The 42,931-nt window shown below is 71.7% G+C and carries 45 protein-coding genes; 20 read left to right on the top strand and 25 right to left on the bottom strand.

Annotation, left to right across the window (positions count from 1 at the left end):
• Positions 1-1,379: formate-dependent phosphoribosylglycinamide formyltransferase (gene purT, locus ACNAYW_RS21500; protein ID WP_415851673.1), on the bottom strand; the 1,379-nt coding region annotated here is incomplete at its 3' end.
• Positions 1,380-1,518: 139 nt separating this feature from the next.
• Between purT and ACNAYW_RS21495 the strand changes: the two genes are divergently transcribed.
• The 3 genes from ACNAYW_RS21495 (at position 1,519) to ACNAYW_RS21485 (ending at position 4,805) form a co-directional block, all read left to right on the top strand.
• A complete protein-coding gene (locus ACNAYW_RS21495) occupies positions 1,519-2,925 on the top strand; it encodes a sugar porter family MFS transporter (protein WP_415851672.1) in 1,407 nt (468 codons plus the stop codon).
• Between the two features lies 1 nt (position 2,926).
• Positions 2,927-3,877, top strand: a complete 951-nt coding sequence (locus ACNAYW_RS21490; RefSeq protein WP_415851671.1) for a carbohydrate kinase family protein — start codon at positions 2,927-2,929, stop codon at positions 3,875-3,877.
• 565 nt (positions 3,878-4,442) lie between these two features.
• Positions 4,443-4,805 (top strand): hypothetical protein, encoded by a 363-nt coding sequence (locus tag ACNAYW_RS21485; RefSeq protein WP_415851670.1) that lies wholly within the window; start codon positions 4,443-4,445, stop codon positions 4,803-4,805.
• A gap of 4 nt (positions 4,806-4,809) precedes the next feature.
• On the opposite strand, the gene ACNAYW_RS21480 is transcribed toward ACNAYW_RS21485, so the two are convergent.
• Positions 4,810-6,096, bottom strand: coding sequence for an adenylosuccinate synthase (locus tag ACNAYW_RS21480; protein WP_415851669.1), 1,287 nt, complete (start codon positions 6,094-6,096; stop codon positions 4,810-4,812).
• An 85-nt stretch (positions 6,097-6,181) separates the two neighbouring features.
• Here ACNAYW_RS21480 and ACNAYW_RS21475 point away from each other — a divergent pair, with 85 nt between their 5' ends.
• Entirely contained in the window at positions 6,182-6,823 is a 642-nt protein-coding gene (locus ACNAYW_RS21475; protein ID WP_415851668.1) for a hypothetical protein, read from the top strand.
• 12 nt (positions 6,824-6,835) lie between these two features.
• Here ACNAYW_RS21475 and ACNAYW_RS21470 read toward each other — a convergent pair whose 3' ends face one another.
• Both ACNAYW_RS21470 and ACNAYW_RS21465 read right to left on the bottom strand, forming a co-directional pair.
• The gene (locus ACNAYW_RS21470; RefSeq protein ID WP_415851667.1) at positions 6,836-8,014 is read right to left on the bottom strand and encodes an FUSC family protein; all 1,179 of its coding nucleotides are present in this window, start codon (positions 8,012-8,014) and stop codon (positions 6,836-6,838) included.
• Positions 7,974-8,393: a DUF3151 domain-containing protein gene (locus ACNAYW_RS21465; RefSeq protein WP_415851666.1), complete on the bottom strand. Its 420-nt coding sequence runs from the start codon at positions 8,391-8,393 to the stop codon at positions 7,974-7,976. Before ACNAYW_RS21465 ends, ACNAYW_RS21470 begins: the two co-directional genes overlap by 41 nt.
• 1,490 nt (positions 8,394-9,883) lie before the next feature.
• Between ACNAYW_RS21465 and ACNAYW_RS24720 the strand changes: the two genes are divergently transcribed.
• A complete protein-coding gene (locus tag ACNAYW_RS24720) occupies positions 9,884-10,315 on the top strand; it encodes an Rv0361 family membrane protein (protein ID WP_462972180.1) in 432 nt (143 codons plus the stop codon).
• Positions 10,312-10,818 (top strand): hypothetical protein, encoded by a 507-nt coding sequence (locus ACNAYW_RS21460; protein ID WP_415851665.1) that lies wholly within the window; start codon positions 10,312-10,314, stop codon positions 10,816-10,818. Before ACNAYW_RS24720 ends, ACNAYW_RS21460 begins: the two co-directional genes overlap by 4 nt.
• 1 nt (position 10,819) lies before the next feature.
• Here ACNAYW_RS21460 and fbaA read toward each other — a convergent pair whose 3' ends face one another.
• Entirely contained in the window at positions 10,820-11,848 is a 1,029-nt protein-coding gene (gene fbaA, locus ACNAYW_RS21455; protein ID WP_415851664.1) for a class II fructose-bisphosphate aldolase, read from the bottom strand.
• Between the two features lie 48 nt (positions 11,849-11,896).
• On the opposite strand from fbaA, the gene ACNAYW_RS21450 reads away from it, so the two are divergent.
• From ACNAYW_RS21450 to ACNAYW_RS21435, 4 genes are read left to right on the top strand one after another with little or no spacing between them, the layout of a single operon-like run.
• Positions 11,897-13,768: a Na+/H+ antiporter gene (locus ACNAYW_RS21450; RefSeq protein ID WP_415851663.1), complete on the top strand. Its 1,872-nt coding sequence runs from the start codon at positions 11,897-11,899 to the stop codon at positions 13,766-13,768.
• Positions 13,769-13,799: 31 nt separating this feature from the next.
• The gene (locus tag ACNAYW_RS21445; RefSeq protein ID WP_415851662.1) at positions 13,800-14,522 is read left to right on the top strand and encodes a DedA family protein; all 723 of its coding nucleotides are present in this window, start codon (positions 13,800-13,802) and stop codon (positions 14,520-14,522) included.
• Positions 14,523-14,531: 9 nt separating this feature from the next.
• A complete protein-coding gene (locus ACNAYW_RS21440) occupies positions 14,532-15,167 on the top strand; it encodes a DedA family protein (protein WP_415851661.1) in 636 nt (211 codons plus the stop codon).
• A 24-nt stretch (positions 15,168-15,191) separates the two neighbouring features.
• Entirely contained in the window at positions 15,192-16,838 is a 1,647-nt protein-coding gene (locus ACNAYW_RS21435; RefSeq protein ID WP_415851660.1) for an ABC-F family ATP-binding cassette domain-containing protein, read from the top strand.
• 40 nt (positions 16,839-16,878) lie between these two features.
• Here ACNAYW_RS21435 and ACNAYW_RS21430 read toward each other — a convergent pair whose 3' ends face one another.
• Positions 16,879-17,250, bottom strand: coding sequence for a VOC family protein (locus ACNAYW_RS21430; RefSeq protein ID WP_415851659.1), 372 nt, complete (start codon positions 17,248-17,250; stop codon positions 16,879-16,881).
• Between the two features lie 61 nt (positions 17,251-17,311).
• On the opposite strand from ACNAYW_RS21430, the gene ACNAYW_RS21425 reads away from it, so the two are divergent.
• Positions 17,312-17,758 (top strand): MarR family winged helix-turn-helix transcriptional regulator, encoded by a 447-nt coding sequence (locus ACNAYW_RS21425; protein ID WP_415851658.1) that lies wholly within the window; start codon positions 17,312-17,314, stop codon positions 17,756-17,758.
• Between the two features lie 54 nt (positions 17,759-17,812).
• Here ACNAYW_RS21425 and ACNAYW_RS21420 read toward each other — a convergent pair whose 3' ends face one another.
• Together ACNAYW_RS21420 and ACNAYW_RS21415 are read right to left on the bottom strand one after the other, a co-directional pair.
• Positions 17,813-18,103 (bottom strand): type II toxin-antitoxin system RelE/ParE family toxin, encoded by a 291-nt coding sequence (locus ACNAYW_RS21420; RefSeq protein WP_415851657.1) that lies wholly within the window; start codon positions 18,101-18,103, stop codon positions 17,813-17,815.
• Positions 18,100-18,333, bottom strand: coding sequence for a type II toxin-antitoxin system ParD family antitoxin (locus ACNAYW_RS21415; protein ID WP_415851656.1), 234 nt, complete (start codon positions 18,331-18,333; stop codon positions 18,100-18,102). Before ACNAYW_RS21415 ends, ACNAYW_RS21420 begins: the two co-directional genes overlap by 4 nt.
• Positions 18,334-18,466: 133 nt before the next feature.
• On the opposite strand from ACNAYW_RS21415, the gene ACNAYW_RS21410 reads away from it, so the two are divergent.
• Positions 18,467-19,369, top strand: a complete 903-nt coding sequence (locus tag ACNAYW_RS21410) for an oxygenase MpaB family protein (RefSeq protein ID WP_415851655.1) — start codon at positions 18,467-18,469, stop codon at positions 19,367-19,369.
• On the opposite strand, the gene ACNAYW_RS21405 is transcribed toward ACNAYW_RS21410, so the two are convergent.
• Entirely contained in the window at positions 19,366-19,842 is a 477-nt protein-coding gene (locus tag ACNAYW_RS21405) for an RNA polymerase subunit sigma (RefSeq protein WP_415851654.1), read from the bottom strand. The two genes, ACNAYW_RS21410 and ACNAYW_RS21405, sit on opposite strands and share 4 nt — an antisense overlap.
• A 96-nt stretch (positions 19,843-19,938) precedes the next feature.
• Here ACNAYW_RS21405 and ACNAYW_RS21400 point away from each other — a divergent pair, with 96 nt between their 5' ends.
• Entirely contained in the window at positions 19,939-20,481 is a 543-nt protein-coding gene (locus ACNAYW_RS21400) for a PadR family transcriptional regulator (protein ID WP_415851653.1), read from the top strand.
• Positions 20,482-20,500: 19 nt separating this feature from the next.
• Here the strand turns inward: ACNAYW_RS21400 and ACNAYW_RS21395 are convergent, their stop codons facing one another.
• The 6 genes from ACNAYW_RS21395 to ACNAYW_RS21370 all read right to left on the bottom strand — a co-directional run bounded on the left by ACNAYW_RS21395 (position 20,501) and on the right by ACNAYW_RS21370 (position 25,048).
• On the bottom strand, positions 20,501-21,349 hold the full coding sequence (locus tag ACNAYW_RS21395) for an alpha/beta fold hydrolase (protein ID WP_415851652.1): 849 nt from the start codon (positions 21,347-21,349) through the stop codon (positions 20,501-20,503).
• A 69-nt stretch (positions 21,350-21,418) separates the two neighbouring features.
• Entirely contained in the window at positions 21,419-22,534 is a 1,116-nt protein-coding gene (locus tag ACNAYW_RS21390; protein ID WP_415851651.1) for a glycoside hydrolase family 76 protein, read from the bottom strand.
• A 57-nt stretch (positions 22,535-22,591) separates the two neighbouring features.
• The gene (locus ACNAYW_RS21385) at positions 22,592-23,299 is read right to left on the bottom strand and encodes a TrmH family RNA methyltransferase (RefSeq protein WP_415851650.1); all 708 of its coding nucleotides are present in this window, start codon (positions 23,297-23,299) and stop codon (positions 22,592-22,594) included.
• Positions 23,296-23,859: an orotate phosphoribosyltransferase gene (gene pyrE / locus ACNAYW_RS21380; RefSeq protein WP_415851675.1), complete on the bottom strand. Its 564-nt coding sequence runs from the start codon at positions 23,857-23,859 to the stop codon at positions 23,296-23,298. Before pyrE ends, ACNAYW_RS21385 begins: the two co-directional genes overlap by 4 nt.
• A 17-nt stretch (positions 23,860-23,876) precedes the next feature.
• Entirely contained in the window at positions 23,877-24,572 is a 696-nt protein-coding gene (locus ACNAYW_RS21375; RefSeq protein WP_415851649.1) for a type III secretion system chaperone family protein, read from the bottom strand.
• Between the two features lie 32 nt (positions 24,573-24,604).
• On the bottom strand, positions 24,605-25,048 hold the full coding sequence (locus ACNAYW_RS21370; protein ID WP_415851648.1) for a hypothetical protein: 444 nt from the start codon (positions 25,046-25,048) through the stop codon (positions 24,605-24,607).
• Positions 25,049-25,165: 117 nt separating this feature from the next.
• On the opposite strand from ACNAYW_RS21370, the gene ACNAYW_RS21365 reads away from it, so the two are divergent.
• From ACNAYW_RS21365 to ACNAYW_RS21350, 4 genes are all read left to right on the top strand, one after another.
• Positions 25,166-25,552, top strand: a complete 387-nt coding sequence (locus ACNAYW_RS21365) for a YidH family protein (RefSeq protein ID WP_415851647.1) — start codon at positions 25,166-25,168, stop codon at positions 25,550-25,552.
• A gap of 19 nt (positions 25,553-25,571) precedes the next feature.
• Positions 25,572-25,829 carry a hypothetical protein gene (locus tag ACNAYW_RS21360; protein WP_415851646.1) on the top strand — a complete coding sequence of 86 codons (258 nt, stop codon included), beginning with the start codon at positions 25,572-25,574 and terminating at the stop codon, positions 25,827-25,829.
• A 469-nt stretch (positions 25,830-26,298) separates the two neighbouring features.
• A partial coding sequence (locus ACNAYW_RS21355) for an endonuclease domain-containing protein (protein WP_415851645.1) occupies positions 26,299-26,769 on the top strand: 471 nt, incomplete at its 5' end.
• Positions 26,770-26,873: 104 nt separating this feature from the next.
• Complete coding sequence (locus ACNAYW_RS21350; protein WP_415851674.1) at positions 26,874-27,794, top strand: phosphotransferase; 921 nt, start codon at positions 26,874-26,876, stop codon at positions 27,792-27,794.
• Positions 27,795-27,866: 72 nt separating this feature from the next.
• Here the strand turns inward: ACNAYW_RS21350 and ACNAYW_RS21345 are convergent, their stop codons facing one another.
• Positions 27,867-28,241 carry a PPOX class F420-dependent oxidoreductase gene (locus tag ACNAYW_RS21345; RefSeq protein ID WP_415851644.1) on the bottom strand — a complete coding sequence of 125 codons (375 nt, stop codon included), beginning with the start codon at positions 28,239-28,241 and terminating at the stop codon, positions 27,867-27,869.
• On the bottom strand, positions 28,238-29,266 hold the full coding sequence (locus ACNAYW_RS21340) for an alpha/beta fold hydrolase (RefSeq protein ID WP_415851643.1): 1,029 nt from the start codon (positions 29,264-29,266) through the stop codon (positions 28,238-28,240). Before ACNAYW_RS21340 ends, ACNAYW_RS21345 begins: the two co-directional genes overlap by 4 nt.
• 66 nt (positions 29,267-29,332) lie before the next feature.
• On the opposite strand from ACNAYW_RS21340, the gene ACNAYW_RS21335 reads away from it, so the two are divergent.
• The gene (locus ACNAYW_RS21335) at positions 29,333-30,796 is read left to right on the top strand and encodes an FAD-dependent oxidoreductase (RefSeq protein ID WP_415851642.1); all 1,464 of its coding nucleotides are present in this window, start codon (positions 29,333-29,335) and stop codon (positions 30,794-30,796) included.
• Between the two features lie 56 nt (positions 30,797-30,852).
• On the opposite strand, the gene clpB is transcribed toward ACNAYW_RS21335, so the two are convergent.
• The 4 genes from clpB to ACNAYW_RS21315 form a co-directional block, all read right to left on the bottom strand.
• The gene (gene clpB, locus ACNAYW_RS21330; RefSeq protein ID WP_415851641.1) at positions 30,853-33,405 is read right to left on the bottom strand and encodes an ATP-dependent chaperone ClpB; all 2,553 of its coding nucleotides are present in this window, start codon (positions 33,403-33,405) and stop codon (positions 30,853-30,855) included.
• A 256-nt stretch (positions 33,406-33,661) separates the two neighbouring features.
• Positions 33,662-34,279, bottom strand: coding sequence for an SGNH/GDSL hydrolase family protein (locus ACNAYW_RS21325; protein WP_415851640.1), 618 nt, complete (start codon positions 34,277-34,279; stop codon positions 33,662-33,664).
• A 75-nt stretch (positions 34,280-34,354) separates the two neighbouring features.
• A complete protein-coding gene (locus tag ACNAYW_RS21320) occupies positions 34,355-35,635 on the bottom strand; it encodes a lipase family protein (RefSeq protein WP_415851639.1) in 1,281 nt (426 codons plus the stop codon).
• Between the two features lie 21 nt (positions 35,636-35,656).
• On the bottom strand, positions 35,657-36,502 hold the full coding sequence (locus tag ACNAYW_RS21315) for an SGNH/GDSL hydrolase family protein (protein WP_415851638.1): 846 nt from the start codon (positions 36,500-36,502) through the stop codon (positions 35,657-35,659).
• Between the two features lie 189 nt (positions 36,503-36,691).
• Here ACNAYW_RS21315 and ACNAYW_RS21310 point away from each other — a divergent pair, with 189 nt between their 5' ends.
• A complete protein-coding gene (locus ACNAYW_RS21310) occupies positions 36,692-37,840 on the top strand; it encodes an FAD-binding oxidoreductase (protein WP_415851637.1) in 1,149 nt (382 codons plus the stop codon).
• Positions 37,841-37,951: 111 nt separating this feature from the next.
• Here the strand turns inward: ACNAYW_RS21310 and ACNAYW_RS21305 are convergent, their stop codons facing one another.
• From ACNAYW_RS21305 to dnaK, 4 genes are read right to left on the bottom strand one after another with little or no spacing between them, the layout of a single operon-like run.
• On the bottom strand, positions 37,952-38,350 hold the full coding sequence (locus ACNAYW_RS21305) for a heat shock protein transcriptional repressor HspR (RefSeq protein WP_415851636.1): 399 nt from the start codon (positions 38,348-38,350) through the stop codon (positions 37,952-37,954).
• The gene (dnaJ, locus tag ACNAYW_RS21300) at positions 38,350-39,591 is read right to left on the bottom strand and encodes a molecular chaperone DnaJ (protein WP_415851635.1); all 1,242 of its coding nucleotides are present in this window, start codon (positions 39,589-39,591) and stop codon (positions 38,350-38,352) included. Before dnaJ ends, ACNAYW_RS21305 begins: the two co-directional genes overlap by 1 nt.
• 15 nt (positions 39,592-39,606) lie before the next feature.
• Positions 39,607-40,176: a nucleotide exchange factor GrpE gene (gene grpE, locus ACNAYW_RS21295; protein ID WP_415851634.1), complete on the bottom strand. Its 570-nt coding sequence runs from the start codon at positions 40,174-40,176 to the stop codon at positions 39,607-39,609.
• The gene (gene dnaK, locus ACNAYW_RS21290; RefSeq protein ID WP_415851633.1) at positions 40,177-42,021 is read right to left on the bottom strand and encodes a molecular chaperone DnaK; all 1,845 of its coding nucleotides are present in this window, start codon (positions 42,019-42,021) and stop codon (positions 40,177-40,179) included.
• A 447-nt stretch (positions 42,022-42,468) separates the two neighbouring features.
• Between dnaK and ACNAYW_RS21285 the strand changes: the two genes are divergently transcribed.
• A complete protein-coding gene (locus tag ACNAYW_RS21285) occupies positions 42,469-42,789 on the top strand; it encodes a hypothetical protein (protein WP_415851632.1) in 321 nt (106 codons plus the stop codon).
• The last annotated feature ends 142 nt before the right edge of the window (positions 42,790-42,931 follow it).

The following is a 42,931-nucleotide window of genomic DNA, read 5'->3' as shown; positions in this document are numbered from 1 at the left end:
GGGCCCGGCTGCGCCGGGCCGGGCTGGGCGGGACGCTGCGTCGGCATCGCGCGGGTGGAGGGATCGTCGAGCGGCTGCTGCGGCCGCTGGATCGGCACCGCGGTGGTCTCGGGGGCGCCCTGCTGGACGGGGTCCGCGCTGTCGACGACGACCACCCGGCCCGCGGCCTCCGCGGCGTTGGCGCGCGCCACCTCGACGGTGTCGGCCGTCGCCACCGCGACGCCGAGCCGCCGCTTGGCGTAGCCCTCCGGCTTGCCGAACAGGCGCAGGTCGCTCTCGGGCACGTCGAGCGCGCGGGCGACGCTGTCGAAGGCGACCGAGCTGCTGTCCTTGGTCCCGTAGATGACCGCCGACGCGGCCGGCGACATCAGCGACGTGTCCACGGGCAGGCCGAGGATGGCGCGGGCGTGCAGCTCGAACTCGGAGAGCCGCTGCGAGCCCAGCGTCACCAGGCCGGTGTCGTGCGGGCGGGGCGAGACCTCGGAGAAGTAGACGTCGTCGCCCTTGACGAAGAGCTCCACCCCGAAGACGCCGCGGCCGCCGGTGCCGCCGTCGCCGAGGGCGGTGGTGATGCGGCCCGCGACGGAGGTCGCCGCGTCGTAGGCGGCCTGGCTCATCGCCTGCGGCTGCCAGGACTCGACGTAGTCACCGTCGGACTGCCGGTGACCGATGGGCTCGCAGAACCGGGTGACCACCTTGCCGCGCTCCGCGTCGTAGACGCGCACCGTGAGCAGGGTGATCTCGTAGTCGAAGTCGACGAAGCCCTCGACGATCACCCGCTCGTTGCGGACGCGCGCGCCCTCGACGGCGTACTCCCAGGCACCGTCGAGCTCCTCGACCGACCGGACCACCGACTGGCCCTTGCCCGAACTCGACATCACCGGCTTGATCACGCACGGGAAGCCGACCTCGCGGGAGGCCGCGCGCACCTCGTCGAGCGACGAGGCGAAGGCGTACGGCGAACAGGGCAGGCCGAGCTCCTCCGCGGCGAGCTTGCGGATGCCCTCGCGGTTCATCGTCAGCGCGACGGCCCGCGCCGTCGGGATCACCTCGGCGAGCCCCTCCTCGTCGACGGCGACCAGCGCGTCGGTGGCGAGGGCCTCGATCTCGGGGACCACGAAGTCGGGCTTCTCCGCCTCGATGACGCGGCGGACCTCGGCGGCGTCGGTCATGTCGATGACGTGACTGCGGTGCGCGACCTGCATCGCGGGCGCGTTCGCGTAGCGGTCGACGGCGATCGTCTCGACGCCGAGGCGCTGGAAGGCGATCACCACCTCCTTGCCCAGCTCGCCCGAACCCAGCATCAGCGCCTTCGTGGCACCGGGGGTGAGCGCCGTGCCGATCCGGGGGTTGCCGCCGGTCTCGCTGAGGTTCGTCATGGGTCCATTCTGGCAAACGCGCGGCCCCGCGGTGCGCGTGCCGACCAGTCGATTCGTGTTTGCTTCCGATCGTTCTGCGGTGGTGAGCGTTTCATTCGTTATCACTCGGGCCCCGGCGGGAGGCGCCTAGGTTCGGGGAATGAAGGCACTCGTGATCCGGAGCGCCGTCGTCGCGGCGACCGGCGGACTCATCTTCGGCTTCGACACGGCGGTCATCTCCGGCGCCGAGGAACAGATCCAGGACCAGTTCCACCTGTCCGACGCGGCGCTCGGCTTCACGGTGACGACCGCCCTCATCGGCACCATCGTCGGCGCGATCGTCTCCGGTCGGCTCGCGGACCGGTTCGGCCGGAAGAATGTGCTGTACGCGATCGGCGTGCTGTACGTCGTGAGCGCGATCGGCTGCGCACTCGCGCCCACGTCGTCGGTCGAAGTGCTGCAGGCGTTCCGGTTCCTCGGCGGCCTCGGCATCGGCGCGTCGAGCGTGTGCGCCCCGATCTACACCGCCGAGATCGCGCCGCCGAAGTTCCGCGGCCGGCTCGTGGGCCTGGTGCAGTTCAACATCGTCCTGGGCATCCTGGTGGCGTACGCGTCGAACGCGATCATCCGCACCATCCTGGGCGACGACCCGAACGCCTGGCGCTGGATGCTCGGGGTCATGGTCGTTCCGGCCGTCCTCTTCCTCGTCATGCTCCCGACGGTGCCGGAGACGCCCCGTTGGCTCGCCGGACACGGCGACCTCGCGGTCGCGCGCGCCACCTCCGAGCGGCTCTGCTCCACGACGGCGGAGGCCGACGCGCAGATGGCCGAGATCCAGGAGACGCTCGCCGCCGAACGGGGCACCGAGAAGACGAAGTTCTACACCCGCGGCCATCGCAAGGTGATCCTGCTGGCCGTCGCGATCGCCTTCTTCAACCAGATGTCCGGCATCAACGCGATCCTCTACTACGCGCCGCGCGTCATGCAGGACGCCGGCGCCAGCACCAACGCGGCGTACCTGATGTCCGTCGCGGTCGGGGTGATGAACCTGGTCGCGACGATGGCCGCGCTCACCGTGATCGACCGGCTCGGCCGCCGCCGGCTCATGCTGGTCGGCTCGGTGGGCTACCTGGTCTCCCTCGGTTTCATGGCCTCGGTGATGTTCTACTACGAGAGCGACGGCCGCTCGTTCGACAGCACCTCGTCGATCCTGGTCCTGCTGGGCCTCATGGTCTTCATCGCCTCGCACGCCTTCGGCCAGGGCGCGGTGATCTGGGTGTTCCTCTCCGAGATCTTCCCCAACAGCATCCGCGGCCGCGGGCAGGCGCTCGGCAGCCTGACGCACTGGGTGTGGGCCGCGATCACGAGTTTCGCGTTCCCGCCGATCATCGGCGCCTTCGGCGGCGGCGTCGCGTTCTCCATCTTCTTCGGGTTCATGGTGCTGCAGCTGCTCTGGGTGATAAAGGTGATGCCGGAGACCAAGGGCATTCCGCTCGAGGAGATGGCCGAGCGGTTGGGCCTCGACGAGGAGGTCTCCGCCGAGCCACCTGCCACGAAGGGGATCTGAGATGACCGATCGGACGCTGTGCCTGGGCGAGGCACTCGTCGACGTCGTACTGCGCGACGGCGCCGAGCCGTCCGAGCACGTCGGCGGGAGCCTGTTCAACGTCGCGTGCGGGCTGGCGTCGCTCGGCGATCCGACGTCGATCCTGTCGTGGTGGGGGCGGGACGTGCGCGGGCACCGCATCGCCGAGACCGCGGCCCGGGCGGGCGTGGAGGTGGTCCCCGGGTCCGACGGCGCCGCCAACACGCCGCTCGCGTACGCGAACGTCGACGCCGAGGGGCGCGCGACCTACGAGTTCGACCTCACCTGGGAGGTGCCGGCCGTCGAGTCGCTGGAGCGGTACGGGCACCTGCACACGGGGAGCTTCGCCGTGACGCTCGCGCCGGGCGCGAACGGCGTCGCCGACGTGGTGCGCCGGATCCGGGACCACGCCACCGTCTCCTACGATCCGAACATCCGGCCCGCGCTGATGGGCACGCCCGCCGAGGTGCTGCCCCGAGTGATGGAGCTGATCGCGCAGGCCGACGTGGTCAAGGCCAGCGACGAGGACATCGCCTGGCTGCACCCCGACGAGCCCGTCGAGGACGTGATGCGGCGCTGGATCGCGGCCGGCCCGGCCATGGTGGTGCTCACCCGCGGCCCCTGGGGCGCGTACGCGCTGCTCGCCGGCAACCGGGACATGCTGCACGTCGACCAGCTGACCGTGGAGGTGGGCGACACCGTCGGCGCCGGCGACTCGTTCATGGCCGGGCTGGTCTCCGGGCTGCTCGACGCCGGCTACCTGGGGTCGCGGTACGCCGCCCGCCGGCTCCGGGCCGCGCAGTGGAGCGACGTGCAGCCCGCACTGCACCGCGCCGTCATCACCTCCGCGCTCACCGTGAGCCGGGCCGGCGCGTACGCACCGTCGATGGACGAGGTACGGGCCGTGCGGGCACAGGATCCGACGCTGCGCTGACGGGTGCCTCGGCGGGTCACGGCACCGGCAACGCAGGGGTGGTGTGTTCGCACCGGAGCCATGCGCGGCACGCATGACCGACGTATTCGCAGGTCAAGTGCGTATTGCTCGACGTCAGCCATGCACTGGACGCATACCCCCGATGATCCGCGCGCGCTGCCGACCGCGAAGTCGGGGAGCGAACCCCGCGCGGGGGCCGACCGCTCCCCTGCTGCACGAACGGCTTCCCGTGGGGGTAGGACCGCCGGAGCCGCGGATCGGTGTCGAGCGGGGGACGACGCGGCGACCTTCACGGGGCACGGCGCCGGAGCGGCGGCGGCGCTCGCCGCCGTCGCACCCGAGGTCATGCGCGACACGCATGACTCGATGCGCCAAGAATGCTGTTTGAACTGCGGCTTTGTGTGCCATGCGTGGCGCGCATGGCTTCTCCGCGCGACATCGAACCCCACTCAGCCCGACGAAAGCAGGCCTGATTCGGAGGGACCTGACAGCGGATTCCAAGCCGGGCGTCGCATCATTGGATCCAGCGCGGTCGCGGTGACCGCACCGACCGAAGCGAGAACCCATGACCGAACCCACCGATCCGCAGCCGACTCCCACCGCGCCGATCCCGCCCGCGCCGGCGGCCACCGCAGCGCCCGCCCCAGCGCCGCAGGAGGCGGCACCGCCGAAGACCGGCCCCTCGAGGAAGCTGCTCATCGCGGCGATCGTCTTCGGGCTCATCGGGATCAGCGGCGTCAGCTTCACCGCCGGCTACTGGACCAACGAGGTCACCGGCGGGCACAAAGGCCATTCGATGCAGCAGCGCGGGCCGGGCGGGCACGAGGCGCAGCGACACGGGCCCGGCCGCGGCGAGGGGCCGCGGATGAACCGCGTGACCCCGAGCGCTGCGCCCTCGGCGACGCCGACCCGGGCCCCGACGCCCTAGGGCCTCAGACGATGGCGCGGCGGACGATGGTCTCGTCGCGGCCCGGGCCCACACCGATGCAGGAGATGTGCGCGCCCGAGAGCTCCTCGAGCCGCAGCACGTAGTCCTGCGCGTTCTTCGGCAGCTCTTCGAAGGTGCGGCACTGGGAGATGTCCTCCCACCAGCCCGGCATCGTCTCGAAGATCGGCTTCGCGTGGTGGAAATCGGTCTGGTTGGGCGGCATCTCGTCGTACCGCACGCCGTCGATCTCGTAGGCCACGCAGATCGGGACGTTCTCGATGGAGCTGAGCACGTCGAGCTTGGTGAGGAAGTAGTCGGTGATGCCGTTCACGCGGGTGGCGTAGCGGGCGATCACGGCGTCGAACCAGCCGCAGCGGCGCGCGCGGCCGGTGGTGACGCCCACCTCGCCGCCGTGCTTGGCGAGGTACTCGCCCCACTCGTCGAAGAGCTCCGTCGGGAACGGGCCCGAGCCGACGCGGGTGGTGTACGCCTTGAGGATGCCCAGCACCGTCGTAATGCGGGTGGGGCCGATGCCCGAGCCCACCGACGCGCCGCCCGACGTGGGGTTCGACGAGGTGACGTACGGGTAGGTGCCGTGGTCGACGTCGAGCAGTGTGCCCTGCGAGCCCTCCAGCAGCACCGTCTCGCCGCGCTCGAGCGCGAGGTTCAGCTCGAGGCGGGTGTCGGCGATGCGGTGCTTGAAGCTCTCGGCGAGCTCCAGCGTCTCGTCGACCACCTGGCGCGGGTCGAGGGCGCGCCGGTTGTAGATCTTGGTGAGCACCTGGTTCTTGAACTCGAGCGCCGCCTCGACCTTCTGGGTCAGGATCGACTCGTCCAGCACGTCCTGCGCGCGGACGCCGACGCGGGCGATCTTGTCCTGGTAGCAGGGGCCGATGCCGCGGCCGGTGGTGCCGATCTTCTTGTTGCCGAGGAAGCGCTCGGTGACCTTGTCGATCGCGACGTGGTACGGCATGAGCAGGTGCGCGTCGGCCGAGAGCAGCAGGTTCGACGTGTCGACGTCGCGCGCCTCGAGGCCGTCGAGCTCCGCGAGCAGGACCGACGGGTCCACCACGACGCCGTTGCCGATCACGTTCTTCACGCCGGGTGTCAGGATGCCCGACGGGATGAGGTGCAGCGCGAACTTGTCGCCGTTGGGCAGGACCACCGTGTGGCCGGCGTTGTTGCCGCCCTGGTAGCGCACCACCCACTGGAGCTTCTCCCCCAGCAGATCGGTGGCCTTTCCCTTACCTTCATCGCCCCACTGGGCGCCGATCAGCACGATCGCAGGCATGGACGATCTCCTTCCGGCTCGAAACTCACCTCGATGGATTCCCCTGGATAACGTCGAGCCGTGCCGCAACCTTACAGTAGGTGCGGTGAGCTCCGTGACCCAGAGCACCGTCGTGGTGCGCGCCCCCGATGTCCGTATCCCGGGCAGCCTCCGCGACCTCGAAACGATCACCGTCGACCTCGACTCCGCGAAGGCGGAACTGAAGCAGAAGCTGACGTTCCCGAAGCGGATCGTGGTCGCGGGCCCCGACGACCTGCTGGCGGCGGTGATCGCCCGGCTGATGGCATCGGAACGACTCGACGTCGAGGTGGCGTACGCGCCCACCCAGAACTCGCACGCCTCGGCGATCTACCCGCCGGGCGATCCGCTGACCGGCACGCCGCGCGCCGTGCCGCTGATCCGCGACGACCGCGGCTTCGTCCTCGTCGGCAAGGCGAAGGTCACCGGGCCCGACGGCGGCCCGCTCACCGGCGAGACCTTCGTGGACTCGGAGAAGCTGTTCACCGGGCAGGCGAAGGCCGTGATCATCGAGCCGACCGGCACGAACGAGGGGGGCGGCGTCCGCGCCCGGCTCGCGAAGGGCGTGCGCCGACGGTGGCTGTCCGGTCGCGCCGCGCAGACCGGCGGGCTCGAGCTCGTCGTGACGCGCGACGGCCGCACCGATCCGAGCGTCGTGACCCGCGCGACCTTCTACCGCAACACCGACGACTGGCTGCTCATCAGCTGACGACGCCGCCGCTCACTCGGGCGGTTTCGGCGCGTCCTTCTTCTTCGGCACGTCGCGCATCTGCGCGACGGCCGAGGTGCGGGAGAGGCCTGCGACCTGCAGCAGGTCGACGATCGTCGAGCGCAGCTGGCCGTAGATCATCACTTCGTTGAGCGTCTCGCTCTCCTCGAGGTGCAGGGCGTTCGCGCGCCGGGCGGACGACCGCAGCACTCGCGCCGCTTCGGCCTGATCGGGCTGCGTCCCCGGCTCGGCGAGCACCACGTCGCGCAGGGTCTTGAACGCATCGGCGAGCCTCCCGATCTCGGTGACCAGCGCAGGGTCGATCTTCTCCCCCGCCTGATTGGACCCGAGCGCCCGCCGCGCCATGACCCGGATGTTGCGCACCGCGTTGTCGAGCGGATCGGCGATGGCCTGCAGCTTGTCCATCCGCTGCCGCGAGCTCCAGAACATCGGCGAGACCTTGGTGATCTCGATGCCGCCCGCGAGGTCGCTGGACAGCTGGTCCAGGTCGGGCTGCGTGGCGCGGGCCGTCTCCAGCGCCCATTCGAGCGAGGAGATGTCGCGGTCCGTCAGGCCGGCGGCCACCGAGGCGACGACGCGGCGCATGGTGTCGAGGACCTTGGCGGCGTCCTTGCGGGGCCGTCGCGCGGGGTTGTTCGGGATCAGCGCGACGATCACCACCCCGACGAGGCCGCCGATGAGCGCGTCGAGCATCCGGGTCCAGCCGCCCGTCGAACCGGGCGGCAGCAGCGTCGCGACCAGGACGGCGGAGGACGCCGCCTGCATCGGCACGAGCGGCCCGCGGTCGGCGAGGACGGCGACGGCCATGGCGATCGCCACCACGAGGGCCAGCTGCCAGGGGCCCGTGCCGATCACGGAGATCAGCAGGTCGCCCACGCCGATCCCGACGGTGACGCCGCCGACGAGTTCCAGGGACCGGCGCAGCCGCTGGTTGAGCGAGAGCCCGAGCGAGATGATCGCGGCGATCGGCGCGAAGAACGGCGAGACGTGCCCGATCACGTCGTTCGCGATGAACCACGCGATGCCCGCGGCGACCGCGCACTGCAGGATGGGCAGTTTGGCGTTCCAGAGCCGCTTGGTGCGGCTCTGGATCACCTGCGGCAGCGCGTTGTGCCGCCGGAGGATTCGGCTACGCGCCGAGTCCGAGGGCGCCGGCGGCTTCGGGGTCACAGTCGTTCAACAGGTCCAGGCAACGGAGGTACTCGTCTTCCTCGCCGATCGACTGCGCGGCACGGGCCAGCGCGGCCACCGCCCGCAGGAATCCGCGGTTGTTCTCGTGGCTGTACGGCACGGGGCCGAAACCGCGCCAGCCCTGGCGGCGCAGCTGGTCGAGGCCGCGGTGGTAGCCGGTGCGCGCGTAGGCGTAGGCGGCGACGGCCTCACCGGCGTCGAGCGCCCCCTCGGCGAGCACGGCCCACGCCAGCGAGGACGTGGGGGCGTCGGCCGCCACCTCGGCGGCCGGGCGCCCCTGGTTCAGTTGCAGTTCCGGCTCTTCGTCGATGTCGAGCAGGACCGGGGGCGGGCCGAGGAGATCTCCGAAGGACGTCATTGCTCCAGTGTTCCATGCGGCGCCCGCGGACGGGCGGACGACGTGCGTGCCCGCACAACGCACCGATCACCGCGGGTGCGTGCCCGCTAGGGTGTCAGGTGTTCCGCGTGCGGTGCGCCGCGGCGGTGGAGGAACGGCTCACGAACGAGGGGATGGCACAGGCGATGGCGCGGGATGACAACCGAGGACCCCTGTCGCGGCTTCGTGACCTGCGCGGACGCCTCGCCGCCTGGCCCGCCGCCCCGCTCCACGAGCACCAGGAGACCGCCGGCGAGCTCGGCAGCGCGCCCGCCGACGCCGTGACGCCCTCGCACTCCGACCCCCTCGCGCGACTCGTCGAGGAGGCTGCGCCCGCCCCGTCGCCGGGCGAGGCCCCGACCACCGCCATCCCCGTCGACGGTGCCGCCCGCTCGGCCGCGTCCGAGGCCGGGGGCGGCGACGAGGATGCCGACGACGCCGGGAGCGCACCGTCCGAGGCCGAGACCCGGGTGCTGCCCGCCGCCGGTCGCGCACTGGTCGGCGAAGACGCCCCCAGCGAGAGCGAGGACGAGCCCGAGACTGACGCCGCGGGCGAGACTGAGGTCAAGGGCGGCGACGCAGCGGAGGAGGCCGACGAGGACTCCGCCGCCGAGGAGGCTGCGGCGTCGCCGCTGCGGACCGTCGGGCCGGTGGTGACCACGTCGCCCGGCGCCGACGACACGGAGACCACCGTCCTGCCCGTCGTCCAGCGCCCGAGCACCGCCGAGACCACCGCCTTCCCCGTGCAGAGCCGCCCGGCCGAGGAGGCTCCCGACGAGCCCGGCGAGGGCGCGCAGCAGGAGGCGGACGAGCCGGCGGTGACGCCCGGCACCGACGCGACGGCCGAGACCGAGACCGACGAGCAGGCCGCGGCCGACGAGCAGGCGGACGACGCGGACAGTGCCGAAGGCGCCGACGGNGCCGACGGTGCCGAGGGCGCCGNCGGGGCCGAGGGGGCGGACGGGACCGACGGATCCGACGGTGCCGAGGGGGCGGACGGGACCGACGGATCCGACGGTGCCGAGGGGGCCGAGGACGACGGCCCGTCGGTCGCCACCGCGGCTGCCGGGGTCGCGAGTGCCGCCGCCGTGGTCGCCGGAGCAGCCGCAGTCGCGGGCGACGCTCAGGACGAGGACCAGGACGGCTCCGCCGAGGCCGACGAGCCGGCGGACGACACCGCCGAGGAGCAGGACGCGGCGGAGGAGGAGGCGGAGGAGGCGTCGACCGAGATCACGGACGAGGCCGCCACGAGCGAGGGCGACGACGGCGACGCGCCGGAAGCCGACGCGCAGGACACGCCCGACGCCGCGGACGACGCAGCCGCCGACGAGGCNGCGACGACGGCGATCCCGACGGCCCCGCGGCCGGACCAGGCGATCATCGACACCGAGCAGAACGAGCTGCCGGACGCGACCCCCGAGACCGAGGCGATCCCGCTCGNGCNGNATTCCGCGCCGAAGAGCAGGCGCACCCTGTGGATCGTCGCGGCCGTTGCGGTGGCGATCGTCGTGATCGTCGCGGCGATCGCGCTGCTGGTGCCGAAGGCGGGCTCCGGCTCGTCGAGCGACCCGCGGCAGCAGGCGGCCAATGCGACGACGTCGTTCATCGACGCGGTGAGCCGCGGCGACCTCGCCGCCCTGCGCTCGCAGACCTGCGGCAACGCCAAGACCTACTACGACGGCCTGGGCGACGGCGAGTGGCAGCGCGTCTACGGCAACGCCAAGGCCGACGGCCTGCTCCCTGAACTCGACGGCCTCCAGGCCGTGGACGTGCGCGGCGACAAGGCGGAGGTGCAGGTCGAGGTGCACTACGCCAACAAGCCGAGCGCGAAGGTGCGCAACACCCTCACGCTGGAGAAGGACGCGGACACCTGGAAGGTGTGCACCCGCGTCGGGGCGCGATGAGCACCCCGTCGGAGGATCCGACCCTCCGCAATCCGAAGCCCGCGCAGCAGCCGGCGCCGAAGCCGGAGACCCCGGCGCCCGCGCCGCGTCCGGCACCGTCGGAGCCCAAGCTCGCGTACTCCGAGGTGCCGGACCGGCCCACGCCCCGGACCGACCGGATCACGCGCGGCGCGGGCCGCGTGACCCCGCCCCGGCGCACCGCGACGCCGCCGGTGGCCGCCCCGCACCGGATGGCGCCGCGCCCGCACCCAACGCACGGCCCGCAGCAGCACCGTCCGCCGGCCCAGCAGGCCCGCGCGCAGCAGCGGCCGCCGCAGGCCCCGCCCCGGCCCGCGCACCCCGCCCGGCCGGCGCAGGGCGCACCGTCGAACCCGCCGGCGCCGCAGGCCCAGAACCCGACCCCGGAACGCGCACGGCCGCGGCTCACCGGCCCGGAATGGGCGGCGGCCGCGGCCATGATCGTGCTCGTGCTGGCCGTCCTCCTGGGACTGGCGCTGGCCTGAGTTACTTCGCGCTGATGGACTTTCCGGCGGAGTGCAGGTCGTTGCACGCCTCCACGACCCGCTCTGCCATCGAGCTCTCGGCCTTCTTCAGGTAGGAGCGCGGGTCGTAGGTCTTCTTGTTACCGACCTCACCGTCGACCTTGAGGACACCGTCGTAGTTGGCGAACATGTGCCCGGCCACCGGACGGGTGAACGCGTACTGCGTATCGGTATCGACGTTCATCTTCACCACACCGTGGCCCAGCGACTCCTCGATCTCGCTCTTGAGCGAGCCCGAACCACCGTGGAACACGAACGAGAACGGCTTGCTGCCCGCGGGCAGGCCCAGCTTCTCCGACGCGACGGCCTGCCCGTCACCGAGCACGGACGGACGCAGCTTCACATTCCCCGGCTTGTACACGCCGTGGACGTTGCCGAACGTGGCGGCGAGCAGGTAGCCGTCGGTGCCGAGCGCGTCGACCGTCTTCGCGAAGTCCTCGTCGGAGGTGAACAGCTTGTCGTTGATCTCGTTCTCGACACCGTCCTCCTCACCACCGACCACACCGATCTCGATCTCCAGGATGATGTTCGCCGCCTTGCACTTGGCGAGCAGCTCCTGGGCGATCTCCAGGTTCTCGTCCAGCGGGATCGCCGAGCCGTCCCACATGTGCGACTGGAACAGCGGGTTCTGCCCGTTGTTCACGCGCTCCTGCGAGATCGCCAGCAACGGCCGCACCAGGCCGTCCAGCTTGTCCTTCGGGCAGTGATCCGTGTGCAGCGCCACCGTCACGTCGTACTGCGCCGCCACCACGTGCGCGAACTCCGCCAACGCCACCGCGCCGACCACCATGTCCTTCACACCCAACCCCGAACCGAACTCGGTACCGCCGGTGGAGAACTGGATGATCCCGTCACTGCCCGCATCGGCGAAACCCTTGATCGCCGCATTGATCGTCTCACTGGACGTGCAATTGATCGCCGGGTAGGCGTAACCGCCCTCACGGGCGCGGTCCAGCATCTCCCGGTAGGCCTCGGGGGTGGCGATGGGCATGTCTGTCCTCCTGAGCGGTTCGGCGTTTCCAGGTGCAAGACTATCGCCATGGAGCTCGCAGTTGGGCTGGTCGCCCTCGTGGCCACGGTTCTGGTGGTCAGCGCTTTCTGTGACCGTCTGGGTCTGGCCGCACCGTTGGTGTTGACGGTGGTGGGCATCGGTGTGTCGTTCATCCCCGCGGTGCCCGACGTGCCGCTCAACCCCGACGTGGTGCTGCTGGGGCTGCTGCCACCGCTGTTGTACGCGGCGGCGTCGAAGGCCTCGCTCGTCGACTTCAAGGAGAACATCCGTCCGATCGGGATGCTCTCGGTCGGGCTGGTGCTGTTCACCGCCGCGGCCGTCGGCGTCGTGACCTCGTACCTGCTCGACATCCCGTTCGCCGCGGGGCTCGCGCTGGGCGCCATCGTCGGGCCGCCCGACGCGGTGGCGGCGACCGCGGTGGGCCGGCGCATCGGCCTGCCCCGCCGGGTGACGACGCTGCTCGAGGGCGAGTCCCTGTTCAACGACGCCACCTCGATCGTGCTGCTCCGGACGGCGATCGCGGCCGTCGCCGGCACCGTCGGGTTCTGGCAGGTGCTGGGCTCCTTCGCGCTCAGCGCGCTGGGCGGCGCGGCCGTCGGCGTGGTCGCGGCGCTGCTCATCCGGTACGCGCTGCGCCGGCTCACCGATCCCGTGCTCACCACCGGCATCAGCCTGATCAGCCCGTGGATCGCCTATCTGCCCGCCGAGCACATCCACGGTTCCGGCGTGGTCGCGACGGTGGTCGCGGGCCTCATCGTCGCGTACCGGGCGCCCACCGATCAGACGGCGATCGGCCGCATGTCGGCGCGGATCAACTGGAACACCATCCAGTTCCTGCTGGAGAACGCCGTCTTCCTGCTCATCGGCCTGCAGATGCGCACGATCTTCGTGGGGGCCGCCGACTCGCCCATCGGCTGGCCCCTCATCATCACGACCTGCGTCGCCGTGATGGTCACGGTGATCCTCGCGCGCATGGTGTGGTGCGCCCCGTCGGCGCTCATCGCCATCAAGGTGGACGACGCCGACGAGCGGCTCAGCGCCGGCGAGACGACGGTCCTGTCCTGGGCGGGTATGCGCGGCGTGGTCACCCTGGCCGCCGCGTTCATCCTTCCCCTGGACTTCCCCGACCGCGAGGTCCTCGTCTTCGCGGCCATGGTCGTGGTGGCCGGCAGCCTCCTGATCCAGGGGTCGACGCTGCCCGCGCTCGCCAGGCTGCTCAAGGTGCAGGGGCCGAACGCGCGCAGCGACGCGCTGCAGCAGGCCGTGGTCATGCGGGCCGCGCTCAACGCCGGCCTCGCCCGGCTGGACCAGATCGCGGCCAGCCCCGAGAACACCGTCCCCGCCACCGTCCTCGACGGGGTCCGGGAGCACACCATCAATCGCGAGCGGGCGTTCTGGGAGCGCCTCGGTCCGGACTCCGCGAACACGCCCGCCGCGCAGCTCCGCTCGATCCGGCTGCAGATGATCGCCGCCGAGCGCGAGGAGGTGCTGCGGATGCGCGACGCCGGCCAGGGCGACCACGAGGTGCTCGAGCAGGTACTCGCCAATTTCGACGTCGAGGAGGCCATGCTGGAGGTCTCCGCGGTGCGCAACGAGCGCATCGCGGTGGCCGAGTTGCTGACCCCGCCGTGGGCGCAGGACGAATGTGACCATCTTCGCGTTTCGGACGAATTCGCCGACCCGGTACCGCTCAGCGAGACCTGCCTCGAGTGCATCCCGTCGGGCCACAACCCCGTCGCCGTGCGAATGTGCCTGACCTGCGGGTACGTGGGCTGCTGCGACTCCTCCGAGGGCAAGCACGCGACGGCCCACTACGAACTCACCCGGCACCCGGTGATCCGCAGCTTCCAGCCCGGGGAGTCGTGGCGCTGGTGCTACGTCGACGAAGTGTTGAAGTAATCGGGGCACGCGGGCCGGTATTCTGGTCCGCGTGCCTCTCAACGACCTGACTCTGGCCGCCTCGACCACCATGCAGGCGTTCGCCCTCAAGGACATCACCGATCCGGTGGCCGTCCTCAACGCCTTCGGCGGCATCGCCCTGATCGGCCTGCTGCTGGTGGTGTTCATCGAATCCGGCGTGCTGTTCCCCGTTCTCCCGGGTGACTCGCTGCTGTTCGTCGCCGGCCTGCTGACCGCCGCCGGGACCGGCACCGCCGTCGGCGAGGCGACGTACACGGGCTCGGCGATGTCGCTGCCGGTGCTGCTGATCGCGACGCCGATCGCGGCGATCCTCGGCTCGCAGGTGGGCTACTTCATCGGCCGCTTCGGCGGCGAGAAGTTCTTCAAGCCCGACGCCCGGTTCCTCAAGACCAAGTACCTCGACGAGTCGCACGAGTTCTTCGAGAAGTACGGCCCCGCCACGCTGATCCTCGCCCGCTTCGTCCCGTTCGTGCGCACCTTCGCGCCCATCGCCGCGGGCGCCGCGAAGATGCACTACGCCAAGTTCGTCATCTGGAACGCGATCGGCGCCGTGATCTGGGCCGACGGCATCCTACTGCTCGGCGTGTGGCTCGGCAAGATCGACTGGGTCCGCGAGAACATCGACAAGATCTTCATCGGCATCGTGCTGGTCTCGGTCCTGCCCATCGTGTGGGGCGTCGTCAAGAAGTACCTCGCGGGGCGGCGCGCCGCCGCCGCCGATACGGGCGCCTAGGCCCCGTCCGTGCTCGAATTCGTCCAGACCGCCGGGCCGGTGATGATCTGGCTCGTCGTGGCCGGATTCGTGTTCTGCGAGTGCGCCTTCATCATCGGGCTGTTCCTGCCCGGCGATTCACTGCTGCTCACCGCCGGACTCGCGATGGCCACCACCGGCCACTCCGCCTTCTCGGTGTGGGGGCTGGCGCTGGCCGCCTTCCTCGCGGCGATCGCCGGTAACCACGTGGGCTACGGCATCGGCGTCAAGATGGGCGACCACGTGCTCGCCAAGCAGGACGGCCGCTACCTCAACGCGCACAACCTGCACCGCGTCAAGGAACTGATGGACCGGCACGGCTTCCTCTCCGTGCTCATCGCCCGCTGGATCCCGTGGGTCCGCACGCTGTGCCCGCTGGTCGCCGGCGCAGTCGGCATGAACAAGCGGACGTTCACCATCGCCTCGGTGCTGGGTTCGCTGATCTGGGCGCCGTTCCTGCTGCTCGTGGGCTACTACGCCTCCTCGGCGCTGCAGGACTACAAGTGGATCCTCGATTGGGCGCTGCGCGGCATGATCGTCATGCTCATCGTCGGCACGATCGTCGGGATCGTCGGCTACCGGCGCGAGATGCGCAAGCCGAACGTCACCGTCGACCTCGATGACTGACGGCCCGGAGTCGGGACGACTGCGATGACCGTCCTGCAGACCCGCGACCTGTCCGTCGCCTACGCCGACCGCACCCTGTTCTCCGGGCTGGACCTCGTGATCGCGCCGGGCGACGTGGTCGGGCTCGTCGGTGCCAACGGGGCCGGGAAGTCGACGCTGCTGACCCTGCTCGCCGGGATGCGCGCGGACGGCGGCCCGGACGTCACCGGCACCGTCGATCTCTCCCCCGCCGACGCGGAAGTCGGATACCTGGCGCAGGAGCACGAGCGCCGGCCCGGCGAGACCGTCGCGCAGTTCGTCGCGCGACGCACGGGCGTCGCGGCCGCCCAGGAGGCCATGGACGCGGCCGCCCTCGCCCTCGCCGACGATCCCGACACCGACCTGTACACGCCCGCCCTGGACCGGTGGCTCGCCCTCGGCGGCGCCGACCTGGAGCAGCGGCTCGCGGCGATCCTGTCCGACGTGGGGCTGGACGCCCCGGAGAGGGAGATGACGGGGCTCTCCGGCGGGCAGGCCGCCCGCGCCGGCCTCGCGGCCGTGCTCGCGTCGCGGTACGACGTGCTGCTGCTCGACGAGCCCACCAACGACCTCGACCTCGCCGGGCTGGAGCTGCTGGAACGCTTCGTCGCCGAGGCCTCGACCGCGATCGTCGTGGTCTCGCACGACCGCGAGTTCCTGGCCCGGACGGTGACCACCGTCGTGGAGCTCGACCTCGCGCAGCAGCAGATCGGCGTCTACGGCGGCGGCTACGAGGCCTACCTGGTGGAGCGCGACGTCGCGCGGCGGCACGCGCGCGAGGAGTACGACGAGTACGCCGGCAGGCTCTCCGACCTGCAGGACCGCGCGCAGATGCAGCGCAATTGGATGGAGCACGGCGTGCGCAACGCGCGCCGGAAGATGAAGAGCGGCTCCGATCCCGACAAGGCGGGCCGCAAGGCGCGGCTCGAGTCGACGGAGAAGCAGGCGTCGAAGGCGCGGCAGACCGAGCGCGCGATCGAGCGGCTCGAGGTGGTCGCCGAGCCGCGCAAGGAATGGGAGCTGCGGATGGAGATCCTCGGCGCTCCCCGGAGCGGGACCGTCGTGGTGACCGCGTCGGGGGCCACGGTCGCCCATCCCGGCCTCACCGTCGGGCCGATCACGGTGAGCGTCGAGTACGGCGACCGGATCCTGCTCACCGGGCCGAACGGGGCGGGCAAGACCACGCTGCTCGGGCTGCTGCTCGGCCGCCTGGCCCCGTCCGCGGGGACGGTGACGCTCGGTTCCGGGGTCGAGGTGGGCGAGGTCGATCAGGCCCGCGGCCGCTTCCTCTCCGACGGTCCGCTGGTGGACGCCTTCTGCGCGGAGGTGCCGGAGACGCCGCCCGCCGACGTGCGGACGCTGCTCGCGAAGTTCGGGCTGCGCGGGCACCACGTGCTGCGCCCCGCCTCGTCGCTCTCGCCCGGCGAGCGGACCCGCGCGGCGCTCGCGCTGCTGCAGGCGCGGGGCGTGAACCTGCTGGTCCTCGACGAGCCGACCAACCACCTCGACCTGCCCGCGATCGAGCAGCTCGAGCAGGCCGTCGAGTCCTTCGACGGCACCGTCATCCTGGTCACGCACGACCGCCGGATGCTCGACACCGTCCGCGCGACGCGCCGCTGGCGCATGGCCGACGGTGCCCTGACGGAGGACTGACGCTGGTCCGGCACCCCGGCGCTCGCGGCCGCGCGCGTACTCAGCCGGCGTCGTGCATCGTGACCGCGTAACCGTCGGGGTCGAGAAAGGTGAAGGCCGTTCCGAACGGGCTCGGGGCGGGCGACCGGACGATCGAGACGCCCGCCCCGACGAGCTCCTGGTGCAGGGCCTCGGCGTCGTCGCATCGCATCCACAGCGCCACCCCTACGCCGGGGCGCGGTGCCGCCCCGTCCACGTCGACACCGGGCAGCGGCTCCCGAACCGCGAAAGGCACCGGGCCTTCGAAGACGACGGCTCCGGGTGGCGACTGCGGCGCACGGCGCAGGTGAACCGCCGATTCGTAGAACGTCGCCGATCGCTCGAGGTCGCGCACCTGCAGGGCGAGGAAGTCGGGTCCGGTAAGAGTGCTCATGTCGTGCCTCCTGTTCAATGTCAGCTTTCTGACAATCGTCACTGTATGTCAGAATGCTGACATGACGCAAGAGGTGGACGCCCTACAGAGCCGCATCGGCTACCGGATCAAGGAGGCGCAGGTCGCGATCCGGGTCCGGATGGAGGAAGGACTGCGCCCCTTCGACCTGTCCGCGGCGCAGTACGCCGCCCTCGAACTCATCGACCGCACGCCCCGTATCTCCAACGCTCAGCTCGCGCGCGACGCCTTCGTCACCCGGCAGTCCATGAACACCATGATCAAATCGCTCGAACGACGCGGCCTGATCACCCGTGCCACCGAGGCGCCGTCCGGACGGGAACTGCCCACGACGCTCACGCGCCGGGGAACCGAACTCCTCCGCGCGGCGGCGGTCACCGTCAGCGCCATGGAGACGCAGGCCGTCGCGCACCTGTCCGAGACGCAGCAGCGGCAGCTCCTCTCCGGACTCGAAAGCGTGATCACAGCGCTCCGCCCTCCGGACGCCTGACCGCCACCGACGACGAGGGCCGTTCACCGCCGAAGCGAAGACGCCCAGCGGCTGTCAGAGGTGCCGCGTGGGGTCCATCCGCTGATGCAGGACGCGGACGACGTCCACGCCGTCGATGCGGGGTCGGTAGAAGATCAGATCGCTCCCCATGGCGTACCGTCGGTAACCTTCGCGGACGTCGTCGCACACGCGACCTCGATCGGGGTCCTCAGCGATCCGTTCGATCGCGGCGCGGATCTCGACCAGGTAAGTCTCCGCTTGGCGGACGTCCCAGCGTTCCTCCGCGTAGTCCCAGATCGATGAGAGGTCGCGTCGTGCGGCAGGAGTGAGCCGATAGCCGGTCACGACTTCTTGGCGGCGATGAATTCGTCGAAGTCGAAGGCGTCCGGCGTTCCGCTCTCCTCGCCCTCGATGAGGGCGCCGCGAAGTGTCGCCATCCGGGTCTCGTGGTCCTCGAGCATGCGGAGCCCGGCACGCACCACTTCGCTCGCTGACCGGTACCGGCCCGTCGCGACCTCGCGCGCGAGGAACTCCGTCATGTGGTCGTCGAGGCTGATCGACGTGTTCGTCGCCATGAGTGCAAGGTACCAATGATTGGTAACGGACGCTCGCAGAGTCGTTCCGGAACACCGGCGAGCCCTGCATGTGACCCCTTGCACATCTGTATAAGTCGACTTACAGTGAGGTTCACCCCACCGAGGAGACGGCATGCAGAAGATCGACCGCAACCGCGGCCTGAACCCGGAGACCGACTACGTCGAGATCTCACGGAACCTCGGGACGTACGACTTCCCGTGGGACATCACGCAGGCGCTGAGCTTCGCGCTGTTCCGCACGTACGCCGTGCCCAGCATCGGCCGCCTCCTGGCGGACACGGGCGAGTTCACCGAGCGCGTGCAGAAGCGCTACGACGACACGGCGCTCCTGCTGGAGGTGCCGCTGCTCAAGGGCTTCGCCAGCCCCGAGGGCAGGGCGGCCGTCCGGCGGATCAACCAGATGCACAAGATGTACGACATCTCCGACGACGACATGCGGTACGTGCTGTGCACCTTCGTCGTGGTCCCGATCCGGTGGATCGCGGACTACGGCTGGCGCGACCTCACCGAGGCGGAGAAGCTCGCGACGGTCCGCTACTACCAGGCCCTGGGCAAGCACATGGCGATCCCGGACATCCCCGCCACGTACGACGAGTTCGCCGACTACATGGACACCTACGAGGCCGAGCACTTCGCCTTCGACGAGGGCGCCCGCCGCGTCGCCGACTCCACCTTGGACCTGCTCAAGAGCTTCTACTTCGCACCCGCCCGACCGGCGATCGGCGTCTTCAGCCGCGCCCTCATGGACCCGCCGCTGCTGCGCGCCTTCCGCTACGACGATCCGGGGCCCCTCGTGCGCCGGCTCTCCGTCGGCGCGATGAAGCTGCGTGCCCGGCTCCTCGCCGTGCTGCCGTCGCGGCGCACGCCCGCGCTGGTGCGGAACAACCACCGGATCCGGAGCTACCCGAAGGGATTCCGCACCGAGGCGCTGGGCACCTTCGCCCCGGGCTGCCCCGTGCACCGCGGCACGACCGCCGACACCGCCGACACCGCGGACGCCGTCGAGACCCGCTAGCGCACAGCCCCTCCCCCGCCGCCGCGCTCGCGCAGCTCCGCCAGCGCGTGGTGCTGGCCGAGCCGGATCGCCGCGACGGTGCAGCCGAGCGCGGAGGCCGCCTCCTCCGCGGACAGGCCCACCGCGATGCGGAGGATCAAGATCTCGCGATGACGGACGGACAGCTCCTGCACGGGTGATCCGACCGGCGACGGGGCGGCCGCCTCAGCCCTCGTCACGGTGTGCGCCGCGATGCGGTAGACGAACGCCGCGAAGTCCCCGTCGCGCGGTTGGTAGCCGGGCAGCTCCCCCAGCACCCGGCGGCACACCGCGTGCGCGAGGCGGTCCGCGCGACCACCCGATGCGGACACCCGGGCGCGGCAGTACCGCACGACCGAGGGGCGGACCGAATCGAGGACGTCGCGAACCGCACGTCGGTCGCCGCACTGCGCAGCTCGCACGGTGTGGCCGAAGTCCACTCCGCTCCGCTTCATCGCGCCCCTCCCTGCGGCACACCGACGTGGGTTCCCCGGCTAACGACCCTACCTTCCTATACAGACATGTCAATTCTGACCTGTTAGGTTCGGAGTATGAGTCTCCGCTACGCCGCTCTCGGGCTGCTCGCCAAGAGGCCCGGCAGCGGCTACGACCTCCTACGGCGGTTCGAGCGATCCATCGGCAACTTCTGGGCGGCGACGCAGAGCCAGCTCTACACCGAGTTGGGCCGGCTCGAGCGGGACGGCTACATCGAGGTCGTGGACACCGGCCCACGGTCGCGGAAGGTCTACTCCGCGACCGACGCCGGCCGCGCCGACCTCGCGGACTGGATCAGCCGGCCGGTCATCGACACGCCGCCGCACAACACCAAGCTGCTGCGCGCCTTCCTCCTCACGGAGGTCGACGACGCCGTCGCGGACCGGTTCTTCGACACCGTCGTCGCCGACGCGCAGGCGCGGATCGACACCCTCACCGCCATCCGCGAGGGGCTGCCTCACCTCGAGAACGTGAGCGCCTTCGACCGGATCTCGATCGACCACGCTCTCCGGCACAGCCGCACCGAGATCGAGTGGGCCACAGCCGCACGGGAGACCCTCGCCGAGGAGCGCGCCCGGCGCGACGGGCCGCCGGCCTAGCCGCTCGGGCGCAACCCGCTCAGGCCCGCTGCCCGAGGACGTGCAGGCGGAGCTCCGGGATCACCGTGTCCCACGTGGCGGGCGGCGGGATCTCGTGCCCGGGGCCGTGGAGCGCGAGCAGCCGCGCGCCCGGGATCATGCGCACCAGGGCCTCGCCGTGCGGGAGCGGGAACAGCGGATCGTCGGCGCTGTGGATCACCAGCGTCGGGGCGGCGATGGCCGCGGGATCGACGGGCGGCGCCGGCTCCGCGAGGAAGTGGTTGTTCAGCGACGCCTCCATGTTCCGGGTGCGGCGCACCTCGCGCGTCGCGATCGCCCGCGTCCGCTCCTCGTCGAGGCCGCCCGGGCCCGCGTAGGGCCGCTCGACGTCCACGCGGTAGCCGATGACGGCCGCCTCGTCGGACCAGTCGATCGCGGGCGGCGGCTCGGTGAAGGTCGCCGCCACGGCGGGCGTCGGGCCCGGCAGCGGGCCGTGCTCGCCGCCCGCGGGGCTGGACTCGATCAGCGTCAGCGACAGCACCCGTTCGGGCGAGCCGACCGCGAGCGTCTGCCCGATCCCGGCGCCCATGGACATGCCGACGACGTGCGCGGCCGCGATGCCGAGGGCGTCGAGGATCCGCAGCGGGTCGGCCGCGAGGTCGGCGCCGGTGTACGCGGGCGCGCCCGGCGGCGAGGCGCTCGATCCGCCGGTGTCCCGGTGGTCGTAGCGGATCACCCGCAGGTCGTCGCCCGCGAGCCGGGCGCAGAACTCCGGCGTCCACCAGTCCATGGACTGCCCGCCGCCGGCGACGAGCAGCACCGCCGGACCGTCGGCGTCCCCGATGACGTCCACCGCCAGGGCGACCCCGTCGACCTCGATGACCTGCATGGCGACCTCCTCGGTCTGTGAGCCGCGGGCGCGGCTCGGTGTCGCGCGCGGCTCGGTGTCGCGCGCGGCTCAGTGTCGCGCGAGCGCGGCGGCGGCCTCCATCGCCATCCAGCCGCCGACCTGCACGGACAGGTCGCGCTCGGGCGTCTCGCTGGAGCGGACGGTGCCGCCGGTGAAGTAGGCGGGCGCATCGGACGTGCCGGGGATCCGGGCGTCGCGGGTCCAGTCCGCGGAGAACAGCACGCGGCCGTCCAGCTCGCGCGTCCCGCGCCAGGCCGCCTCGGCGGAGGCGAAGACGATCCGCGCCGCGCTCTCGCGGGCGTCCTCGGCGCACGTGCCGCGCAGGGCGCGGGCGGCCAGGGCGAGGTATCGGATGAGGATGCCGTTGAACAGGCCGCCGTCGCCCCCGTCCCCGCCGGTGATCACGGCACCGTCGGTCATGTGCTCGGCCACGGCGTCGATGAGGCGCGCGGCGCGGGCGGCGTGGTCGGGCGCGAGGTCCGACGAGAGCTCCGTGTCCAGGCCGATGGTGACGCCCTGGTTGTACGAGTACTTCTCCGGGTAGATCTTCCCGGTGTCGGGATGGTCGTAGTCGCCGTCGACGCCGTCGTTGATGAGCCCCGTCTCGGGGTCGAGCAGCCGCCGGTACAGCCAGTCCGAGGTCTCCTCGGCGCGCTCGAAGCGACCCATCCGGGCGAGGAAGATGCCGGCGGGACCGTTGGCGGGCGCGTTGAGGAACAGGCCCTTCGTGCGCCAGGTGATGCCGCCGCCCGCGTCCGGCACCCACGCGTCGTAGAGGGCGTCGCGCAGCACGCGCAGCCGGCGGGCCGAGTTCAGGCCCGCGTGCCGCTGCGCCCGCTCCAGCGCGAGGCCCATCCAGGCCATGTCGTCGTTGTACGAGTTCGTGACGCGGAACAGGTTCCGCACGCGGTGCCCCCGGGCGATGCGGAGCACCAGCTTGCGCGTCGACGGTGCGCCGTCCCGGACGTAGGCGTCGACCGCCACGTCCAGCAGGTGGGCCTGCCACCAGTAGTTCCAGCTGACGAACAGCGAATCGCGCCGCGTGGCCGGGTAGGCAGGCGTGCCGAGGAGGGTGCCGGGGATGCCCCAGACCGGTTTCAGGTGCCGCTCCACGACCGCGGCCTGCGCCGCGGCCGCGCGCCGATTCCACTCGACCGAACTCATGACCACATCACATCACGGGTCACCGACGAGTGCACGTCCCCGCAGGTCAGCGCGCGGTCACCAGGCGGCGTCGAGGTCCGCGTGTTCGCGGACCCAGGCGTGCATGGCGATGCCCGCGGCCACGCCCACGTTGATCGAGCGCGTCGAGCCGAACTGGGCGATCGACACCGTCGTGCCGGCGACGTGCCGCGCGCCCCCGGAGACGCCCGGCCCCTCCTGCCCGAACAGCAGCAGGCAGCGCCGCGGCAGCGAGGCGCGCTCCAGCGGCACGGAGCCGGGCAGGTTGTCGACGGCGACGATCGGCAGGTCGCGCTCGGCGCACCAGGCGGCGAGCGCGTCGACGTCCTCGTGGTGGTGCAGGTGCTGGTAGCGGTCGGTGACCATGGCGCCGCGCCGGTTCCAGCGCCGCCGCCCCACGATGTGCACGGCCCACGCGCCGAAGGCGTTCGCGGTGCGCACGACGGTCCCGATGTTGGCGTCGTGCCCCAGGTTCTCGATCGCCACCTCGAAGGGGTGGCGGCGGGCGTCCAGGTCGGCGACGATCGCCTCCCGCGTCCAGTACCGGTAGGCGTCGACCACGTTGCGGCGGTCGCCCTCGGCGAGCAGCTGCGGGTCGTAGCGGGGATCGGCCGGGACGGGGGTGCCGGGATTCTCCGAAGCCCACGGCCCCAGCCCGACGGTGTGCGGTCCGGGCAGGCCCGTCACCCACTCGGTCGGCCCGAGGTGCTCGTCCGGACCGCCCGCGGCGTCGGACGGGGAGGTCACAGCCCCAGGTCGGCGAGGCCGAGCACCGAGCGGTACTCCAGCCCCTCGGCGGCGATGACGTCGGCCGCGCCGGTCGCGCGGTCCACGACGGTCGCGACGCCGACCACCTCGGCGCCGATGTCGCGCAGCGCGCGGACCGCGGTGAGCGGCGAGTTGCCGGTCGTGGTGGTGTCCTCGACGACGAGGACGCGCTTGCCCACCACGTCGGGGCCCTCGACCTGGCGCTGCATGCCGTGGGCCTTCGCGGCCTTGCGAACGACGAAGGCGTCGATCGGCCGGCCCGGCGCGTGCATCACCGCGGTGGCCACGGGGTCGGCGCCCAGGGTGAGGCCGCCGACGGCGGTGAAGTCCCAGTCGGCGGTGAGCTCGCGCAGCAGCGCGCCGATCAGCGGGGACGCCTCGTGGTGCAGCGTCGCGCGGCGCAGGTCGACGTAGTAGTCCGCCTCGCGTCCGCTGGAGAGCGTGACCTTGCCGTGCACCACGGCCAGCCCGCGCACGAGCTCGGCGAGCCGGGCCTTCGCGGCCGGGTCGAGGGGTGCGGTATCACGCGGCCCGCTCACTGCATTCCCGGCGCCGGTCACCGTCCGGACTCCTTGCCCGAGCGGACGGGCACGGGCTGGCCCGGATCCCGGGGGCCGCCCGACGTGACGACGCGGGCGTGGCCCTCCGGCGGCAGGACGCGCAGCAGGTCACCGAAGCGGCGCACGGCCTCGAGCGCCTCGTCGAGGTCGTCGGGGTCGTCGGTGACGTCCATCGACGCCAGCGTCCACTCGCCCTCGTTCCACAGCGACTCGAGGTAGTCGGGCACCTGCTCGGCGAAGGTGATCATGCGGCGGTCGGCGACGCGGCGCGCGACCTCGGCGTTGTTCGTGTACAGCACGCGCGGGCCGAGCGCGCCCAGCGGCTCCATGCCGGCCTCGGCGGGCGGCTGCCCTCCCTCGGGCCGCAGGTCGAGCAGCGCGCCCGACACGGCACCCCGGCTCACGGCGACGATCGTCGCGGCCTCCTGCAGGTCGAAGACGTAGGCGGCGGCACCGAAGTAGCTGCCGTAGGCCACGTCGACGATCGCGGGATCGCCGGGGACCGCCATGCCGCCGCGGTGGAACTCGTCGTGCAGCGACGGGTCGGCGGCGCTGTAGACGAACTCCCGCTCGGCGGCCCAATCGGCGCGTTCGGAGTTCATGGCGGGCGAGTGGTTGCGCTCATACCAGATGAGCGCGGCGGCCAGCGCCGCGCAGACCACCGCGAGGATCAGGAACACTACGTACGACATCGCCACCTACAGTAGCGCGTCGACCGGCGACTTCACCCGACAGACGGGGTTCCGGCGACCGAGATCTGACCCGCGTAGATCGCCAGCGCCGACTTGCCGTCGGCGCTCACCTGGATCATCACGACGTCGCCGACGTCGAGATCGGACAGCGTGCTGCCGTGCGTGGTGGTCACCTGGGTGGTGGGACCCGTGCGCAGGACGACGGTGCCGCCGTCGGGCGCCGAGCGCACGGTGATCGCCGCATCGCCCACGGAGGTGATCGCGCCGATGACCTCCCGGCCGGGCGTGATGGCGACGGACCGCTGGTCGCTGACGGAGACGCCGGCGGACTGCGCCGCGGGGAGAACGCGACGGGCGCTGCCCAGGTCCGCCGACAGGTGCAGGGCGTAGGCGATGCCCGCGCCGACCACGCCGATGCCGAGCAGGCACAGGACCACCGCGGGCCAGGGGCCACGGGAGCGAGCGTCACCGCCCACCGGCGACCACCTCCTCGCGTGCGTTCCTGCCTACATCGTGCGCCTCGTCGACCGCGCCCTGCGCGAAACTATTCGTCGTGTCTGAGACGGGCCTGTGAATGTGACGGGCCAATGTCTATGCACCCGGCTAGCATTGCCGGCGTGGGACGACTGTGGCCGCCGCGTGCCCTCACCGAGGGTGAGGCCCCGGACGCACGCTTCACATTGGCGAACGAGCGCACCTTCCTCGCCTGGATCCGGACCTCGCTGGGGCTCGTCGCGGCGGCGGTCGGCCTGGAGGCCTTCGCCCCGCACGTCGTGCCCTCGCCCGTGCGGACCCCCCTCGTGGTGGTGCTGCTCGTCGTCGCCGCCCTGCTGGCCGGCTACGCCTTCGTGCGCTGGTTGTCGGTGGAGGGCGCCATCAGGACCGGCCGCGAGCTGCGCGGCTCCCCCGCGACGCTGGTCCTCGCGGCACTCGTCGTCGTCGCCGGTGCCGTCCTCGCCGTCTCGCTCCTCGTGCAGTGAGTCCCATGAGGCACGCGGGATGAGCGCTCGTGGGATGGGCGGACCGTCGACCCAGGCCGCCGAGCGGACCCTCCTGGCCCGCGTGCGCACTGCCGTGGCGCTGGTGCTGACCTGCGCGATCGTGGCGCGGGCGGTACCCAGCGCGCCAGCGGCGATCACGTGCCTCACCGTGGCCGGCGCCGCCGCCGTCACCCTGCGGACGCCGCCGCCGGTCTCGCACCTGGTGCTCGCGGCGTGCGTGGTCGCGCTCGCGGTGGTCGGACTTCTCGGCTCCTGACATCTTCTGCAGGTTCCGGCGACGACACGCCGGGGCCGCCGCGCCACAACCTGCAAAAGTCTTCCCGAGGATCCGCGCGGCGGTCTGGTGCGTCCAATGAATATGGGGGTGCGGCGCGCGGAGCTGGACGCAGTCGCGACTGCGCACGCGATCCGCCGCGACTTCCGAGTGATCTACCGCGGGGTGCGCGGCCCTGTCGACGTCGTTCCCGGCCTGCGCGAACGCATCGACGCCGCGCGACTGCTCTACCCGTCGGCGGTCCTCTGCGGATTCACGGCGGCCGCGCTGCACGGCGCGGCCTTCACCGCCGGCAGGCCCGTGGAGATCTGGCTGCCCGCCCGACGGTCCCGCGCCGGCCTCGTCGTCCGGTGCGGTGCGATGCCCGACGAGGACGTCCTCGAGCGGGAGGCGATGCTCCTGACCACGCCGGTGCGCACCGCCATCGACCTCGCCCGATTCGTCGACGGNNGCGATCGCCGCCGTCGACCAGGCCGTTCGGCGCGACCGCTCCGGTCGGTCGATGACCACGGTCGAGGAGATCGCCGCGTACGTCGCGAGCCACCCGCACCTGCACCGAGGCCGGCGCGTCCTCCAGATCCTGCGCGAGGTCGACGGTCGCGCCGAATCGCCGCAGGAGACCCACGTACGGCTGATGCTCCACCGGGACGGCCTGAGCATGTTCGTCCCGCAGATCGAGGTCGACGGTGGCCGCCGCCGGCTCGACCTCGGCGCGGAGGACTACCTGGTCGCGGTCGAGTACGACGGTAGAGACCACGGCGACCCGGGGCAGCAGGCCCTCGACGCCGCGCGGCGGAACAGCCTTCGGCAAGACTTCGGGTGGGACGTCCTCGTGATCACCAAGGACATCCTGAGGACAGGACGCGCCGAGTTTCTCCGTCAGGTGCGCGCAGCACTGACGAAGCGAGGGTGGCCGGGCTGAGTTCTTGCAGCTTCCGGCGACGACACGCCGGGCCCGCGCCGCCGCAACCTGCAAATCCTTCGACATTCCGCGACGATTCGGACATCATGGCCCGCGTGAACGACATGAGCGCCGCCGACCGCACCGCCCGGACCGCCGCCGCCGTCGACGCCGCGATCGGCGCGGCCCGCGAGCTCGGCCTCGCCGTCACCGGCACCGCGGTGCTGCACGACCTGTTCTCCGTGGTGGTGCGGCTGGAACCGGCGCCCGTCGTGGTCCGCATCCCGACCGTGCTGCCCGCGAGCGAGACACCGGAGACCGTTGCGCGCCGTCAGGGCGACGAGCTGGCCGTCACCGCCTGGCTCGCCGCGCAGGGCGTCCCGGTGCTGCGGCCGTCGCCGCTGGTCCCCGCGCGGCCGGTGCAGCGCGACGGCTTCTCGATGACCCTCTGGGAGTACGTCGAGGAGGACCGCGCCGCCGAACCCGATTACGCCGCGAACGCGGAGAGCACCGCCCGGCTGCACGTCGCACTGCGGGACTACCCCGGCGAGCTGGGCTTCCTCGCGACGGCCGATCCAGACGGCGTCGCCGCCGGCCTGGACCTCCTCGCCGGCCGCCCCGACCTGCTGCCCGCCGCCGACGTCGCGCGCGCCCGCACCGAGTGGGCCGCGCTCGAGCCGGCGGTCCGCTCGCGCGCCGTGTTCGAGAAGCGGTTCCCCGGCGTGGAGCTGCAGCCGATCCACGGGGACTGCCCGCCGGCCAACATGTTCGCCGCCGTCGACGGCCTGCGCTTCGCGGACTTCGAGCTGGTCACCCTGGGTCCCGTCGAGTGGGACGTGGCCGCGCTGGGCCCCGAGCTGGAAGCTGCCTACGACCGGGGAGCGGCCGCCGCGGGCGTCCGGGGGCTGCGCCCGGACGTGCTGGAGTTCGTCAACGCCGTCGGCGTGCTGCGCGCGATCAGCACGCTGGCGCTGGTCCCGCAGCTACCGGAGCTGCTGCAGTACCTGCAGCCCGTCGTCGAGCAGTGGCGCGGCGCGTCACGCTGACAGAAACCGCGCCTGAGCTCGGTCACGATGGAAATGGTTCGTCGTGGGTGAGCTCAGCGCGGGTTTGAAGAATCACTCCGCGTCGCGGACCCGGATCCCGACGGTGCCGCCCGCGCCCCGGCGGAGCTTGGACCCGGTCACGGTGAGCCACCCGAGCACGCCGTACTTGCGCGCGATCTTCGCCCCGGCCTCGCCGCCGTCGACGACCTCGCCCGTGCCCGCGACCTCGGGGCCCGTGGTCTTCTTGCCGCGGGCGTCGCAGGCCTGGACCAGCACCGACGGGTTGCGCCGCAGCCGCTTGACCTTCCACGAGTCGGCGACGGTCCACACCACGAGGTCGGCGCCGTCGCGGACGGCCCAGAGCGGGGTCGCGACGGGGGTGCCGTCCTTGCGGAAGGTGGTCAGCAGGACGTACTTGGCATCGGCGACGTCAGCGACAGCGGTCATACGCCCAGCGTAACCGGGTAGGACGCGGGGACGCTGCGGGCGATCCAGCCCGCGATCGCGGCGCTGACCTCGGCGGGCTTCTCCTCCCCCATCCAGTGCCCGGAGTCGACGATCACCTCGGTGAGGTCGGTGCACGCGGCGCGCATCGGCTCGGCGAGGCGGGTCCCGACGGTGTCGAGGATCGCGTCGTACCGGCCGTGCAGGAACAGCACCGGCTTGTCGATCCGGCCGTCGTCGAGTTCGGTCCTGGCGTACTCCGCGTCCGCGGGCGTGTTGACGTACCAGGAGTTGGGCCCGGCCATGCCGTTGCGTTCGAAGGCCGCGACGTAGACGGCGTGGTCCTCAGGCGTGAGCACCGCCGGGTCGAGCGGCAGTTGCGGCACGGGGCCGCCGCCGAACCAGCCGCCGTTGCGCGTGATGACCGCGGTGGGCGCCGGGCCGTCGAGGTGGCGGGGTTCGCCGCTGCGGAACAGTGCGGCGATGAGGCCGGGCAGGTCGCTCTCGAACTGGGCCGTCGCCTCGTCGAAGGACTTGAGGTAGTGCACCTGGTAGTCCCACTGCCCGTAGGGGTACTCGTCGGCGGGGTACTTGTCCCGGTCGATGAGGTCGAAGGGCGTGGGCCCGCTCGACGGGAAGTGCGGCACGTTGAGCGCGGCCACCGCGTCGACGACGTCAGGATGGTGGGTGGCGATGTTCCACACCACGGGCCCGCCCCAGTCGTGCCCGATCCACACCGCGCTCGAGCGACCGAGCGCGGCGAGCAGTTCCAGCATGTCGGTCACCGCCTCCTCGCGGCGGTACGCGTCCTTCTCGGAGTGCACCGTCGACGCGCCGTAGCCGCGCATGTCGGGCGCGACGCACCGGAAGCCGAGGGCGCCGAGGGCCCGCAGCTGGTGCCGCCAGGTGTAGCCGAGCTCGGGCCAGCCGTGCACGAAGACCAGCAGCGGACCGTCGAGCGGCCCGGACGCGAGGTAGGCGGTGGTGTGGCGCTCGGTCGAGGCGATGTGCGGCGTGATCGTCGTCATGCCCCTCAGCCTGACACGCGGCGCGATCCCTTGCCCGCGAGCGGCCCACGGCCCAGTATCGAAGGCATGCCCCACGTGATCGTCCAGAACTGCTGCAACGACGCGTCGTGCGTCCCGGAGTGCCCCGTCGACTGCATCCACCCCACGCCCGACGAGCCGGAGTACGCCACCGCCGAGATGCTCTACATCGACCCGGACGTGTGCATCGACTGCGGCGCCTGCATCGACGCCTGCCCCGTCTCGGCGATCACCACCGACTACGAGCTGACCACCGAGATGGCCCCGTTCGAGGCGATGAACGCGGACTACTACGAGGCCGTGGGCTCGGCCGCGGACCGCGATCACCCGTTCACCGACCCGCGGATCGGCCGCAAGCGCCCGGCGTCGGACGCCGAGACGCTGAGCGTCGCCGTCGTCGGCGCCGGGGCGGCGGGGCACTACGTGGTGAGCGAGCTGCAGCACCGCATCGACGTCCGCGCCACGATCGACGTCTACGAGCGCCTCCCCGAGACCGGCGGGCTGGTGCGCTTCGGCGTGGCCCCCGACCACGCCGACACCAAGAAGGTGCAGGAGCAGTTCGCGAAGTCGCGCACGCAGTCGGGCGTGACCACGCACCTCGGCGTGCGGATCGGCGAGGACGTGACGGCTGACGACTTGTCCCGCACGCATCACGCGGTGGTGTACGCGGTGGGCTCGCTGCACGGCCGCGACCTGGGGCTGCCCGGCGCCGACCTCCCCGGCGTCACGGCCGCCGCCGACTTCGTGGCCTGGTACAACGGCCACCCCGACTTCGCCGGGCTCGCACCCGATCTCACACACGAACGGGTCGTGGTGCTGGGCAACGGCAACGTCGCGCTCGACGTCGCGCGGATCCTCACCGCCGACCCCGAGACGTTCGCCGGCACGGACATGACCGAGCAGGCCCTGGCCGCGCTCCGGGATTCGCAGGTGCGGGAGGTCGTGATCCTCGCCCGACGGGGCCCGGGGCACGCCGCCTTCACCGCGCCGGAGCTGGTGGGGCTGGCCCGCACCGTGCCGGTCGTCGTCGAGCCCGGCGATCTGGACGACGACGGCGACGAGCCCGCCGACGAGCAGGCGCGCTTCTACCGGTCGCAGAAACTGTCTCTGCTGCAGGCGCTTCCGGCGGCGGATTCCGCGCCGGAGGGCCGACGGGTGGTGCTGCGGTTCGGCACGCCGCCCACCGCCATCACCGCGTCCGACGGCGCCCTGACCGTCGCCTTCGACGACCACGGCGCACCGTCGGAGCTGGCGTGCGGACTGGTGCTGCCGTCGATCGGGCTGCGCGGTACGTCCGTCCCGGGCGTGCCGTACGACGAGGCCACCGGCACCATCCCGAACGCCGACGGGCGCGTCCTCGGGCCCGACGGTGCCGCCCTCCCCGGCGTGTACGTGGCCGGCTGGTGCAAGCGCGGCCCCACGGGCGTCATCGGCACGAACCGCTTCGACGCCCGCGGCACCGTCGACGCCCTGATCGCCGACTTCCACGGCGGGCTGCTCACGGCGGAGTAGCGCGAACGCGAAAGGCCCCGCCCTCCAGGGGAGGACGGGGCCTTGTCCGCGATGTGTCAGCCGACGATGAGCCGGTCGCCGTCGTCGCTGACGGTGACCTTCACCGCGTCGCCGTCGCGGACGTCGCCCGCGAGCAGCGCCTTGGCGAGCTGGTCGCCGATGGCCTGCTGCACCAGGCGGCGCAGCGGCCGGGCGCCGTAGAGCGGGTCGAAACCGCGCTCCGCGAGCCAGCCCTTGGCCTCGTCGGAGACCTCGAGCTCCAGCCGGCGCTGGGACAGGCGCTTGCGCAGCTGGTCCAGCTGGATGTCGACGATGCCGGTCAGCTGGTCCGAGCTGAGCGAGTCGAAGATCAGCACGTCGTCGAGCCGGTTGATGAACTCCGGCTTGAACTTCGCGCGCACCGCGGCCATCACCTGCTCGGGCGTGCCGCCCGCGCCGAGGTTCGACGTGAGGATCAGGATGGTGTTGCGGAAGTCCACCGTGCGGCCCTGGCCGTCGGTGAGCCGACCCTCGTCGAGCACCTGCAGCAGCACGTCGAAGACGTCCGGGTGCGCCTTCTCGACCTCGTCGAACAGCACCACGGTGTAGGGGCGGCGCCGCACGGCCTCGGTGAGCTGACCGCCGGCCTCGTAGCCGACGTACCCGGGAGGCGCGCCGACGAGCCTTGCGACGGAGTGCTTCTCGCCGTACTCGGACATGTCGATGCGCACCATCGCGCGCTCGTCGTCGAAGAGGAACTCCGCGAGCCCCTTCGCCAGCTCGGTCTTGCCCACGCCCGTCGGGCCGAGGAACAGGAACGAGCCCGTGGGCCGGTTCGGGTCCGCGACGCCGGCGCGGGTGCGGCGCACCGCATCCGAGACCGCGGTGACCGCGGCCTCCTGGCCGATGACGCGCTTGCCGATCTCCGATTCCATGCGCAGCAGCTTGGCCGTCTCGCCCTCGAGCATGCGGCCGGCGGGGACGCCGGTCCAGGCGGAGACCACGTCGGCCACATCGTCCGGGCCGACCTCCTCCTTGAGCATGACCTCGCCGTCGGAGGCGGCACCCGAGGAGGCGACCGCCTCGTCGAGCTGCTTCTCGAGCGCCGGGATCTGGCCGTAGCGCAGCTCCGCGGCGCGGCCGAGGTCGCCGTCGCGCTCGGCGCGCTCCGACTCGCCCTTCAGCGTCTCCAGCTGCTCCTTGAGGGAGCGCACCGAATCGATGGCGCCCTTCTCGTTCTGCCAGCGGGAGGTGAGCTGAGCCAGCTTCTCCTTGTGGTCGGCGAGCTCGCCGCGCAGCTTCTCCAGGCGGTCGACGGAGGCGGCGTCCGTCTCCTTCGACAGCGCCATCTCCTCGATCTCGAGGCGACGGACCAGCCGCTCCTCGGCGTCGATCTCCTCGGGGCGCGAGTCGATCTCCATCCGCAGGCGCGAGGCGGCCTCGTCGACGAGGTCGATCGCCTTGTCCGGCAGGAACCGCGACGTGATGTAGCGGTCCGACAGCGACGCGGCGGCGACCAGCGCGGAATCGGTGATGCGCACGCCGTGGTGCACCTCGTAGCGCTCCTTGAGGCCACGCAGGATGCCGACGGTGTCCTCCACCGACGGCTCCCCGACCAGCACCTGCTGGAAGCGGCGCTCGAGAGCGGCGTCCTTCTCGATGTACTGGCGGTACTCGTCGAGCGTGGTGGCGCCGACGAGCCGCAGCTCGCCGCGGGCGAGCATCGGCTTGATCATGTTGCCCGCGTCCATGGCGGAGTCGCCGGTCGCGCCGGCGCCCACGATGGTGTGCAGCTCGTCGATGAAGGTGATGATCTGGCCGGAGCTGGCCTTGATCTCGTCGAGGACGGCCTTGAGCCGCTCCTCGAACTCGCCGCGGTACTTGGCGCCCGCGACCATCGAGCCGAGGTCCAGCGAGATCACCGTCTTGCCGCGCAGCGACTCGGGCACGTCGCCCGTGACGACGCGCTGCGCCAGGCCCTCGACGATGGCGGTCTTGCCGACGCCGGGCTCGCCGATGAGCACCGGGTTGTTCTTGGTACGGCGGGACAGCACCTGCACGACGCGGCGGATCTCGTTGTCGCGCCCGATCACCGGGTCGAGCTTGCCCTCGCGGGCGCGCGCGGTGAGGTCGGTCGAGTACTTCTCGAGCGCCTGGTACTGACCCTCGGGGTCCTGCGAGGTGACCTTCGCGCTGCCGCGGACCGCCGTGAAGGCCTCGCGGATCTCCTGCGGGGTGGCGCCGGCCGAGGTGAGGACCTGCGCGGCCTCGCCGCCCGCCTCCGCGAGCCCGTACAGCACGTGCTCCGTGGAGACGAACTGATCGCCCATCTCGGTCGCGAGCTTCTGCGCCGCGCTGATCGACGCGATCGACTCACGGCTGAGCTGCGGCGTGGTGGTGGACCCGCTGGCCTTCGGCTTGCGGTCCACGAGCTCCTGCGCGCGGTTGCGCACGGTGACGGGATCCACGCCCACCGCCTTGAGCAGCGGCGCGGCGATCCCGTCGGTCTGGTCGAGCAGCGCCACCAGCAGGTGCGCCGGAGAGATCTCCGGGTTCCCCGCGGCGGACGCCGCCTGCAGGGCCGAGGTCAGCGCGGCCTGCGTCTTGGTGGTGGGCTGGAACGAATCCACGTACTTCCTCCTGGGTCGTCTCGAACACGATCGTGCACCCTGAGCCTTCTCCGCTCAAGTATGCCTTCTGTTGTCCTCAACGCGCAGAACCTTGAGTCTGTTCCACTCAAGTCGCGGAATCCGCGTGACCCACAGCACACACCACCGCCTGCGACTTAACAGCGTTAGCGGCAGGAGAATCCCCAGGAAGCACCCTGGGCTAACGCTGTTAAGTCAGGTGATCGGGTTCGACGGTGCGCGGCGCCGCGCCGTTCCGTCACGCCAGGGCGGCGACGCGCTCCGCGAGCTTCTGGTGCGCGGCGGCGTCGGGATGGCCGTCGCTGCTGGTCCCGTAGACCCAGCCCTCGCTGAGCGGGGAGATGACGGAGATCGAGGGGTCGACGGCGCGGGCGGCGCCGACGATCGCCGCCTCGGTGGCGCGGGCGTTCGGGCCGCTGCCGTGGACGGTCGGGAAGACCGTGATCAGCGCGACCCTGGCCTTCGGTGCCTGCGACCGCACCGTCGTGATCACCTGCCGCACCTGGCTGTCGATCGCGGTGGTGGAGGCGCCCACGTCGTTGGAGCCGGCCTGCACCACGACGAGCGCCGGATCGCGCTCCGGCAGGTTCGCGGCCCGCGTCAGCCCGGCGATCGCCCCGTCGTTGTAGCCGGCGCCGCTGCGGGCGCTGAGGTACACCGATCGGCCGGCGATCGCGCTGATCATCCGCGGATACGCGACGACGCCCTCGACCTCGTAGCCGGTGGAGATCGACGCCCCGATCACGACGATGGGGCGCGAGTCCGCGGTCCGCAGGACGGAACCGGGATCAGCGGCGACGTTGCCCGCGGACGCTCCGCCCACCGTCGCGACGACCGCGGCTCCGATTCCGACCATTGCCCCCCAACGCGACACGCTCATGCCGACATCTTGACACAACAACTGTCACATGCATAACTTCCGCATCTCTGCTCACGCGCCGGGGTGTGTCCGACGCCGCGGCCCGATGCCGCGACCGCAGGCGGCCTCGACGACCACCGCCCCGTGCCGGAGCAGCCCGCGCCAGACGCGGGGCCGCACGGCGAGCACCGTCGACCGGGTGCGATCTCCCGCCGGCCGGGCGGCCATCCGCGCCGCGAGCCAATCCAGGCTCGACGTCACCGACAGCACGAGGGCCGTGACGTGCTCGGACGCCTCGTCCCGCACGTAGTCGACGGTGGCGCCCAGGCGCCGGTAGGTCGCGACGAGCCGGTCCACGTCGTCGACGGAGATGATCTGGTCGTGGACCGCCTGCACCACCAGCAGGGGGCACGACGGTGCCGCCGTCCCCGGTTCGATGTCCGCGAACATCGCCACTTGCGATGGCCGGGAGAGGAACTCGTCGAGGGGGATGGTGAGAACGGACTGCGGGTCGAAGCCCCGGAACCGCGTGACGGCGCCGAGCGTGCTGTACGCCGGGGCTCCGGCGATCAGCTCCTGCACCTGCGGCACGGTGTTCGCGTCGAGGTCGGCGCGAAAGTCGGGGTAGCCGCGGTGCAGGCCCGCGACGACGGCGAGCGCGAGCCCTCCGAAAGGGCCGGCCGAGAGCCGCAGGAACGTGTTCCGGAGGTGCCCGACCGGGCTGCCTAGCACGGCCCCGGCCAGCTCGAGCTCGGGCGCGTAGGACGGCTGCAGTTCCGCCGCCCACGCCGTCGCGAGCCCGCCGCCGGAGTAGCCGAACAGCACCGTCGGATCCTGCGGGCCGACGCCGAAGGGCGCGAAGGCGCGGGCGGCGCGGATGGCGTCGAGGGCGCAGTACCCGGCCTCGCGGGGCACGCCCCAGTTGCCCGAAGCACCCTCGTGATCGGGCACGACCACCGCCCAACCGCGCGCCAGCGCCATCCCGACGACGAGCAGTTCCCAGCGGGTCGCGGAGCCGTACGAGCGGGCACCGCGGCGCAGCGCGTACGAGGGGAAGCTGCGCGGCGAGAGCGAGTCGATCGCGCACTGGTAGGACATCAGCGGGCGCGGCCCCGGTAGCGCTCCGCGCGGGAGGATCAGCGTGGCGACGGAGGTCTGCGGCGCACCGGTGTGATCGGCGGTGCGGTACTGGACCTGCCAGGCGCGCTGCGGCAGCCGGACGCCGCCGAACACCCCGAGCTCGACCCTCCGACTGCGGAGCACCGAACCGGCGGCGGCCGCCGCGAAGCCGGGGGCGGGCACGAGGAAGTCATCGTCGGCCGGCAGCGGGGGTGGCAACGACCTGCGCGTCATCGCCTCAGGCTAATACCGAATTCAGACGAGTGCAGAAACCCGCTCGGCGATCCGCTGGTGCGCGGCGGAGCCGGGGTGCCCGTCCTCCGACGAGCGGTAGGTCCAGCCCTCGCTGAGCGGGGAGATCACCGCGACGCTCGGGTCGACGGACCGGGCCGCGCCGATGATCGCGGCGTCGGTGTTCCGGGCGGCAGCACCGTTGTGGATCGACGGGAACACCGTGACCACGGCGATCTTCGCGCCGGGCGCCTGCTGGCGCACCGTCGAGACGACCTGCCGCACCTGGCCCGCGACGAGGGCCGGAGGCGCGCCGACGTCGTTGGTGCCGGCCTGCAGCACCACCAGCTCCGGGTTCTGCGCGGGCAGGTTCGCGGCGCGGGTGAGACGCGCGATCGACCCGTCGGCGTAGCCGGCGCCGACGCGGGAACTGACGCGCACCGGGTGTCCCGACAGCGCGGCGAGCCGGCTCGGGTACGCCTGCGACGCCGACACCTCCTTGCCCGAGGAGACGGAGGCGCCGATCACGACGACCGAGCGGCGGTCGGTGGAGCCGCCCCGCAGGGCCGCGCCGGGCTTCGCACCTGCCGGCTTCGCGGCAGCGGGCGTCGCCGCCAGTGCCTTCCCCGAGACGGGCTTGGCGACGGGCTTCGCAGCCACGGGCTTCGCGGCCACGGGCCGCGCAGCGGTCCTGGGCACGACGACAGGCTTCACCCGCTGCACCGCTGTGGACGCGGCGGGGGCATCGCCGACCGGCACGGTGTCGGCGGAGGCGGCCCCCGCGGCGATCGGCGCGAGGGCGATGCCCGCTCCGAAGGCGATGCCGTATCCGATGCGGCGCACGCGGCGACTGACTCGCACAGCGATCATGGCGGTGGAACCCTCTCTTCGAGCTCGTCGATCCCGTCGGCACGATCTGCGCGCCCGGAAGAAAGATACTCGACGGGGCGGTTCGGCGCCGCACCGGGCGCGCCGTGCGCATGACGATGTGGCGGAAGCAAAGCCGCAGGTAGGATGGGCCCGTCAACGCAGGGTCGACAGGACAGGAGCGGAGCGGCAGTGGGTTCGCATGCACGGCACGGTCTGGCGCAGATCGCGGCCGACCTGAAGCCGGTGGCGGACGAATTCACCAAGGGCCTGTTCGCCCGACTCTTCGCCATGGATCCCTCGCTCCGCGACCTCTTCCCCGCCAACATGACGGGTCACCGCGCGACCTTCGCGCGCGTGCTCGACCACGTCTTCACGTCCATACCGAAGACCGACGGGCACGAAGACCTCATCGAGTTCCTGGCACAGCTCGGGCGCGACCACCGCAAGTACGGCCTGACCGAGGCCCACTACGAGACGATGACGAGTGCGCTCATCGCGGAGGTGCACGCCGTCTACCAGCCGCACGGCGGGCTCGACGAGGAGGACGCCGCGGTGCTCGAGCACGGCGTCCATCTGATCACCGGCGTGATGCGCGGCGGAGCGCACTCCGATCCGACGCCCGCCCGCCGCATCGCCCGCGTGGCCGACGTCCTGCGACCGCACCCGGGCCTGGCGGTGGTGCGCCTCGTGGCCGACGAGCCGCTCCTCTTCCGGCCCGGCCAGTACGTGGAGACGCAGATCCCGCAGGTGCCGCGCGTGTGGCGCCCGCTGTCGCTGGCGATGCCGCCGAACACGCAGGGGCAGTTGGAGTTCCACATCCGCTCGGTGCCGGGGGGTTACCTCTCCAGCACCGTCTTCGCCGAGACCCGCCCCGGCGACGTGTGGCAGTTCGGGCAGGTCCACGGGCTCCTGCGGCCCGACGGTGACCGCCCCGTCACGATGATCGCCGGTGGCACCGGCCTCGCGCCGATGAAGTCCATCCTGCTGGCGATGTCCATGAACGCCGACAACCCCGACGTGCACCTCCTGGTGGGGGCGCGGTCGCCGGGGTTGCTGTACGACTCGGACGCGCTGGCGCCGCTGGCGGCCACGAACCCGTGGCTCAAGGTGACGCAGGTGACGGACGCGCGGCGGGATCCGTGGTGGCTCAAGCGGCCGGCCACCGCGTACCGCGCCCTACCGCTGCGGCACGGCTCGCTGGTGGATGCGATGGACGGCCTGGATCTCACCGGCCACCGCGTGCTGATCGCCGGCCCGAAGGGCCTGCTGCGCGCCGCGAGCGAGAAGGCCGTGGCGCGGGGCGCCGCACCCGAGGACGTGGTGCACGACCCGCTGTGAACGGACGGCCGCGCAGGCCGTGCAGGTCGCGACGGGACGGGGCACCGGACGGCTCAGGACGCGCAACGGCCCCGGAGTCCTGGGACTCCGGGGCCGTGGCGGGACTCCCGCTCAGCTCTTGCGGCGACTCCGCGGCTGCCAGACGACCATCGCGGAACTCTTCGGCACGTGCACCAGTTCGCCTCCGCGGCGGACGTTCTCGACCTGCGCGGTGAGTTCCTCGACTCGCCGCTGCAGGGCGTCGACCTGATTGGTCAGGTCGATGATCCGCTTGATCCCGGCGAGGTTCACGCCCTCGTCCTGCGAGAGGCGCTGCACCTCGCGGAGCAGGTCGACGTCCCGCGAGGAGTAACGCCGGCCCCCGCCCGCCGACCGCTCGGGCGTCACGAGCCCGAGCCGGTCGTACGTGCGGAGGGTCTGCGCGTGCATCCCCGCGAGCTGCGCAGCCACCGAGATCATGAACACGTGCGCGTCCGGATCGTCGGGGAACTGCTGGTCGACGTTCATCATCACGCCCCCGCGGTGCTTCCGGCGCCGGCCCAGCCACCCCGCGGGTCGAAGCCCGCGGCGCGCTCGGCCTCGGCGTAATCGCGCAACGCCTGCTGCGCCCGCTCGTCCAGCGACGGGGGCACCGCGACCTGCACCTTGACGAGCAGGTCGCCGTGGCCGCCCGCCCGCTTCGGCACGCCGCGGCCGCGCACCCGCAGGGTGCGACCGTCGGTGGTGCCGGCCGGGATCTTCACGCCCACCGGCTGTCCCAGCGTGGGGACGGTGACGGTGGCGCCCAGCGCCAGCTCCGCGAAGCTGACAGGCAGGGTGACCAGGAGGTCGTCGCCGTTGCGGGTGAAGACGTCGTCGGCGCTGACGTGGACCGTGACGAACAGGTCGCCCGACGGCGCCCCGCGCATCCCGGCCTGGCCCTGGCCGGCCAGGCGGATGCGCTGGCCGTCCTTGACTCCGGGCGGGATCTTCACGTTCACCGTGCGGGTCCGGACCGTGACGCCCGTGCCGTTGCAGTCGGTGCAGGGATCGTCGATCACCGAGCCGGTGCCGCGGCAGTCCGGGCACGGCTCCGAGAAGCTGAACGCTCCCTGATTCCGGCTCACAAGGCCGGAACCGTTGCAGGACTGGCAGACCCGCGGGCTGGTGCCCGGCTTGGCGCCGGACCCGTGACACGTGGTGCACGGCGACGGCGAGGTCAGCGTGATCGGCGTGGTGACGCCCAGCGTCGCGTCCCGGAAGCCCAGCGTCAGCTCGGATTCAAGATCGTTGCCACGGCGCGGCCGCGTCGGCTGCGGGCCCGGGCCGGAGCCCTGCCCCGCGCCGCCACGGTTGAACAGGCCTTCGAAGATGTCCCCGAAGCCACCACCGCCGTTGCCGGACGCGGCACCGTCGAAGATGTCCGAGAACGAGAACCCGCCCGCGCCGCCGCCACCGGTGTTGCCGAAGCCGCCGGAGCCGAAGCCGCCACCGCCGCCGTACCCGCCCGCGCCGCCGGAGCCGAAGCGACCGCCGCCGAACAGGCGCCGCGTCTCGTCGTACTCCTTGCGCTTGGCCGGATCGGAGAGCACGGCGTGCGCCTCGGAGACCCGCTTGAACCGCTCCTCGGCCTGCGTGTTGCCCGGATTCGCGTCCGGATGCAGCTCACGGGCCAGCTTGCGGTACGCCTTCTTGATCTCGTCGGCACTCGCACCGGAGCTGACGCCCAGCTCCTTGTAGAAGTCCTGTTCAACCCATTCCCTCTGTGCCACTGGGCATCACCTCCTTTATTGCTCGTCCTGGCTCGGGGCCTCCGCCGGACGGTCGACCACTGCGACCATCGCGTTACGGATCACCTTGCCATCGATCTGATATCCCTGGCGCAGAACCGCTCCCAGGACGGGATCGGCACCGTCGCCCTCGTGCTGCACGGCCTCGTGGATGGCGGGGTCGAACGCATCGCCCTCCACGCCGAAGGACTCCAGGCCCAGGGCCTTGAGCACGCCGTCGAGCTTGTCGGACACGGACTTCAGCGGCCCGGCCTCGAGATCGCCGTGGTTGCGCGCGCGGTCCAGGTCGTCCAGCACCACGAGCAGCTCGCCGACCACGAAGGCCTTGCCCGCGGCACGGGCGTCCACCACGTCGCGCGCGGTGCGCTTGCGGTAGTTGGCGTACTCGGCGGTCACGCGCTGCAGGTCGGCGGTGAGCTCCGCCTCCTTGTCCGGCGCGGCCTCCTCGACGGTCTCGCCGCCCGCCGCCTCACCCGGGTCGGCCGGGGCCGCGGCGGATTCCTCCGCCGCGACCTCCGACTCCGGGGTCACCTCATCCGGTTCCACCGGATTCTCGGGACTCGTCATTTACTTGGCGTCCTTCGGGTCCTCGTCGACGACCTCGGCGTCCACGACGCCGTCGTCCTGCTGGGCGCCGGCCTCGGCACCGTCGGCCTGCGCCTCGGCGGCACCGGCCTGCGCGTAGAGCGCCTGGCCCAGCTCCTGCGACTCGGCGGAGAGCTTCTCGACGGCGGCCTTCACGGCGGCGATGTCGGTGCCCTGCAGGGCCTCGTTCGCCTCCTTGATGGCGGCCTCCACCTTCTCCTTGTTCTCGGCCGGGACCTTGTCCTCGTTCTCCTTGAGGAACTTCTCGGTCTGGTTGACCAGCGACTCGGCCTGGTTGCGGGTCTCCGCCTCCTCGCGGCGAGCCTTGTCCTCCGAGGCGTGCGCCTCGGCGTCCTTGATCATCCGGTCGATCTCCTCCTGCGACAGACCGCTGCCGTCGGAGATCTTGATCGTGTTCTCCTTGCCCGTGCCCTTGTCCTTCGCGGTCACGTGCACGATGCCGTTGGCGTCGATGTCGAAGGTGACCTCGATCTGGGGCACGCCGCGCGGCGCCGGCGCGATGCCGGTGAGCTCGAAGCTGCCGAGCAGCTTGTTGTGCGCGGCGATCTCACGCTCGCCCTGGAAGACCTGGATCTGCACGGACGGCTGGTTGTCGTCGGCCGTGGTGAAGGTCTCGGACCGCTTGGTGGGGATGGTGGTGTTGCGCTCGATGAGCTTGGTCATCACGCCGCCCTTGGTCTCGATGCCGAGGGACAGCGGGGTGACGTCGAGCAGCAGCACGTCCTTGACCTCGCCGCGCAGCACGCCGGCCTGCAGGGCGGCGCCGACGGCGACGACCTCGTCCGGGTTGACGCCCTTGTTGGGCTCCTGGCCGCCCGTGAGCTCCTTGACCAGCTCGGTCACGGCGGGCATACGGGTGGAACCACCGACGAGTACGACGTGGTCGATGTCGCCCACGGAGATGCCGGCGTCCTTGATGACCGCCTGGAAGGGCTTGCGGGTGCGCTCGAGCAGATCGTTGGTGATCTTCTGGAACTCACTGCGCGAGAGGTTCTCGTCGAGGAAGAGCGGGTTCTTGTCCGCGTCCACCGTGATGTAGGGCAGGTTGATCGAGGTGCTCTGGCCCGAGCTCAGCTCGATCTTCGCCTTCTCGGCGGCCTCGCGCAGACGCTGCATGGCCATCTTGTCCTTGGTCAGGTCGATGCCGTGCTGCGCCTTGAACTTCTCGACGAGCCAGTCGACGACGCGCTGATCCCAGTCGTCACCGCCGAGCTCGTTGTCGCCCGAGGTCGCGCGGACCTCGACGACGCCGTCACCGATCTCCAGCAGCGAGACGTCGAAGGTGCCGCCACCGAGGTCGAAGACCAGGATGGTCTGCTCCTTCTCGCCCTTGTCCAGGCCGTACGCGAGCGCGGCGGCGGTGGGCTCGTTGACGATGCGGAGCACGTTCAGGCCCGCGATCTGGCCGGCCTCCTTGGTGGCCTGGCGCTGCGCGTCGTTGAAGTACGCGGGCACGGTGACGACGGCGTCCGTGACGTCCTCGCCGAGGTAGGCCTCGGCGTCGCGCTTGAGCTTCATCAGCGTGCGGGCGCTGATCTCCTGGCTGGTGTAGTCCTTGTCGTCGATCTTCTGCGACCAGTCGGTGCCGATGTGGCGCTTGACCGAGCGGATGGTGCGGTCGACGTTCGTGACGGCCTGGTTCTTGGCGGGCTGACCCACCAGGACCTCACCGTTGCGCGCGAAGGCCACCACCGAGGGGGTGGTCCGCGAGCCCTCGGCGTTCGCGATCACGACCGGGTCGCCGCCCTCGAGGACAGCGACGCACGAGTTGGTGGTGCCGAGGTCGATGCCTACTGCACGTCCCATATTGATTTGCCTCCTGAATAGTTCTGCTACAGATCCAGACTTCAGCGCCCCAGGCTCAAGGGGCGAACACCTCAGTTCTACCCCATTGAGCGCGGCACGCTCAAGTAGTACGACATGTCCAACGGGCGGCCGGACGGGAATGTTCCCGATTCTTCCAAAAACTTGAGCGGAGGTCGCTCAAGGGCTGTTCTCCCAGGTCGCGCGGTCCGACGGTGGCTGTCACCGCCAGTTCGTCCCCCGCGCGGCGTCCACGTCCCCCGCGCGGCGGTGCCTCCCCCACGGGAAGCCGGTCGTCCCATGGGGGACGAACCGTCCCCCTCGCGGCGTCCACGTCCCCCGCGCGGCGTCACGCGCGCCGTCGCGCCGCGCCGCACCGCGGGGGAATCCCGGGGTCGACTAGGTAGTTCCACGGATCCGCCGAGGCCCGGCACCGAGTGGACTGGATACATGAGCAACCTCGCCCCCACCCACCGCAGGTACGCCGTCCGCGCCGGGATCGCCCGCTACTCCCTGTTCGTCGCCGGCTGGGCGTTCATCGTCGTCGTGTTCCTGGTCCTCGGCTCCGTGGCCGGCATCGAGACATGGCACAACCCCGACTACGTCCGGACCACAAACAGAGCCATCGCCTTCCTGGCGGTGCTCGTACCGACCTTCGCCACGATCGGTGCGGCGTTCGGGCTCGGACGCTGCCGGATCGCCTGCATCGCGATCATCGGCGTGGTCGCCGTCCTGCTCTCCCTGGTGCTGGCCGCGGCCGTCACCCTCTAGCCGGCCCGCACAGGAACGGGCAACAGCACGGCGGTGACGCCGACGACGTTCGTCCCCCGCGCCGCGCCGAATCCCCGCGGGTCCGTTCACTCCCNCACNNGACGCCGCTCCCNCNGTGGGGGACCGGCCGTCCCCCGCGCCG

Origin of the sequence: Tsukamurella ocularis, assembly GCF_965138335.1 — a bacterium.
GTDB classification, from domain to species: Bacteria; Actinomycetota; Actinomycetes; order Mycobacteriales; family Mycobacteriaceae; genus Tsukamurella; species Tsukamurella ocularis_A.
Note: the sequence above shows the minus strand (reverse complement) of the source record. Positions and strands in the feature narration are given on the sequence as shown.

What these genes read in the sequence shown, in the direction of transcription:
- ACNAYW_RS21495 (WP_415851672.1), top strand. Translation starts at nt 1,519, where the DNA reads ATGAAGGCACTCGTGATCCGGAGCGCCGTCGTCGCGGCGACCGGCGGA.
- ACNAYW_RS21490 (WP_415851671.1), top strand. Translation starts at nt 2,927, where the DNA reads ATGACCGATCGGACGCTGTGCCTGGGCGAGGCACTCGTCGACGTCGTA.
- ACNAYW_RS21485 (WP_415851670.1), top strand. Translation starts at nt 4,443, where the DNA reads ATGACCGAACCCACCGATCCGCAGCCGACTCCCACCGCGCCGATCCCG.
- ACNAYW_RS21480 (WP_415851669.1), bottom strand. Translation starts at nt 6,096, where the DNA reads ATGCCTGCGATCGTGCTGATCGGCGCCCAGTGGGGCGATGAAGGTAAG.
- ACNAYW_RS21465 (WP_415851666.1), bottom strand. Translation starts at nt 8,393, where the DNA reads ATGACGTCCTTCGGAGATCTCCTCGGCCCGCCCCCGGTCCTGCTCGAC.
- ACNAYW_RS21460 (WP_415851665.1), top strand. Translation starts at nt 10,312, where the DNA reads ATGAGCACCCCGTCGGAGGATCCGACCCTCCGCAATCCGAAGCCCGCG.
- fbaA (WP_415851664.1), bottom strand. Translation starts at nt 11,848, where the DNA reads ATGCCCATCGCCACCCCCGAGGCCTACCGGGAGATGCTGGACCGCGCC.
- ACNAYW_RS21450 (WP_415851663.1), top strand. Translation starts at nt 11,897, where the DNA reads ATGGAGCTCGCAGTTGGGCTGGTCGCCCTCGTGGCCACGGTTCTGGTG.
- ACNAYW_RS21435 (WP_415851660.1), top strand. Translation starts at nt 15,192, where the DNA reads ATGACCGTCCTGCAGACCCGCGACCTGTCCGTCGCCTACGCCGACCGC.
- ACNAYW_RS21430 (WP_415851659.1), bottom strand. Translation starts at nt 17,250, where the DNA reads ATGAGCACTCTTACCGGACCCGACTTCCTCGCCCTGCAGGTGCGCGAC.
- ACNAYW_RS21425 (WP_415851658.1), top strand. Translation starts at nt 17,312, where the DNA reads ATGACGCAAGAGGTGGACGCCCTACAGAGCCGCATCGGCTACCGGATC.
- ACNAYW_RS21415 (WP_415851656.1), bottom strand. Translation starts at nt 18,333, where the DNA reads ATGGCGACGAACACGTCGATCAGCCTCGACGACCACATGACGGAGTTC.
- ACNAYW_RS21410 (WP_415851655.1), top strand. Translation starts at nt 18,467, where the DNA reads ATGCAGAAGATCGACCGCAACCGCGGCCTGAACCCGGAGACCGACTAC.
- ACNAYW_RS21405 (WP_415851654.1), bottom strand. Translation starts at nt 19,842, where the DNA reads ATGAAGCGGAGCGGAGTGGACTTCGGCCACACCGTGCGAGCTGCGCAG.
- ACNAYW_RS21400 (WP_415851653.1), top strand. Translation starts at nt 19,939, where the DNA reads ATGAGTCTCCGCTACGCCGCTCTCGGGCTGCTCGCCAAGAGGCCCGGC.
- ACNAYW_RS21395 (WP_415851652.1), bottom strand. Translation starts at nt 21,349, where the DNA reads ATGCAGGTCATCGAGGTCGACGGGGTCGCCCTGGCGGTGGACGTCATC.
- ACNAYW_RS21390 (WP_415851651.1), bottom strand. Translation starts at nt 22,534, where the DNA reads ATGAGTTCGGTCGAGTGGAATCGGCGCGCGGCCGCGGCGCAGGCCGCG.
- ACNAYW_RS21375 (WP_415851649.1), bottom strand. Translation starts at nt 24,572, where the DNA reads ATGTCGTACGTAGTGTTCCTGATCCTCGCGGTGGTCTGCGCGGCGCTG.
- ACNAYW_RS21365 (WP_415851647.1), top strand. Translation starts at nt 25,166, where the DNA reads ATGCACCCGGCTAGCATTGCCGGCGTGGGACGACTGTGGCCGCCGCGT.
- ACNAYW_RS21360 (WP_415851646.1), top strand. Translation starts at nt 25,572, where the DNA reads ATGAGCGCTCGTGGGATGGGCGGACCGTCGACCCAGGCCGCCGAGCGG.
- ACNAYW_RS21350 (WP_415851674.1), top strand. Translation starts at nt 26,874, where the DNA reads ATGAGCGCCGCCGACCGCACCGCCCGGACCGCCGCCGCCGTCGACGCC.
- ACNAYW_RS21345 (WP_415851644.1), bottom strand. Translation starts at nt 28,241, where the DNA reads ATGACCGCTGTCGCTGACGTCGCCGATGCCAAGTACGTCCTGCTGACC.
- ACNAYW_RS21340 (WP_415851643.1), bottom strand. Translation starts at nt 29,266, where the DNA reads ATGACGACGATCACGCCGCACATCGCCTCGACCGAGCGCCACACCACC.
- ACNAYW_RS21335 (WP_415851642.1), top strand. Translation starts at nt 29,333, where the DNA reads ATGCCCCACGTGATCGTCCAGAACTGCTGCAACGACGCGTCGTGCGTC.
- ACNAYW_RS21325 (WP_415851640.1), bottom strand. Translation starts at nt 34,279, where the DNA reads ATGGTCGGAATCGGAGCCGCGGTCGTCGCGACGGTGGGCGGAGCGTCC.
- ACNAYW_RS21320 (WP_415851639.1), bottom strand. Translation starts at nt 35,635, where the DNA reads ATGACGCGCAGGTCGTTGCCACCCCCGCTGCCGGCCGACGATGACTTC.
- ACNAYW_RS21315 (WP_415851638.1), bottom strand. Translation starts at nt 36,502, where the DNA reads ATGATCGCTGTGCGAGTCAGTCGCCGCGTGCGCCGCATCGGATACGGC.
- ACNAYW_RS21305 (WP_415851636.1), bottom strand. Translation starts at nt 38,350, where the DNA reads ATGATGAACGTCGACCAGCAGTTCCCCGACGATCCGGACGCGCACGTG.
- grpE (WP_415851634.1), bottom strand. Translation starts at nt 40,176, where the DNA reads ATGACGAGTCCCGAGAATCCGGTGGAACCGGATGAGGTGACCCCGGAG.
- dnaK (WP_415851633.1), bottom strand. Translation starts at nt 42,021, where the DNA reads ATGGGACGTGCAGTAGGCATCGACCTCGGCACCACCAACTCGTGCGTC.
- ACNAYW_RS21285 (WP_415851632.1), top strand. Translation starts at nt 42,469, where the DNA reads ATGAGCAACCTCGCCCCCACCCACCGCAGGTACGCCGTCCGCGCCGGG.